This window comes from Pseudoalteromonas sp. S2755 (genome assembly GCF_005886535.1).
Classification (GTDB): domain Bacteria; phylum Pseudomonadota; class Gammaproteobacteria; order Enterobacterales; family Alteromonadaceae; genus Pseudoalteromonas.
In genome coordinates this window covers 1-57,671 of record NZ_PNDS01000034.1, presented here as the reverse complement: position 1 = coordinate 57,671, position 57,671 = coordinate 1, and the positions used below count along the sequence as shown (strand labels likewise).

56 protein-coding genes and 1 tRNA gene (1 of these 57 running past the window's edge) are annotated in these 57,671 nt (G+C 43.2%); 8 read left to right on the top strand and 49 right to left on the bottom strand.

All coding sequences use genetic code 11. The features are described from left to right. The 20 genes from CWC03_RS07035 to CWC03_RS06940 all read right to left on the bottom strand — a co-directional run. Positions 1-77, bottom strand: partial view of a hypothetical protein gene (locus CWC03_RS07035; protein ID WP_138581156.1) — the 5' portion only. 220 nt of this gene lie to the left of the window's left edge; the window shows 77 of its 297 coding nt (coding positions 1-77); the start codon lies at positions 75-77; its stop codon lies off the left edge, out of view. Beyond that, a complete protein-coding gene (fliS, locus tag CWC03_RS07030) occupies positions 67-495 on the bottom strand; it encodes a flagellar export chaperone FliS (RefSeq protein WP_010369245.1) in 429 nt (142 codons plus the stop codon). The genes CWC03_RS07035 and fliS overlap by 11 nt, the downstream gene beginning before the upstream one ends. A gap of 17 nt (positions 496-512) precedes the next feature. Continuing rightward, a complete protein-coding gene (fliD, locus tag CWC03_RS07025) occupies positions 513-1,922 on the bottom strand; it encodes a flagellar filament capping protein FliD (RefSeq protein ID WP_017218081.1) in 1,410 nt (469 codons plus the stop codon). Positions 1,923-1,940: 18 nt separating this feature from the next. Next, positions 1,941-2,351, bottom strand: a complete 411-nt coding sequence (locus CWC03_RS07020) for a flagellar protein FlaG (protein ID WP_010369249.1) — start codon at positions 2,349-2,351, stop codon at positions 1,941-1,943. An 82-nt stretch (positions 2,352-2,433) separates the two neighbouring features. Then, positions 2,434-3,396, bottom strand: coding sequence for a flagellin N-terminal helical domain-containing protein (locus CWC03_RS07015; protein ID WP_010369251.1), 963 nt, complete (start codon positions 3,394-3,396; stop codon positions 2,434-2,436). A 162-nt stretch (positions 3,397-3,558) separates the two neighbouring features. Beyond that, on the bottom strand, positions 3,559-4,524 hold the full coding sequence (locus tag CWC03_RS07010; RefSeq protein ID WP_010369253.1) for a flagellin N-terminal helical domain-containing protein: 966 nt from the start codon (positions 4,522-4,524) through the stop codon (positions 3,559-3,561). A gap of 504 nt (positions 4,525-5,028) precedes the next feature. Next, positions 5,029-5,991, bottom strand: coding sequence for a flagellin N-terminal helical domain-containing protein (locus CWC03_RS07005; RefSeq protein ID WP_138581155.1), 963 nt, complete (start codon positions 5,989-5,991; stop codon positions 5,029-5,031). Between the two features lie 317 nt (positions 5,992-6,308). Further along, positions 6,309-7,544: a flagellar hook-associated protein FlgL gene (gene flgL, locus CWC03_RS07000; protein ID WP_138581154.1), complete on the bottom strand. Its 1,236-nt coding sequence runs from the start codon at positions 7,542-7,544 to the stop codon at positions 6,309-6,311. Positions 7,545-7,546: 2 nt separating this feature from the next. Then, positions 7,547-9,559 (bottom strand): flagellar hook-associated protein FlgK, encoded by a 2,013-nt coding sequence (gene flgK / locus CWC03_RS06995; RefSeq protein ID WP_138581153.1) that lies wholly within the window; start codon positions 9,557-9,559, stop codon positions 7,547-7,549. A gap of 1 nt (position 9,560) precedes the next feature. Next, a complete protein-coding gene (gene flgJ, locus CWC03_RS06990) occupies positions 9,561-10,535 on the bottom strand; it encodes a flagellar assembly peptidoglycan hydrolase FlgJ (RefSeq protein WP_138581152.1) in 975 nt (324 codons plus the stop codon). A gap of 108 nt (positions 10,536-10,643) precedes the next feature. Further along, positions 10,644-11,744: a flagellar basal body P-ring protein FlgI gene (locus CWC03_RS06985; protein WP_010606307.1), complete on the bottom strand. Its 1,101-nt coding sequence runs from the start codon at positions 11,742-11,744 to the stop codon at positions 10,644-10,646. Positions 11,745-11,763: 19 nt separating this feature from the next. Next, on the bottom strand, positions 11,764-12,447 hold the full coding sequence (gene flgH, locus CWC03_RS06980; protein WP_010606306.1) for a flagellar basal body L-ring protein FlgH: 684 nt from the start codon (positions 12,445-12,447) through the stop codon (positions 11,764-11,766). 16 nt (positions 12,448-12,463) lie between these two features. Continuing rightward, entirely contained in the window at positions 12,464-13,252 is a 789-nt protein-coding gene (gene flgG / locus CWC03_RS06975) for a flagellar basal-body rod protein FlgG (protein WP_010606305.1), read from the bottom strand. 16 nt (positions 13,253-13,268) lie between these two features. Beyond that, positions 13,269-14,033, bottom strand: a complete 765-nt coding sequence (locus tag CWC03_RS06970; protein ID WP_138581151.1) for a flagellar basal body rod protein FlgF — start codon at positions 14,031-14,033, stop codon at positions 13,269-13,271. Between the two features lie 123 nt (positions 14,034-14,156). Beyond that, positions 14,157-15,557, bottom strand: coding sequence for a flagellar hook protein FlgE (gene flgE / locus CWC03_RS06965; RefSeq protein WP_138581150.1), 1,401 nt, complete (start codon positions 15,555-15,557; stop codon positions 14,157-14,159). 41 nt (positions 15,558-15,598) lie between these two features. Beyond that, on the bottom strand, positions 15,599-16,282 hold the full coding sequence (locus tag CWC03_RS06960; protein WP_010606303.1) for a flagellar hook assembly protein FlgD: 684 nt from the start codon (positions 16,280-16,282) through the stop codon (positions 15,599-15,601). Between the two features lie 17 nt (positions 16,283-16,299). Beyond that, a complete protein-coding gene (gene flgC, locus CWC03_RS06955) occupies positions 16,300-16,731 on the bottom strand; it encodes a flagellar basal body rod protein FlgC (protein WP_138581149.1) in 432 nt (143 codons plus the stop codon). A gap of 2 nt (positions 16,732-16,733) precedes the next feature. Then, entirely contained in the window at positions 16,734-17,144 is a 411-nt protein-coding gene (gene flgB / locus CWC03_RS06950; protein ID WP_010369289.1) for a flagellar basal body rod protein FlgB, read from the bottom strand. A 280-nt stretch (positions 17,145-17,424) separates the two neighbouring features. Beyond that, entirely contained in the window at positions 17,425-18,258 is an 834-nt protein-coding gene (locus CWC03_RS06945; protein WP_010369291.1) for a CheR family methyltransferase, read from the bottom strand. 15 nt (positions 18,259-18,273) lie between these two features. Then, on the bottom strand, positions 18,274-19,206 hold the full coding sequence (locus tag CWC03_RS06940; RefSeq protein ID WP_010606301.1) for a chemotaxis protein CheV: 933 nt from the start codon (positions 19,204-19,206) through the stop codon (positions 18,274-18,276). 140 nt (positions 19,207-19,346) lie between these two features. Here CWC03_RS06940 and flgA point away from each other — a divergent pair, with 140 nt between their 5' ends. From flgA to flgN, 3 genes are all read left to right on the top strand, one after another. Further along, positions 19,347-20,054: a flagellar basal body P-ring formation chaperone FlgA gene (flgA, locus tag CWC03_RS06935; protein WP_138581148.1), complete on the top strand. Its 708-nt coding sequence runs from the start codon at positions 19,347-19,349 to the stop codon at positions 20,052-20,054. A 72-nt stretch (positions 20,055-20,126) separates the two neighbouring features. After that, on the top strand, positions 20,127-20,450 hold the full coding sequence (gene flgM / locus CWC03_RS06930) for a flagellar biosynthesis anti-sigma factor FlgM (RefSeq protein WP_138581147.1): 324 nt from the start codon (positions 20,127-20,129) through the stop codon (positions 20,448-20,450). Then, complete coding sequence (gene flgN / locus CWC03_RS06925) at positions 20,443-20,871, top strand: flagellar protein FlgN (RefSeq protein WP_138581146.1); 429 nt, start codon at positions 20,443-20,445, stop codon at positions 20,869-20,871. The genes flgM and flgN overlap by 8 nt, the downstream gene beginning before the upstream one ends. A 74-nt stretch (positions 20,872-20,945) precedes the next feature. On the opposite strand, the gene CWC03_RS06920 is transcribed toward flgN, so the two are convergent. Continuing rightward, entirely contained in the window at positions 20,946-21,422 is a 477-nt protein-coding gene (locus CWC03_RS06920) for an LPP20 family lipoprotein (RefSeq protein WP_039492591.1), read from the bottom strand. 204 nt (positions 21,423-21,626) lie between these two features. Between CWC03_RS06920 and CWC03_RS06915 the strand changes: the two genes are divergently transcribed. Then, complete coding sequence (locus CWC03_RS06915) at positions 21,627-22,823, top strand: flagellar assembly protein T N-terminal domain-containing protein (protein ID WP_138581145.1); 1,197 nt, start codon at positions 21,627-21,629, stop codon at positions 22,821-22,823. 108 nt (positions 22,824-22,931) lie between these two features. Here CWC03_RS06915 and CWC03_RS06910 read toward each other — a convergent pair. The 16 genes from CWC03_RS06910 to rppH all read right to left on the bottom strand — a co-directional run bounded on the left by CWC03_RS06910 (position 22,932) and on the right by rppH (position 37,943). After that, positions 22,932-23,006: transfer RNA gene (locus CWC03_RS06910), tRNA-Arg, on the bottom strand. A 328-nt stretch (positions 23,007-23,334) separates the two neighbouring features. Then, a complete protein-coding gene (locus CWC03_RS06905; RefSeq protein ID WP_249313964.1) occupies positions 23,335-23,976 on the bottom strand; it encodes a FlgO family outer membrane protein in 642 nt (213 codons plus the stop codon). A 10-nt stretch (positions 23,977-23,986) separates the two neighbouring features. Beyond that, the gene (locus CWC03_RS06900) at positions 23,987-24,640 is read right to left on the bottom strand and encodes a FlgO family outer membrane protein (RefSeq protein ID WP_138581144.1); all 654 of its coding nucleotides are present in this window, start codon (positions 24,638-24,640) and stop codon (positions 23,987-23,989) included. 14 nt (positions 24,641-24,654) lie between these two features. Beyond that, the gene (locus CWC03_RS06895) at positions 24,655-25,236 is read right to left on the bottom strand and encodes a FlgO family outer membrane protein (protein WP_138581143.1); all 582 of its coding nucleotides are present in this window, start codon (positions 25,234-25,236) and stop codon (positions 24,655-24,657) included. 54 nt (positions 25,237-25,290) lie between these two features. Next, positions 25,291-25,896, bottom strand: coding sequence for an SPOR domain-containing protein (locus CWC03_RS06890; protein WP_138581142.1), 606 nt, complete (start codon positions 25,894-25,896; stop codon positions 25,291-25,293). Further along, the gene (locus CWC03_RS06885; protein ID WP_249313963.1) at positions 25,883-28,825 is read right to left on the bottom strand and encodes a hypothetical protein; all 2,943 of its coding nucleotides are present in this window, start codon (positions 28,823-28,825) and stop codon (positions 25,883-25,885) included. Before CWC03_RS06885 ends, CWC03_RS06890 begins: the two co-directional genes overlap by 14 nt. An 18-nt stretch (positions 28,826-28,843) precedes the next feature. Next, positions 28,844-29,626, bottom strand: a complete 783-nt coding sequence (locus CWC03_RS06880; protein WP_171040218.1) for a fimbrial biogenesis chaperone — start codon at positions 29,624-29,626, stop codon at positions 28,844-28,846. A gap of 318 nt (positions 29,627-29,944) precedes the next feature. Beyond that, the gene (locus CWC03_RS06870; protein WP_138581141.1) at positions 29,945-30,391 is read right to left on the bottom strand and encodes a DUF4402 domain-containing protein; all 447 of its coding nucleotides are present in this window, start codon (positions 30,389-30,391) and stop codon (positions 29,945-29,947) included. Between the two features lie 15 nt (positions 30,392-30,406). Next, a complete protein-coding gene (locus CWC03_RS06865) occupies positions 30,407-30,988 on the bottom strand; it encodes a DUF4402 domain-containing protein (RefSeq protein ID WP_010369323.1) in 582 nt (193 codons plus the stop codon). A 97-nt stretch (positions 30,989-31,085) separates the two neighbouring features. Further along, positions 31,086-31,595: a hypothetical protein gene (locus CWC03_RS06860; protein WP_138581140.1), complete on the bottom strand. Its 510-nt coding sequence runs from the start codon at positions 31,593-31,595 to the stop codon at positions 31,086-31,088. A gap of 101 nt (positions 31,596-31,696) precedes the next feature. Continuing rightward, a complete protein-coding gene (gene galU, locus CWC03_RS06855; protein ID WP_138581139.1) occupies positions 31,697-32,581 on the bottom strand; it encodes a UTP--glucose-1-phosphate uridylyltransferase GalU in 885 nt (294 codons plus the stop codon). 8 nt (positions 32,582-32,589) lie between these two features. Beyond that, the gene (locus CWC03_RS06850; RefSeq protein WP_138581138.1) at positions 32,590-33,423 is read right to left on the bottom strand and encodes a thymidylate synthase; all 834 of its coding nucleotides are present in this window, start codon (positions 33,421-33,423) and stop codon (positions 32,590-32,592) included. Positions 33,424-33,435: 12 nt separating this feature from the next. Then, positions 33,436-34,248, bottom strand: a complete 813-nt coding sequence (gene lgt / locus CWC03_RS06845) for a prolipoprotein diacylglyceryl transferase (RefSeq protein ID WP_099030219.1) — start codon at positions 34,246-34,248, stop codon at positions 33,436-33,438. A 9-nt stretch (positions 34,249-34,257) separates the two neighbouring features. Beyond that, positions 34,258-35,067: a sulfite exporter TauE/SafE family protein gene (locus CWC03_RS06840; protein WP_138581137.1), complete on the bottom strand. Its 810-nt coding sequence runs from the start codon at positions 35,065-35,067 to the stop codon at positions 34,258-34,260. Positions 35,068-35,114: 47 nt separating this feature from the next. Continuing rightward, positions 35,115-37,403 carry a phosphoenolpyruvate--protein phosphotransferase gene (ptsP, locus tag CWC03_RS06835; protein WP_138581136.1) on the bottom strand — a complete coding sequence of 763 codons (2,289 nt, stop codon included), beginning with the start codon at positions 37,401-37,403 and terminating at the stop codon, positions 35,115-35,117. A 15-nt stretch (positions 37,404-37,418) separates the two neighbouring features. After that, positions 37,419-37,943: an RNA pyrophosphohydrolase gene (gene rppH / locus CWC03_RS06830; protein WP_010369331.1), complete on the bottom strand. Its 525-nt coding sequence runs from the start codon at positions 37,941-37,943 to the stop codon at positions 37,419-37,421. 439 nt (positions 37,944-38,382) lie between these two features. Between rppH and mutH the strand changes: the two genes are divergently transcribed. Both mutH and CWC03_RS06820 read left to right on the top strand, forming a co-directional pair. Beyond that, the gene (gene mutH, locus CWC03_RS06825; RefSeq protein ID WP_138581134.1) at positions 38,383-39,057 is read left to right on the top strand and encodes a DNA mismatch repair endonuclease MutH; all 675 of its coding nucleotides are present in this window, start codon (positions 38,383-38,385) and stop codon (positions 39,055-39,057) included. A gap of 100 nt (positions 39,058-39,157) precedes the next feature. Next, positions 39,158-39,349, top strand: a complete 192-nt coding sequence (locus CWC03_RS06820; RefSeq protein WP_138581133.1) for a hypothetical protein — start codon at positions 39,158-39,160, stop codon at positions 39,347-39,349. A 57-nt stretch (positions 39,350-39,406) separates the two neighbouring features. Here CWC03_RS06820 and eno read toward each other — a convergent pair whose 3' ends face one another. The 5 genes from eno to rlmD form a co-directional block, all read right to left on the bottom strand. Continuing rightward, entirely contained in the window at positions 39,407-40,699 is a 1,293-nt protein-coding gene (gene eno, locus CWC03_RS06815) for a phosphopyruvate hydratase (RefSeq protein ID WP_010369337.1), read from the bottom strand. A 242-nt stretch (positions 40,700-40,941) separates the two neighbouring features. Continuing rightward, positions 40,942-42,576: a CTP synthase gene (gene pyrG / locus CWC03_RS06805; protein ID WP_010369341.1), complete on the bottom strand. Its 1,635-nt coding sequence runs from the start codon at positions 42,574-42,576 to the stop codon at positions 40,942-40,944. A 163-nt stretch (positions 42,577-42,739) separates the two neighbouring features. Next, positions 42,740-43,558, bottom strand: a complete 819-nt coding sequence (gene mazG / locus CWC03_RS06800; protein WP_138581130.1) for a nucleoside triphosphate pyrophosphohydrolase — start codon at positions 43,556-43,558, stop codon at positions 42,740-42,742. Further along, positions 43,542-45,695: a GTP diphosphokinase gene (gene relA / locus CWC03_RS06795; RefSeq protein ID WP_138581129.1), complete on the bottom strand. Its 2,154-nt coding sequence runs from the start codon at positions 45,693-45,695 to the stop codon at positions 43,542-43,544. The genes mazG and relA overlap by 17 nt, the downstream gene beginning before the upstream one ends. Positions 45,696-45,786: 91 nt before the next feature. After that, positions 45,787-47,106: a 23S rRNA (uracil(1939)-C(5))-methyltransferase RlmD gene (gene rlmD / locus CWC03_RS06790; RefSeq protein ID WP_138581128.1), complete on the bottom strand. Its 1,320-nt coding sequence runs from the start codon at positions 47,104-47,106 to the stop codon at positions 45,787-45,789. Between the two features lie 78 nt (positions 47,107-47,184). Here rlmD and barA point away from each other — a divergent pair, with 78 nt between their 5' ends. Continuing rightward, positions 47,185-49,950 carry a two-component sensor histidine kinase BarA gene (gene barA / locus CWC03_RS06785; protein WP_138581126.1) on the top strand — a complete coding sequence of 922 codons (2,766 nt, stop codon included), beginning with the start codon at positions 47,185-47,187 and terminating at the stop codon, positions 49,948-49,950. A gap of 204 nt (positions 49,951-50,154) precedes the next feature. Beyond that, positions 50,155-50,940 (top strand): MipA/OmpV family protein, encoded by a 786-nt coding sequence (locus tag CWC03_RS06780; RefSeq protein ID WP_138581125.1) that lies wholly within the window; start codon positions 50,155-50,157, stop codon positions 50,938-50,940. Positions 50,941-51,026: 86 nt separating this feature from the next. Here CWC03_RS06780 and purF read toward each other — a convergent pair whose 3' ends face one another. The 7 genes from purF to CWC03_RS06745 all read right to left on the bottom strand — a co-directional run. After that, entirely contained in the window at positions 51,027-52,559 is a 1,533-nt protein-coding gene (gene purF, locus CWC03_RS06775) for an amidophosphoribosyltransferase (RefSeq protein ID WP_128727935.1), read from the bottom strand. Between the two features lie 18 nt (positions 52,560-52,577). After that, a complete protein-coding gene (locus tag CWC03_RS06770; protein WP_010369359.1) occupies positions 52,578-53,072 on the bottom strand; it encodes a CvpA family protein in 495 nt (164 codons plus the stop codon). A 61-nt stretch (positions 53,073-53,133) separates the two neighbouring features. Beyond that, positions 53,134-53,760 (bottom strand): SPOR domain-containing protein, encoded by a 627-nt coding sequence (locus tag CWC03_RS06765; protein ID WP_138581124.1) that lies wholly within the window; start codon positions 53,758-53,760, stop codon positions 53,134-53,136. A 36-nt stretch (positions 53,761-53,796) separates the two neighbouring features. Beyond that, complete coding sequence (folC, locus tag CWC03_RS06760) at positions 53,797-55,053, bottom strand: bifunctional tetrahydrofolate synthase/dihydrofolate synthase (protein WP_138581123.1); 1,257 nt, start codon at positions 55,051-55,053, stop codon at positions 53,797-53,799. A 26-nt stretch (positions 55,054-55,079) separates the two neighbouring features. Next, positions 55,080-55,955, bottom strand: coding sequence for an acetyl-CoA carboxylase, carboxyltransferase subunit beta (gene accD, locus CWC03_RS06755; RefSeq protein ID WP_138581121.1), 876 nt, complete (start codon positions 55,953-55,955; stop codon positions 55,080-55,082). Positions 55,956-56,089: 134 nt separating this feature from the next. Next, positions 56,090-56,884: a tRNA pseudouridine(38-40) synthase TruA gene (gene truA / locus CWC03_RS06750; RefSeq protein ID WP_138581120.1), complete on the bottom strand. Its 795-nt coding sequence runs from the start codon at positions 56,882-56,884 to the stop codon at positions 56,090-56,092. Between the two features lie 142 nt (positions 56,885-57,026). Continuing rightward, a partial coding sequence (locus CWC03_RS06745) for a FimV/HubP family polar landmark protein (protein ID WP_283234887.1) occupies positions 57,027-57,671 on the bottom strand: 645 nt, incomplete at its 5' end.

The window sequence follows — 57,671 nt, the reverse complement described above, 5'->3', positions numbered from 1 at the left end:
TCTTTCAGCTCACCTGCCTGACAAGCAGCATCCAGCTTATTAAGGGTTGCTTCTATGTGAGCTAACTCAGCCGACATTAGCATCCGCGCCGTTAGCATCCAGTGTCTGCTTACGTACATCAATTGGAATCGCATCCCAAGCAGACTTGATTTCCTTCAGCAAATTCGATACCTCATCAACTATAGCGGGGTCATTTTGCATGCTAGCATCTAACAACCTGTCCAACATGTATGAATAAAGGGCATACAGATTCTCTGTTACCTCGCCACCAACTTCAAAGTCTAAGCTTCCACGAAGTGCTTCAATGATAGCTGAAGCCTTAGAAATATGTTCTGCTTTGGCTTCGAGGTGACGCTTTTCAATAGATACCTTTGCAAGTACCATTTTTTCAACGGCACCAGCCATCAACATTTGGATTATTTCATAGCGATCTGCACCTGCAACTCTCGTTTTCAATGCTTCTCTTTGGTAATTTTTGACTCGGGCGTTATACATATCACATGCCTCTTAGTTTACTTAGATTTAGTGAAGCCAGGTAAATTTGCTAATTGAGCACCTAAATAGGACTGTGTTTGTTGCATTTGAGCAATCAACACGTCTAGACCAGCATATTTTTGACGTAACCCCTCTTCCATCGATTTCATTCGATATTCATGATTCAGGACATCATCTTCTAAATCATCTAACTGGCTATTTAAGCTTGTCTCACGTTGCTTCAATATGCCTTTAGAATCGACGTAATTACCTAGCAACTCTTCAAGTTGTTTAGCTACACCGTTATCACCTGCAAAAGCCTTGCCAATATCATCGTAGTTATCGTCCATAGCTTCATTAAGACTTCTTACCAGTGAAGATTTTTCAAGATATCCATCTTTTTTAACGCCGAGGCCAATATCAAAAATGGAACCAAATGGGCCTGCGTCTGTAAGCTCTGAAGATAGAGTCGATATCATCTGGTCGCTCAATGTCCTCATTGAGGAGTCACCGTTTAACGGTCTACCAACTCGAGTGTGAAGGCCAATAGTGCCAATCAAGTTATTATAATTTGCAATAAACTCGTCAATCATTTTGCTAATAGATTCACGATCGTAATCAATATTTAATTTAGCTGTCGCATAACCATCAGTATCGTTACCTTCACTAACTTCAAGGGCTCTAATCGTCATGTCTTGCACCGCATCCTTGAATGTGTTGCTATCACTTGTCACTTCAAGGCCATCAACAGTAATAATTGCGTTTTGCGCAGCTTGAACTGTTGTCATTCCACCAGCACCACCACCAGATGCAGTTGTACTGATTGCATCAAGCTCTGCAGTATCCGAAGTTATCGTTAAGTCGTTATTGTCGCCGGTGACATTAGACGTAAGTACAAGCTTAGAACCAACATTACCCGTATTCACGATATTCGCGGTTACCCCGAAATTAGACTCAGAAGAGTTTATTGCGTCTCTGAGTTCAGCAAGTGTCATTCCCGCTGTCACATTTAAATCAAATGACTTATCTGGCCCAGCCCCGAACGAAAGTGTACCTCCAGATGCACTCACTACCGCATCAGTCGATGCAAATGCGTCGTCTGCCGAAATGATTCGGCTACCCTCTGCCAATTGTTTGACGGCAACTTTAAAGTTTCCTACGGATATGTCTGATGTTGGAGTAACGCTGATTATATCTCCGCCACTAGGTTGGGTAATGTTTGCTACTCGCTTACCAAAGTTGTCAGGATCTGCAAGCTTCGCCATCGTATCTTTAAGTTTAGAGATTGCTGACTTTAACTCACCAACCGCAGATAACTCCACTTTTAAAGAGTCTTCTTTTTTGGCAAACGCTTGTAACTTAGGAACATTTTCAGCATCAATTGTCGCTTTAATGATGCTTTCTAAGTCAAGCCCCGAGCCTATACCCGCAGATGTAATTAATGGCATACAACCTCCAACCCAATATTAAGCTGTTTTATCAAACAGCAATCCTCTACTTGACACCTTATCGGCAAACTCTTCAAGAGCTTTAGCCATTTCACGAAACTCCTCTGAAGGAATTTCCCGTATTACTTCATCATTGTTCGTATCGATCACCTTTACAACGGGAGGATCTCCACGTTCGTCAAACTCGAAAGACAAATTAGTTGCTGTAACAGGAATAAACTGATTTAGCTTTTCTAAGTTGCTTTTAATTTCTTCCAAAATGTCAGGCTTTACAGCACCTTGTTCCTCGCTTTGCTTCGTACTAGATTCTGTTTTGCTAGTAGACTCAACCGCACGAGTCGTCTCAGCAGAAGATGCCGTCCTAATTAATTCTTCTGGTTTTGTATGATTGACGAATCCATTTGGTGTAGACGCTTGAACTTCTTTCACAACACACCTCCAAACCTTTTACCGTAAAGTATACGCCAAGTTTGAGAATTATTCACAAACCTGACGCTACAATACTAATCAATTAACCTAGTAGCGATAAAGCTACTTGCGGTCTTTGATTTGCTTGGCTCAAGATAGAACTACTTGCTTGTTGCAAAATCTGCATCTTAGTCAAGTTTGCAGTCTCTTGTGCGAAGTCTGTATCTTGGATCCGAGAACGTGCAGCCGTTAAGTTTTCAGCAACATTCGATTGGTTACGAATAGTTGATTGGAATCGGTTTTGAACCGCACCTAACTCTGCGCGTTTCTTATCAACTACCGCAATCAAGTTATCCATACCAGCTAATACAGCCTGGGCATTCGCTTGCGAAGATACAGAAATACCAGCCGCCGTGAATACATTTGAGAAGACTTTCGCATCTGCTTCGGTACCAATCGTGGTACTAATTGTACCTGTAGTCGCACTGAGTGCCACACCAGTTACACCACTTGCGATGCCTGCGATACCAGACAGTGTGAAGCCGCCATCCGCTTGTAAATCGTTTGTAGTACCTGCCACGTTTTGCATACTAAAGCCGATAGTTTGAACTGCATCGGCACCAACTTGGAAGTTCGCATCATAACTGCCATCAAGCAAGTTTTGACCACCGAATGTCGTATCCGCAGCAACGCGGTTTACTTCTTCAGCTAATGAACGAATTTCCTCTTGTAGTGCGAGCCTATCTTCATCCGTATTCGAGCCGTTCGAAGCCTGCTGAGCAAGCGTTCTAATACGCTGGAACATCTGAGTGGTTTCATCCAGTGCACCTTCGGCTGTTTGCGCTAATGAAATACCGTCGTTGGCGTTTCTCATGCCCTGATTCAGACCATTGATCTGACCATTTAGACGGTTTGTGATTTGCATACCTGCAGCATCATCTTTTGCGCTGTTAATGCGCAAACCTGACGACAAGCGTTGAAAGGATGTATCTAACGCACCTGAGGATTTATTTAGTTGCCGCTGCGCGTTCAATGAACTCACATTGGTATTTACATATAAAGCCATAATAGCCTCCGCTTTATCAACATAACTCGCTGGAGCGGGATACCCCTACCCTGCTACCAACGATGAATAAGAGTCCTAAATTTATAGTTCTCTAATTCTGCTATCGGCTGCTAAAGCGAAAGCTTGAGCTTTATTTGTAATTTTTTTATTTTTTATTCATTTCTAACCCTGAAGTAGGCTCAGTGCCGCTTGTGGACGCTGATTTGCCTGACCGAGAATCGTCTGACTTGCTTGCTGTAATATCTGATTCTTCGTTAATTTGGCTGTTTCTAGTGCAAAGTCAGCATCTTTAATTCGCGATTTTGCTGCCGACAAGTTTTCAGAAATATTAGCTTGGTTCCGTATTGTTGACTGGAATCGGTTTTGTACAGCACCTAACTCTGCACGCTTCTTATCAACTACCGCAATGAGCGCATCCATACCTGCCATTACGGCTTGTGCATTGGCTTGTGAAGAAACCGAGATCCCTCCTGCCGTAAAAACATTTGAGAACACTTTGGCATCAGCCTCAGTACCAATGTTTGTACTAATCGTAGCTGTTGTTGCACTTAATGCAGCACCAGAAACACCACTCGCTACCCCTGCGATCCCTGAAAGAGTGAAGCCACCATTATCTGCCAAACTATTTGCTGTCGCACCTACATATTGCATGCTGAATCCAATAGTTTGAACCGCATCACCACCAACTTGGAAATTAGCAGCATAAGAACCGTCAAGTAAGTTCTGTCCACCAAAAGTAGTATCAGACGCTACCCTATTAACCTCAGAGGCTAGTTGTCTAATTTCTTCTTGAATGGCTAGGCGATCTTCATCAGTGTTAGAACCATTCGCTGCCTGTTGAGATAGGGTACGGATACGTTGGAACATAGAAGTGATTTCATCCATTGCCCCTTCAGCGGTCTGAGCCAATGAAATTCCGTCATTGGCGTTTCGGTTCCCTTGGGTTAAACCCAAAATTTGAGATTGTAATCGATCGGAGATTTGTAACCCGGCCGCATCGTCAGCAGCACTATTAATACGCATACCAGATGACAAACGCTTGAAAGATGTATCTAGCTCATTGCCCGAGTTAGTTAGCTGTCTCTGTGCATTAATAGCACTAACATTTGTATTTACATATAAAGCCATAATTCACTCTCTTTTTGTCAAATCAATATCTAATTGATAGATAGTTAAATGACAAAGCGGCACTTATGCATCGGGTATTCAACCAACTAAGGCAACCAATTGCCACTTTGACGCCAGAATTTACTGTAACTAGTAGCAAGCAAATAGCAGGCCAAAAATCCAAAGCTATGATTAAATAACATAGGGAATTTAAAAATAGGTATTAAGTACTTTGTTTATCGAGGAGCGACTAACTAGCATTTCGGCATCTAGCCGCGGCTTTTTTGATGGATGGAGAGGCTTCAGCTCAAAGTGTAAGGAAATAAAAAGAGGCCAGTTGGCCTCTTTAGATAAATTTGAGAGTGAGTGTCATTTTTCTAGCATAAAGTTGGCATACTTAATGCTTTGGTTAACGTGTTCATTGTTTTAATGAACGCTATTGGATTTAAGCACCTCCGCTTTATCATCCAATTCGGTGCCTAAGCAAATACCCCATTCGGCTTAGGCACCTTTACTTTCCAACTGTTATCCTAGAAGACTTAAAGCAGCCTGAGGACGTTGGTTAGCCTGACTTAGGATTGTTTGGCTAGCCTGTTGAAGGATCTGCATTTTGGTTAAGCTTGCAGTTTCCTGAGCAAAGTCAGTATCTTTGATACGTGATTTCGCAGCCGACAAGTTCTCAGAAATATTTGCTTGGTTACGAATTGTTGATTGGAATCGGTTTTGAACCGCACCTAACTCCGCACGTTTCTTATCAACTACCGCAATCAAGTTATCCATACCAGCGAGTACAGCCTGAGCATTCGCTTGCGAAGATACTGAAATACCGCCTGCTGTGAATACATTTGAGAATACTTTTGCATCAGCTTCAGTACCAATGTTTGTACTGATAGTTTCTGTTGTTGCACTTAGTGCTACACCTGTTACTCCACTTGCGATACCCGCGATACCAGACAGTGTAAAACCGCCGTTTGCCTGCATATCATTTGCTGTACCAGCAACATTTTGCATACTGAAACCGATAGTTTGGACCGCATCAGCACCTACCTGAAAGTTTGCTGAGTAACTACCATCGAGTAAGTTTTGACCACCAAAGGTCGTATCAGCAGCGACACGGTTAACCTCTGAAGACAGAGAACGGATCTCTTCTTGAATCGCAAGACGATCTTCATCAGTATTCGAACCATTTGCTGCTTGTTGAGCTAGAGTACGAATACGCTGAAACATTGACGTTACTTCGTCCATCGCACCTTCAGCAGTTTGAGCTAAAGAGATGCCGTCGTTCGCGTTACGGTTACCTTGGTTTAGACCATTGATTTGTGAACTCAAACGGTCAGAAATCTGTAGGCCTGCAGCATCATCAGCAGCGCTGTTGATACGAAAACCTGATGATAGACGTTTGAATGATGTATCTAGTGCGTTACCAGATTGCATTAATTGTCTTTGTGCGTTCAATGAACTTACGTTAGTATTTACATAAAGTGCCATGATGGTTCTCCCACTTTAAATCGAGTCTTTCACTCTCAAACTTAGATTCTTTTCCAACCTTTGAATGTTTTTCACTCTCCGGCTTGGTTAATTAAGTTATCGGTCGGCAAAAAATTTCCTTTAGTATTTTTTTAAAAAAAAAATTATCATCATGATTTCTATATGCTTTTATTATTGATCAAACAAATATGGCAAAGTTTTGACGCACCTAGGTTACGATCAGAGAATTGAATGAAAATCTACTACTATTCAGTTTGTTACGAGGAAGATTTGAGTTTAAAGCAGTGTGAGAGTAAACGGCCCGTAAAGGCCGCCTTTTAACGAATATAGTCTAATAGAGAAAGATTAGTTAGGCGGCCAAATGTTGCCTGAGAGGCCTGCAGCGCAGTTTCATGCTTGGTGAGCTCTGAAATCGCTGAATAAAAATCGACCTCTATTAAAGCCGCTTTATTCGCTTTGTTATCAACGTCCAAGTCTGAATTTGCATCAGATACAAGCTTTGCAGCATTTAACCTGCCGCCGAGTCCTGCTTGCCCTTGTGATATCTTGATTTTGGCATTGTCTAGTCCAGAGATCCCATCTGCAAGTACCTGTTTGTAATCATCACCCGTAATACTAGTGTCTCTCAATGACGTAATCATAGATTCTAACGTATTTAGAATATTTTCTTTCTGAGGCTTTTCTAAATCAAAGCTGATTTGACCGGAACCAGTACCTTCATATTTAAATTCCATACCTGCTACTTTGACCGAATTACCTTCAAAGCTACCGGTTGAAATAACCGTACCTCCCTGCTCAAGCTGGTAAGTATTTGGCGTACCCGCTGTCACGACTAAGTCAAAGGTGTTTGCACCTGCAGGCGCACTAGGATCAGCGTTGTAATTTGCCTTATGAAACTTATCAAAAACCCCTTGTTCGTCCACATAGACGGAGGCCGATGTAATACCACCAGAAACCACACCTGTGTTTGAAGTAATATTCAGTCGCTTCTCTGCACTTTCGAACACATCAAAACCGTTATCACTGGAACGTATTTCGACGCCCTCAGAAACTTTTATTTTGTGTTGTCCTTGGTCACCGTTATATACGTACTTTCCAGTGGCAGAATCAAAGCTGTAGGTTTGCGTATTATCTTGGTAGCCGGAAAATATAAACTTACCATCTTCACTTTTTGAGTTCATTAAATCCAAAATAGTATCTTGGATGGACTCTAACTCATCAGCGATTGCTTGGCGGTCAACATCGGATAGCCCACCATTACCTGCCTGTATAGACTTCGCGTAAGCACTATCGATAGCCGTTTTAATATTTTCTAGTACTGACTCTTGAGTATCTAATCTCGAAGACAACATAGTCAGGTTCTTAGTAAACTGGTCGTTTGCTTGGATACGGTCGTCAAAAAGCATGGCTCTAGCAGTCGCTGAAGCATCATCAGAAGCACTCAGTACCCGCTTTTGCGTGTTCAGCTGCTGTGTTGCTTTATTCACGTCCTGCTGATTACGCAAAATAGAATTAAGATTAGAATTAAAAATTTGATTTTGAGATAAACGCATAATTACCTCGCTGCACTTAATAAGGTATCGAACACGGTTCTTGCTGCTGAAATGACTTGCGCAGAAGCAGAGTAAGATTGCTGAAAACGTAACAAGTTGGCCGCTTCTTCATCTAGGTTCACGCCCGAAAGAGACTCAAACCAAGCACTTGACTGATTGGCCAGCGCTTCGAATGCCGCGCTATTAGTTTTCGCTTGATTGGTAATAACCCCTACACCAGTGACAATATCAGCGTACGCTTCATTAAAGGTTTTATGGCTCTCAGTACTACCTGTAGACTCTAGATTTTGTCTAACTAAATCCGACGATTTCAGACCATCAAGCGCCGCACCATTACGGTTGTCATCAAAGCCACCGGTGTTAAAACTAATCTCGAAACTGTCACCGGTGTTCGGTGTACCCTCAATATCGAAAGTGAAGCCAAGATTATTAAAAGGTGCTGGCGCTGCTCCCACTGTAGACAGTATATCTTTGCCATTCGCAGGAGCCGTAAAGGTATGCGTTGTACCTGAATTACTGGTTAACGTATATTCGTTAGCATTGGCTGTTTTAGTCAAAGTATAGGGACCATCATTCAAGGTTGGCGGCGTTCCAGCTGTAAAAGCACTGGTCGCTGGGTCAGTATCAGTAACAACCCCAGCTGAGATGGTTGCCGTACCATTATTGTCTGCTGATTTTTCAGTACGAATTGGTGACGCTAATGCAAGTGCTTCTGGTCGTTGAGTTGCAAGCTCCAATCCGGTTGCGGCCTGTTGATTTAATTTCACAAGAAATCTATCACCTGTTGCACCACTACCAGTTACGTTCATTTGTAAGCCAAAATAATCGCCCGTTCCCGTGATGACTCCACCTGCGATATTACCAGTCGTCGGCGTACCGATAGGATTGCCTTTGGCATCTACAGCTGTTATTTCAACGGTTGTTGCACTGGTATAAGTAACTTGAAAATCGGTAGCTGGCAACTCATTGCCGCGCCCAGGCTCAAGTGTTGCCGTAAGCGCTGCGGTGCCTGTATTCTCGCTGTAAGCAAAGCCGCCCACGGTAGGGATCTTAAATAAGTCTCCCCCTATATTGCCATCTAAGTCCATTCCCAATCTATTTTGCTGATTAAAAGCATCTGCCAATGCGAGGCCAATTTGACCTAGTTGGTTCTGTGCTGGGATCAACACTTCATCTCTAAATGCCAGTAACCCGCCGATTTTACCTTTCAAACTGCCGCTATCTAACTCGAGTTGCACAACATTTTTATCTTTAATGTCTAGAATTAGCTCTTTATGGTTGGGATCTGGGTTGCCTTTCATCGCAAATAAATTAAAAGCACCACCTTGCATCACAAGCGCGTCTCCAGTGCCTAAAAATACGAGCTTTTCGCCATTTTCACCGTCGAGTGTTTCTATATCTACGAGTTCAGCAAGCTCTTTAATTGCTTGATCTCGCTCATTTAGCACGCTGTGATCGACATTATTTAGATTAAGTGCAGATTTACTCGCTACTTGCTTATTTAATTCACTTATTTTTTGAACGAGGTTATTAGCTTCTTCCGAGAAAATATCCAATTGCTCATTCACAATACTGTTTTGATCAACAACAATACCTGACAATCTATCCATTTGATCGACTAGACCTTGAGCGCCCGTCATAAATAAAGAGCGGTTAGTTGTCGACGAAGGTAAGTTAATCGCGCTTTGTAAATTATTAAACATCGAGTTGATGCTCTTACTCAGACTGTTTGAGTCTTGAGCAAATAGCGTATCAACGCGGCTTGCTTCAGTGACAAACTGTTCATAGTAAGACTGATTAGAAATATCACGATTTAATTGCTGCTGCGCGAATTGGTTGAGTAAACGCACGGTTTCACCACGGCCAACCATGCCACCTATCATAGTTCCGTGCTCAGTCCGTTCACGGATATACCCTTTGGTATTTAGGTTAGCAATGTTTTTACTGGTGGTTTGTAATAACTCGGAGTTAGCCCTAACCCCTGCAGCACCAATATTTAATAGATCAAATGACATCTCATCTGACTCCCTTTGTTAGCGCACCGGATAAGAAATCGGATACATCAATACGCTTTAAAACTGACTTAATTTTGTTGGCATAATTCGGATCGGTCGCATAGCCTGCATTTTGAAGCTCACTTAAATAAGCATGACTATCACCAGCCTTATTTAAGGCTTGCTCGTATCTCGGATTACCTTTTAGAAAACTGACATAATCATCAAAGCTTTGTTCTAGCGACTTGTAAGCACGGAAATCAGCTTGCTTTTGCACCGGAACCCCTTGCTCAAATTCAAGTGTCGATTTTCTGGCGCTTTCACCACTCCAGCGGCTATCCGCTTTGATATTGAATAGGTTAAAACTGCTACTACCATCTTTTTTGCTGATGATGTGTTTACCCCAACCGGTTTCCAGTGCAGCTTGTGCAACCATTACCGCAGGGTTCAAGCCAAGCTTTTTCGCAGCACTTTGAGCGTATTCCCATATTCTGTCGACGAATTCCTCAGGAGAACTAAAACCTGTTTGTTCATCGCTTGAGGTATCCGCCTTTACTTTGACAGCATGCGGTTCGGGTTTATTCACACTCTCACTCGCTGTCACCTGTTTTTTAAAGGAAATATCGCCGTCAGCTCTCATTACTGAGGCAGGCTTATACTTTTCAGAATTTGGAGACAACTGCTGCACAATCAGATCTGCAAGTCCTAAGCTGCCCTGCTCAGATAAGTGCATCGAAAGTTGCTGATCATGCATTTCTTCAAAAAATTTGACACCACTAGAGTTAAATGGACTGTCTTTATCCTCTAACGCCTCATTCGCTTTACGCATACTTTGTAACAACATTTGCGTAAAGATAGACTCAAACTGTTGTGCCGCCTTCTTCAATGCCTGATCTGAGGCACCTTGATCGCCAGCACCTTTCAGCGCCTCTTTACGGATCGAATCAAGGTTTCCTAGGTCAAAAAAGCTTTGATTTTTCAATTGGTCGGTGTTCATACACTCAGCACTGTTTGACGTTAATAACTATACAAATAGAAATGCAAAATCCGAGCCAAAAAAAAGCCCCACAACTGTGGGGCTAACTAGTTGATTAATAATGGAACATCAAATGACGACTAATTGACCATTTATCGCGCCTGCTTCTTTTAGCGCTTCAAGGATCGCCATTAAATCGCCAGGTGCTGCGCCAACCTGGTTAATTGCCCTAACCAAGTCATCAAGGCTCACGCCTGGGTCAAACACAAACGCTCGAGAGTCATCCTGGTTTACATCAATAATGCTTTGCTGCGTCACTGTTGTTTCGCCATTCGCCAGTGCATTAGGTTGTGACACATTTTGCTGCTCAGCTATTGTTACGGTAAGGCCACCGTGAGTAATTGCCGCAGGCTGTAACTTGACATTTTTGCCGATAACGATAGTGCCAGTGCGCGAGTTAACGATGATCTTCGCGGCGGTATCCGCTGGTTTGAATTCAAGGTTCTCTAGCGTAGACAAGTAAGCAACGCGCTGAGACGGATCTCTTGGTGCAATTACTCGAACTGAAGCTGCATCCATAGGTTTAGCACTGTTTGGTCCAACAAGACCATTGATAGTGTCGGCCAAGCGTTTTGCGGTCGTAAAATCAGGTCTATTCAAGTTAAAGGTGATGTAATCACCCTGAGTAAACGGACTTGGTACCGCTCGCTCCACTGTCGCGCCATTTGCCACGCGGCCTACAGTCGGGGTGTTGATCACAACTCGACTCCCATCAGCACCATCGGCGCCCAAACCACCAACAATCAAACTACCTTGCGCGATTGCATATACATTACCATCAACCCCTTTAAGAAAGGTCTGAAGTAACGTGCCGCCTCGTAAGCTACCAGCACTACCAATAGATGACACAGTAACGTCAATAGTTTGGCCGGGTTTAACAAAAGGTGGCAAGTCAGCGTGAACTGCAACAGCCGCGACATTTTTAATTTTTGGCTTTAAGCTTGCGGGCATCGTGATCCCAAAGCTATTCAACATCGCTTTAAAGCTTTGCTCGGTAAATCTGGTTTGCTCACCGGTACCAGGCAAGCCTACAACTAGGCCGTAGCCAACCAGTTGGTTTGAACGAACACCTTCAACCATACTGACGTCTTTAACTCGCTCAGCAGAAGCCAAAGAAGAAAAACCAACCAACGTAATGGCCGCACCGATAAGCAAAATATTCTTAAGCATATTGTTCATTTTCAGCACCTTAAAACGGCATCAGCGCGCTCATAAAGAAACTCGTTAACCAACCTGCACTTTGTACTTCTTGTTGATCGCCTTTACCCGAATATTGAATTCTGGCATTTGCCACTCGATTGGACTCAACCGTGTTATCTGCCGTTACATCCTGAGGCCTTACTAACCCTTCTAAGCGAATAAATTCCTCGCCGGTGTTAAGGGTTAACCACTTCTCGCCGCGGATCACTAAATTACCGTTAGGCAATACTCGGGTGACATTAACTGAAATATTACCAAATAAGCTGTTGGACTGATTAGACTTCGAGTCACCAGAAAAAGAAGAGCTAGATTTAGCACCAAACTGAATTGCTTCTTTTCCGATATTAATGGCGTTGCCACCTAGACCAATCACAGGATCTAGGCTCGAATCACTGGATTTATCCAGCTCAGAATTTGCAGCTTTGGTTGCCTGAGTCGTTTCTCTGAGTACGATGGTGATAATATCACCGACTCTCAACGCTTTTTTATCCGCATAAAGATCATTGGAAAACTGCGTATTAAACAATGACCCTGTTGCTACCATTTGGGCTTGATTATCCTCGGGATAGATAGGTGCATAATACGGATCGTCACGCACCACATTTTTATTTTGTGTTGTACTACATCCAGATAATGCAGCGACCGTTACGATGGCTAAATATAATGCACGCATAATACCCCCTACCCAATTACAGCTGTTGATTAATGTAGCTCAGCATCTGATCTACCGTTGAAATCACTTTTGAGTTCATTTCATAAACGCGTTGTGTTTCGATTAGATTTACAAGTTCTTCGGTCACGTTAACGTTTGACGTTTCAAGTGCGCCTTGCACAATCTTACCTAAACCTTCAACGCTTGGGTTACCTTGCACAGGTGCTCCACTTACCGCCGTTTCTGTGTACAAGTTCTGCCCAATCGGTTCAAGACCTGATGGATTAATAAAGTCACTGATCGTCAACTGTCCGATAACAACGTTTTCAGCTTGTCCTGCAACGCGCACCGATACTTCACCATCTTGAGAAATAGTAATTGACTGTGCATCGTCGGGTACGTTCATCTCAGGTAACACTGGAAAACCCGCACCTGAGGTAACAATTCGACCTTCTTCATCCGTCGTGAACTGACCGTTTCTTGAATACGCGGTTGTACCATCTGGCATCTGAATCTCAAAAAAGCCCGGACCTTGGATCATCCAATCCAAAGAGTTTTCGGTACTTAACATATTGCCTTGAGAAAAGTTCTTTTGGTTAGCAACCACTTTGGCACCTGCACCAAGCATTAAGCCCGATGGTAGTTCTGTATCTTGAGAGCTGCGGCCACCTGGCTGATTGATGTTTTGATACAGTAAGTCTTCGAATATCGCGCGACTCTTTTTGTAGCCGACGGTACTGGCGTTTGCCAAGTTGTTCGAAATAACTGAAATATCAGTTTGCTGAGCATCTAAGCCTGTTTTACTTATCCACAATGCCGGATTCATAATCTCTACCTCACTCTTAAACTATGCGTAGGAGCGAAGTGTGTCGCTCATCTATTTCTTCAGCTGTTTTCATCAGCTTAATTTGCATTTCAAATTGTCTTTGATGGTTGATCATATCCACCATCTCATGAACGGGGTTGACGTTGGACATCTCTAAGAAGCCACTCATCACTTTTGCAGTCGGAGATATTTCGCAAAAGCCACAGATCCCGTCTTCTAACTTATCTTCTCTTGGTCTATACAGGCCGTCATTGCCTTTCTGTAGTTTACTATTATCTGCTTCAATAATTTTCAGCCTATCAACCACTTCAAGAAAGTTGGCAGGGGCGCCCTGTGGACGCACTTGAATAGAGCCATCGTCACTAAACACCACTTTATCAACGGGGATAGGCAAGACAATAGGTCCACCTTCGCCAATAAGTTGACGCCCATGAGCTGTGACTAACGCACCGTCATTACGAATGTTAAGCGTGCCGACTTTGGTGTAAGCTTCTTCACCCGACGCATCAACGACGCTGATCCACGACTTATCATCTACTGCAATATCAAGCTCACGGCCAGTTTCAACGATTGCACCACCGGTCATATTCGTACCAGGACGTTCTTGCATAGCAAAAACCCGAGAGGGTAATCCTTCTCCGAATGCCTGCATTGAACGCGCTTGAGCAAAATCTGCTTTGAAGCCAGTCGTGTTGGCATTAGCAAGGTTATTCGCTTTGAGTGCCACACCGCGTAAGCTCTGCTTAGCGCCTGACATTGCGATATACACCATTTTATCCATGACGATGACCTATAAAATTCAAACTTAATCTAGTTAATGCAAACACAGTGCCAAAGTGATGAGATGTTTTTGACGGGCATAAAAAAGGCTGCCTTTGTAGCAGCCTTTGGAGGGCATAATATATTATCGGATCTGTAATATATTTTGTTGTAATGTTGAGTTAACCTCAAGCGCTCGAGAGTTCGCTTGGAAATTACGTTGAGCACTGATAAGGTCAACTAACTCGTTTGTGAGGTTGACATTCGATTGCTCTAACGCAGATGAACTAATACCACCAAGCGTACCTGTGTTTGGCTCACCTGCAAGTGGCTCACCAGAAGATAGGCTCTTCTTCCACTCAGTATTACCAATCGCCTGAAGGCCTTGAGAATTCGGGAAGCGTACGAGCGCGACTTGCCCTAGGAAAGTCGAGTCGCCGTTAGTATATGAAGCCACAACTTTACCATCAGTACCAATATCAATACCAGCTAGTCGACCTACGGTTGCACCGTCTTGTTCCAGCGCTTTCACTTCAAATCGACCTGATGAATATTGTGTCGGTAACTTCTGAGCCGTGTTTGCTTCATCACGCCAGTTAACAACAATATCATTCGGGAAGGTTGCGCCGTTTTCTAACAAGTTTGACATACCAATAGTTGGATCGACCGCATCTTGAGGACCTGCAAGGCTAAGCGGGTTAAACGTTGTACCCGTATTGTTACTAAATGTCAGTGGTGAAGCTGATGGATCATCCGCTGTTTGTGAAGGAATACCACTTGCGTCAAAACGAAATACGCTTACTGGAGTGTATGGCACAGGTGGCGTAGCGGTTGGGTCAATTTGCTGCGCATTGTGGTTAAATGGCTTATCGTCCATTGTTGCATAAGTTGACCATTGGTTATCCGCTGTTTTTCTAAAGAACAGTTGTAACGTGTGCGACTCACCCAACGAGTCATATACCGTAATTGCCGTTCTTGAGTTATACGATGCACTTTGCGTAGGATCGAACGCAATCGTAGGAGGCTGCGCCGTTGCATCTAGATTAAATGAAGTATAGATTTGCGACGTTGCTCGAGGTGAACCAGATGCATCTGGAATTTGAATTGGCGATGTTGTGCTCAAACTCAAAGACGTTGTATCACCGGTTGATGGATCAACAGGGAAGCCTTGCAAGTAGTCACCTTTTGCATTCACGATAAAGTTGTCTTTATTTAATTTAAATGCACCAGCTCGAGAATACGTAAAATCCTGTGATTGCAGAGAGTTTGACATGGCAAAATAGCCTTCACCCTCAATCGCCAAGTCTAGCGAGTTTTGCGTAAACTTTAGTGACCCTTGGTGGAACTGCTGTGCAACCATGGTAGTTTGTACACCATCACCATTTTTCGTTTTGCCTGAGCTAAAAACCGAAGACGCGTAAACGTCAGCAAATTCTGCGCGAGACTCTTTAAAACCGGTCGTGTTTACGTTAGCAATGTTGTTTGCTGTTACGTCCAAGTCTTTTTGCGCGGCGGCAATACCTGTCAGTGCTATATTGAAACTCATACTCTCACCTCTAAGTTCTTAAGGTTAATTCTTTAAAACTACTATGCTATTTCAGCAATATCAGTTAAGCGCACCGCGCCTTCTTTAGTATTAATGACGATGCCGTTAGCACCATTAACATTAACACTGTCAATATTTCTAAATGTGGCTGACGGTAAAGTTTGATATTCACCTTCAATCATACCTTCCGCTTTTATGGTATATTCACCAGGGGGCATCATCTCGCCATCTTTATTCTTACCATCCCACTCAAAACGCACAGCGCCTACACTTTGCTCACCAAACTCAAGCGTCTTAACAATCGCTCCAGATTCATCATAGATACCGACTGATAGATTCTGAACTGGCTCTTGTACAATCACAGAACCTTTTGTAAGTGCATCGTCACCATGTTCTAACGTCGTTGATTCGAGTAATGCTTTTTTACCAATCAGCGTTGATGCTTGAAGTGCCGAGTTAGAAGTCATCGATGCAGCTAACGAGTCAAAGTTCTCATTTAACTTTGAGATCCCCTCGGCCATGGTAAAACTTGTCATCTGCGCGATCATTTGATCGTTGTCCGCAGGCTTACTTGGATCTTGGAAAGAGAGCTGTTGAGTAAGCAGCGAGAAGAAATCTTCTTGCGATAGCTCATCTCTGGGCTTTTTCTCCTCGGCCTGTTTTTGCCTATCCCAGTAGAGTGAATCTACACCCGTTGAAGAGGTGGCATTTACATTATTACTCATCAGCTGTTACTCCCAATTTAGCGCTGGCCTAGTTGCAATGTTTTACTAAGCATTTGCTTTGCAGCATCTGCAACTTGAACATTGGTTTGGTAAGAGCGAGAAGCAGAAATCATGTTTGCCATCTCCTCTACCACATTCACATTCGGTTTATAAATGTAGCCATTTGCGTCTGCACTTGGGTGGTTCGGGTTGTATTCAACTTGAAGCGGCTTGTCGCTCTCAACCACACCTAAGACTTTTACTCCAACTGAAGATCCCGCAACATTGTTCTGGGAAGCTGCAGCTTTGGAAAGTTCAGCGGCAAATACAGGGTGTCTAGCGCGATAAACATCATCTTGACTAGAACTCACTGAGTTTGCGTTTGAGATATTACTTGCGGTGGTATTTAGTCGCACGTTCTGTGCACTCATTCCTGAACCCGCAATATCGAAAACGTTATATAAACTCATAATTATGCCCCTTGCCCGCCGAGTGCCTTCTTAAGACCACTGAACTTACCACCAAGAAATTGCAAACTGGCTTGGTACTCTAATGCATTCTGTACATACAAATTTCGTTCCACTTGTATATCAACCGAGTTACCATCACCTGTATCTGCTTGATTTGGCGAACGATATAGTTCAGACGAGTTACTCATTTTGGTACCACCACTAAGGTGTTTTGCATCTGTTCTAACCATATCGTTGCCGCTTCTTTGCATTGTTTTTGCCGCTTTTAAGGCACTGGCAAAATCAATATCTTTAGCTTTGTATCCTGGAGTGTCTGCGTTTGCGATATTGCTTGCTAGAATTTCAGCGCGCTGTGAGCGCAGCAGCATCGTATGCTGATGTATACCCAACGCTTTATCGAAACTAATTGCCATTATCTGACTCCAAAAAATTGACTCAAGTATGATAAAGCAATCTTTAGGCCAGTTTTGAAATTCAATTTATTCATTAAATTTCAATGTGTTAAATTATATTTTTGGAATAATTAAACTTGAGCCAGTATTGAGGAGTGAAATAAATAAGAGGAAGCGTCTGAAGAGTCAGCGGTTGAACTTAGAAAATCCAAGGTTGACGAAAGTAGTCATTGGAACTGCGACTGCGTACAAATATTCAATACCTAACTATAGCGAACGTCCCTGCCGCTATATGTAAGTATTAAGTCTTTTTCTGATAGATAATCCCAGGATTACAACGGATCATATTAAAGTCGTCACTTAAACCCGCCATCGATTCTGACGCACCTAAAAACAAATAACCATTAGGATTTAACGACTGAGCAAATTGCGAAATGATTTTGGCTTTCACTTCAGGTGAAAAGTAGATCAGGACGTTACGACAGAAAATAACATCAAATTTACCCATCAATGCATAAGAATCTAGCAGGTTTAAATGTCTAAAGCTGACCATTTTACGGATCGGTTCAACGACCTTAGCCATTCCATTGCCACTATCCATAAAGAACTTCTTTCTACGCTCAGGCGACAATCCTCGCGCCAACGCTAGCGCGTCATATTCCGCATTCTTACACATATCCAGCATAGTGTTAGAAATGTCGGTACCGACGATCTGCACACCCATTTTCAGCGCACCAGGGCTTTTACTCACATACTCACTCGCAGACATCGCGATTGAATATGGCTCTTGTCCTGATGAACTTGCCGCCGACCAAATCTTAACTGGACGTCTCAAGTCTTTAAACTCTGGTAAGATTTTCGATTTAATTAGCTCAAACGGATAAGTATCCCTAAACCAAAGTGTTTCATTCGTTGTCATCGCGTCCACCACAGCGGCACGTAATTGCCGCTCATGGGGACTGAGTGTTTTAGCTACTAAGGACGAAAGTGTTTCCACACCAAAGCGAGCCATCAGAGGAGCTAGTCGACTTTTGACCAAGTACAATTTATTGTCACCCAGCACAATACCGCACTGTTGCTCCAAAAAGGTTCTAAATTGGTCGTACTCTTTTTGCTCTAAATGCTTATTTTCCAAGTGCTACCACCAGCTTTAATCACAATGAACCCATTTTTTAACCGCTGAAGCTAATTCATCTGGGTTAAACTTAGCAATAAAATCATCAGCGCCAACTTTCTCAATCATAGCCTGATTAAATACACCACTCAGTGAAGTATGGAGTATCACATGCAATGGCGCTAATTTTGGATCAGCTTTTATTTCAGCCGTTAACGTATAACCATCCATTTCTGGCATTTCAACATCAGAAATCAACAGTCCTACTCGCTCAGTGACATTATTTTGACAGTCCATTTCGGCTATTTCACGAAGCCTGATAAGTGCTTCTTTACCATTCTTCGCAAGTTCAGTCTGAACACCTAATGGCTCCAATGCACGCTTGACCTGATTACGAGCAACCGCGGAGTCATCAGCGATAAAGACAATACGTTCGCCTAAATCTTTTTGCATTTCACCATCAGAGACAATGTCAGCACTGACCTCAGTGTTGATCGGACAAATTTCATTGAGGATCTTTTCTACATCTAATATCTCAACTAGCTCGTTTTCAATCTCAGTGACCGCTGTCAAATAGGAATAACGGCCCGCCCCAGATGGTGGCGGCATTATTTTTTCCCAGTTCATATTCACAATACGTTCCACTGCACTGACTAAAAAACCTTGAACTGAACGGTTGTATTCTGCAATCACAATAAAACAGTTACGAATATCTTGAATAGGAGGTCCACCTACCGCAAGTGACATATCAATTACGGATATAGTTTGGCCTCGAATATGAGCAACCCCTCGGATAAGCGGGTTTGACTTGGGCATGCTTGTCAATGCTGGACATTGAAGCACTTCTCGGACTTTGAAAACATTAATGCCGAAGCGCTGTCGACCTTGAAGTCGAAAAAGTAATAGCTCGAGACGGTTTTGTCCAACCAGCTGTGTACGTTGGTTAACCGAGTCTAAAATACCTGCCATTTCAATCTCCTACTGTATAAACCGCTAATCGGAACGATCTTTGCTTCGACTCTGATATGGTTTACCACCCTTGATTAGGTGCAGTTATTAAAGCAGAATCTTTATACCTTGTTTCACCCCATAAGCATAGTCGAAACATCATGAGTTTGTTAAAAAAAACCCATTACATTCAGTTTTTTTGTTTGTTCGCTTATTTTATAGGCGTTGACTATGGTTATTGTCAGCAATATGACAACAAAACTTTAGAACAAAACGCAATAGAATTTGTTGAACCGAATGTAGAGCAAGATCCCGACAGTCAGTTGTCACTGACTGCTATACCACTTGATTCAAGAATTCCAGCAAGGGACTGTCAATCACCACTGCAATATAGTACAGCGATGACGCCGCCTTTTGATACTCAGGTGACAGTACAAATTAGATGCAACGACACCCTCAGCTGGACTCAATACGTCCACGTGCGTATTGATCACCTATTCCCCATATTAGTTAGCGCAACCATGCTGGAAAAAGGCCGTGTTATTCAGGATGAAGATGTAAAAATAGAGTATCAGCCAAAACGTTTTCGCAGAGTTTCCTATATAGAAGATAAGTCGATACTAATAGGCAGTCGCAGCAAACGTAATATCAGAGAAGGTCAAGCCTTTACTCAGGCTCATATTTGCATGGTCTGCAAAGGCGATACTGTGACGATTATAGCTAAATCAGGCGGACTCGTGATCAAAACTCAAGGAGAAGCGCAGCAAGATGGCAACCGTGGTGAACTTATTAACGTTAAAAACGCTCGCTCTGGCAAAACCTTACGTGCTAGAGTAATAGAAGTGGAAACAGTAGAGGTGAATTTATAAAAAATTTGCTAAAGTAATACTACTAAACGCCGATAACAAGGCTGAGAGTATAATTTTATTGGGTCTACAATTATGGTTAATCAAGTTAACGGTCAGAATCAGTCTACATCCGTTGCTAATAATGTTAAGCAACAGAAAGCTGAATTGCAAAGAAATGATGCCAACAGCGCATCAGTTAAATCATCAGCTACACCGAAAGCAGCTGCGGATTCAGTCAGTCTGACTCCACAAGCACAGCAGCTGAAAACAGTCAACGAAAAAGCGCAGCAATCATCAGGCTTTGATGACAAAAAAGTCGAAGAATTGAAAAAAGCAATTGCGGAAGGCAAGTATCAAGTTGACGCGGAAAAGCTAGCCAAAAATATAGCTGCATTTGAGTTCGAAATATATGGATGATTTGGTTCGGCTTTGCCACCACAAACTTTCAGAACAAATCTCGACGCTAGAAGCGATGACCCAGCTTCTGGCGCGTGAGCTTGACGAGCTCGCGTCTCGGCGCGGCGACAATTTAAAAGAAATCGCTCGTGAAAAGCTAACTCTCATTTCAAAATTGCAAAAACTCGACAATGAATTGTCAAAAACTGAGTCTCACGTTTTTGAACACAGCGAAGTAGCCCCGCTTGTTACTAAAGTGCGAGCACTACTCAGTGAGTGCCAAACCAAAAATGAAATCAATGCTAAAACGGCTCATCAGGCCAATGTAAGCACACGAGAATTAAAAGGGATCTTAATTGGCGCACCTACTTCTGTTACATATGGTCAAGATGGTAGCGTGAAAAGTAGCGACAGTGAGTTAGTACGTAACCTAAAGGCGTAACCACACCAGTCATATTTAAGTATTGAAAAACAGCCGAAGCAGAGCCTATCAAATCAGCAGCATACGATGAGTGCTTACTTGAAGCTATAAGATATCTTCTTAATTTTCTGCGGCTTAACTTGAGTAATATATAAATCATAAACGCGCTTCATATCAAGCTCTAATTCCGTTGCGTAGGTATCACCAACCGCGTAACTTTTCAGCACCTTAGCACCACGAACGAGTCCATTTACTTGGCTCTTAAGGCCGTCGTTTTGGGCAATAGCACCTTTTACCGTAATAGTGGATGTCAAATTCTGGCCATACAATTGCTCAGCCAATTCACGATAGGCTTCTAATTTTGAGACTTTAATAGCCATCAGCTGCTTCTCACCCGCAGTTTTACCGGGCTGAGCACTCAAAGGCGCGTACCCCACAGCTCGTAAAACAGGAAACGTTTCCGGTTGCACCGTTTCATATTCAATGTGCTTGTCAACGAGGCTTGAACAGCCACTGAGTCCCGCTAGCGAGCAAACCATAACAACTGCACTGATAGAATTAGTGATACGCATTTCACCACACTCCGCTACAATAACTACCAATCAAAATTTAACACTTCCCCAGCATCTTAGTCTCGCAAGGGCTGTTGTAGTTTCATCGTGTATTGGCAATAAATAAAATTAACTTTCATAAAATATGATTATGCACGAACCTTGCCAAAATTTGGCACAGGTATTGCTGAGTTAAAGGGTAGTTTTTGATCTGGGCATTTAAACATGAAAAAGCAATTCGCGACCAGTCTATCATTGTTGTGTATCACCTTAACTAGTCCTGCTTATGCTGAATGGTTTGAAGTTACTGGCATGGCTGACGTTAAAAATGGTGACCATCAAAAAGCAAAAAGAAAGGCCGTAAACGACGCCATTACACAAGCATTGCTGTTTTCTGGCGCTTCGGTAAGTAGTGTACAAACCGTCACAGATGGTGTGCTCACCCAAGATCAACTTAAGATCCGCTCAAATGCCGAGATCCAGAGCGCCAACGTGATTGCTGAAGCAAAAGTAGGGGACTCATGGCAAGTAACATTGCATATCGATATTACCCCACAGAGTGCTCAGTGCCCAACCAGTGCTTACAATAAACAGGTTGCGGTCACACAAAGCCAGTTAAAAAATAAACATCACGCGACTTTAGGTCAAATTTTTGACATAAATAAAGCCGTGAGCGAGCGCCTATATCAAACAATGACTGAACAAAAGTCGAGCTTAGAACCCGTTCCCTACTTTGCACAGACCATAGATGTTAGCCGCTTTTTCAGTCAGCGTTTTGATTATAATGAACAGTTGATCGAGACCATTACAGCAAATACCAACAGCCAATTTGTACTACTGAGTCAAATTACTGATGTTGCTAGTGTCGATAAACTGAATAGTGACCTCGCATTTTGGCAAAGCGATAAATACTTAAGAAGCTTCAAGGTAGACTTTGCGCTGTTTGATGCACTCTCTCATGAAAGGGTGTGGCAAAAGCAATATGCCACTCAAGGCGTGTGGCCGTTTAAGAAAACCAAACTAATTGATGTGTACAGTGAGCACTTTTGGCAGACAGATTATGCTGATGAGATCCAGACCACGCTGACACAAATCACAACTGATTTAAACGCAGCGGTCGCTTGCTTACCAACCAATGGCAAGATCCTACATATCGATGATGAACAAGTCGTTATTAATTTGGGCCGCATGCATGGCTTAGAGAATGGCCAGATCCTTAACGTAGCACATAGTAATCCGCTGACTAATGTCGATGGTAAAATATTTATGCATCAAATAAAAACCATCAATAAGCTACAAGTGATCCAGGTGAATGCGCAAAACGCCATCGCGGTAAATATCAGCAATCGCCCACTTCACAATGTGCAAATTAATGATTTGGTTGAAATTCAAATAGAAAATGAGAATGAATTTGCACTATAAGTGCAGAGCTTTCCCGTGGTAGAAAGCAAGGTTTTCGACAACTTTACACACTCAACACCATGCTTTCGCCGCCCTCTTACTTTGGTAATTCCACGTAGAAGCGACCAATGGCGTCCCCAGTAGGAATCGAACCTACATCTAAGCCTTAGGAGGGCCTTGTTTTATCCATTAAACTATGGGGACAATCTCTAAAGACAGATAACAATCGCCTTTTTTGAGCTTCACTAGCGGGATTTGCGGAACTTAATACCCATGAAAGTCAGGAGTTGTCGATTCTCTGTTGTACTGCATCTCAGTGACTTCGCTTTAGTATACTGATCTTAATGAACTTTTAAAGATTTATAGTCAATTTATTCGCGCTAATAAATGAGGTGGTTCAGTAGGTGAATACGCAGCAGTTAAGACCCACTACTGCGCTATCAGTTACTTCGCTTGAGGTGTGGATAAAAAGTAGGATAGTTCTTCGTTTAAAACCTAAACGGTATGTCTTTAAAAAACGCTATTTTAAGTACTACCTTGACGCGGTTGCCTGATCATCAAGGATAAAATACGGGATGGTCACCACCGTGCTTGCGATCACTAGGTTGGTGTTAAACTCTAACAACCTTGCATTTACCTCCACGCCTCGTGGGCGGTAAACCATAGTGCCTGTGAGCAAATGACTGGGCGATTGCGTGTTTCTCAAGCGGCTTGCGTTACGCGAAAAAGTCAAATCACCACTGGGTGTCACTTCTATTTTTCCAAGCGCTTTAAAGTCTAACGCTTGATAACCCAGCTTTTGCATTTGATGCATTAAAGACTCAGCCAATTGGTTTCCTAGCTGGTTTGTATCCCTTAATGATTCATTAAAGTTGACAAAACTGGCTACCGCTATCGACTCAGGCTTTTGCCCTAACACAGTATCTGACAGTTGCAACGCAATTTGATTGGCGTAGTTAGCAATTTCTTTGCGATGACGGTAGCTAATGAAGCCAATATCTTGCGATATCGCCGCTTGTGAATTTTCATTACGCTCCTGCTCTTCCATCATGGCATATAATATTTCCATATCGGATTGCTGCGTTTCTGTAGATTCAGGCGCAGTCTGTTTTGTCATTTCACAGCCACCGACTAATGCAAGTGTCGTCGCGAATAGCACTACATTTTTCATCATCGCCTCCGAATTAGTTCGCACGCTCTATACGAATGCCATCGTATGCCGCACCATCTTGTAGGGCGTTAACGACGTTTTGCGGTAAAAAGCCTTGAGCAGAACCCACGACACTTTTACTTCTAAGCCCAACCACTCTGGCATTAACCATAACTCCACCCTGATGATTCACCAAGGTACCACCTAGCACATACAAAAAAGGATGGTCGTCAGATAGCTCTAAAAAATCACGGCTAAAAATAAAATCGCCTTCAGGTGTGACTCGGATATAGTCTGTTGTTTTAAAGTCCACAACAGGGATCCCAAATGCATGAAGCTCATGGATAAAGCTTTCAGCCAACTGATTACCCAGCAAAGAGCCTTTATCAAATGCTTTATCTAAAAATACAAAGCTTGTCACTGCTACCGGGGTTTTCTCATTCACGTGTTTCAAGTTTGCAACCATGTCTTGCATAATAGACTGGACATAGTGAGTGACATTTTTACCGGCCATTTGCTGAGAAACAGAAAATTGTTTCATACCGTTTGGGTTACTTTGGTACATCGAAGATTTTTCAAAGCCATTACGCACGGGCTCAGCCTGAGCATTATCCACCGCAAAAAAGTTACTCTGTGCACAGCCAACCATCAATGAAAGCGGCAAAACCAAACTTAATACTTTTTTCATTACTTTCATCTCCACTAATATTGGCTTCGTATAATCTGACCGTCACGATTTGTGACACGCTCCGTACCCCACATCACAGCTTTAGGAATGCTGATTGATGCGGCTGAAACGGCTCGATTATGTAACGTATCAACCAGCCGCGCATTGACCAAATAGGTATCTCGACTTTCTACGATTGTCCCAACCACCACAAGGTCAATTTTCTGGCGCTGATTTAGCACATTCAATTCTCGACTTAACATACTATCGGCAGAACTTTGTAAAGATAAAGCGTTTCTGAGTCGATATTCCACGACATCTGCCCCCATTTGACTTAAATGGGTCATGAGGGACTCTTGCAAGGCCACACTCAAGCCTGAACCTTGCCCAGCAACGGTATCATCCAGCTGATTAGCCTTAAAAAAACTCGTTACAGCAAGCGTTGAATTCGGCTTGAACGGCCGTACATACTGTCCGAGCTCCGCGGCTAACTGAGCGCCAAACCTATCTAAGTCAGGTAAGATTTCTTCTTGCTGGGTCGCTTCTCTTTTGCCAACCTGTTGGCTGTTTGTACACCCCGCCAACAACATAATCACTATGAGTGCTAGATATTTCATTTCACCAAGCCCACGATAAACTTATTGGATAAAATGCAAAATACGCACCAAGTTTTAAAGTCGATGACTGGTGTAATGGCTAACCAAACAGCTTAAACCTGCACGCTTAAGTTGCTGGCAACCTTTGTATGCAGAGGCCTTATCTGCAAATGCACCTAATTTGAGCCGATAATATTTCGTATTTTGGATATCTATTTGCTCGATATTCACTTCGCTTGTTGCAAAGTCTTGCGGTAACTTATCCTTGAGTTGCTCGTAGGTTTGCCTAAGCTTGGTATATTCCGTTGTAGAGGCCAATTGAATTGCAAATTCAGCTATCTCTACAGACTGTTTTTGTTTCTCGGTGAGCTTTGTTTTTTGCTCTATCACTTGCTCGGGTTGCTCTGCTAAAAGCTCAGCATCCTTTTGCTTTGCAAGCGAATTTGATAGCTGCATCGCAATAACATCTAAATCTTCCTGCACTTCTTCAAACCTAGCAATCTGCTGTTTTAGCGCTCTGAGCTGCTCTACTTCTTGTCGTAAGGTGCTTACCTGCTGTTCCAATAAAGATATCTGCTTCTTCATTTGTAATGAGTCAAGTTGACTCTTGCTCGCAGTTGCTTGGCAACCACTTAACGCAACGAAACTGAGCATAATGAGGTGCCACTTAATTGATTGCATTGTTTTCTCTTTCATAAATAGTTAAGACTTCCACTGTGCAAGAAACTTTGAAGGGAAGTAGATTTTGGCAAATATTTGCCGCTTTTTGTATGGCGTCATCTTTTAATATAAGTAAATAAGTGGCGTCGCCTTCTTTTTGCGCATACCCAAAACCACCGCTTAATAACGCGGGATAACGCTTAGCCAAAATCGCCGCATACACTTTTAATATCGTTAATGTCTTGAAGCGTCCAACTACAGCAAACTCTTGCGTGGTTGCGCGCTGTCGTTGTAATTCGTGATTTACATCAAGCAGCAAGTCTCCCTCTGCACTTAACTCCACTTCTATCTGTTGAGTACTGGCTACCGCGAGCCTTTTCGCATCACTTATCGCTGTACGGTAAGTCCCAGGCTTCAAACTAGTAAATACATAGTAGCCGTCATATGCTGTCTGAGTGCGCGCGACTTCGTTACCCATTTCATCAAGTAAACTCACGGTGGTGAACCCTGCAGGTCGGCGCTCTGTCCCCTCGTTGATTTCAACAATACCTTCAACTTCCGACGAGTTTACAAATGGTATTTCAACATATTCAATATGACCGGGTCTTGGAGTGAATGAAAAGCCATCGTTAGCGGGAATTAAAAAGGGTTCGGGGATCGTTTCTTTGTCAACAATAATATCTGTTCGTTTGTAATTAACCATTGCGGGTAATAGAGCGACACCGTCGTCGTCAGTTTTACCTTGTGCAAAGTTTTGTAACGCTTTTATAGTTACCCCCTTCAGCGGTAACTCCCCGTCGTCAAGATAGCCGTTATTATTTTGGTCGACAAAAGCACGAACCATCAAAGAGCCAAACTGCGACAAGCGTTTGCCAGTTAAAAAAACCTGATCTACGGTTTCGCCTGCTCCAATACTTACTTGTCCAGAAAGGCCTAGTTGCCAGTTATCATCGTTATCGTATTGCAAGTCTGTTAACAACCGAAATTTATCATGGTTCCAGCTCAATCCAAGTTCGGTTTTATAGTATTCCGCAGCAAAGTCTTTGTATAAGGTAATGCCAAGATCAAGCTCAGGACTTAGCTCTTGGCTCAACTCTAGCTCTGCGGCTGTAACTTCATTAGAAGGTTTTATGTCATACCAAGTAGTAAAACGACTATATATCCCAAAAATCCTTCGCTGCCAGCGCAAGTAGCTGCTCACATTACTAGCTTGATTTGTCTGCTCTTGCCACACAAATTGGTTACTGAAAGTGCCCCAATAATTACCCGTACTAAACAGTAGCGACGCTTGCTCGGTGGTATCTATATTATCTCTATTAAGCTGAAAGTATTCAGCACGATAGTAAATCTTAGCGGCATCAAAAAGAGACCAATCTCCCGCCGCCGTTAATTTTATCTCGGTCGCATTTTCATCCCGTTCTAAATCTTCCTTTAGCTCAACTTTAGCGCCTACCTGCTGGCCAAATAGACGGGTTCGAGTATTTGCAGAGAGATGTTGGTTCGTTTCGCTCTTACTATAGTCAACATCCAGTAATAGTCGTTTATTAATATTGGTGTTAAACCCTGTAGAAAAGTACTGTTCTGAGGCGCTATTTTTCACACCTTGACGATGCTGCAAACCTGCATACACCGCAAAATTTTTAGTAAGACCGTAGTCAAATCGACCATTTACTTGCCAGCTTGACTTCCCTGATGCTGCAGTCTTGTCGCCCAGTATACTTTTGCCCGTCTCAGTAATTGATACGGCAAAAAAGCCTTCGCCTTCGTTTGTGGTGCTCTGTTCAACATAATAGGTCTGCACTTCTTTTGATACTTGACCTTGCCCTCCATACATCACCAGTTCAAAGGTATTTTCACCAAATAGTAAATCAATATTTTCAAACTCATAGCGCCCAGATTGAACATTATTTTCTTGCCCTATTAGCAATCCATTTCGATAAAGCTCTACGTCCCACCCTACCTGAACTGGACCTGAGATGACAATACGCTGACGGTTCGTACGCCTATCTAACGGCGCGTTACTGAAGTTCACTCCTCGCCCTTCTTCATTTAGCGCATCAACTCCAACTTGAACATTCTGGACATCACCGAGCGATACCTTGGTAAAATTCCCAAACGGTAAAACATCGGCCTTTTTAGAAGCACGGTTGAGGGATAATCGTGAGCGATTAATCACATCACCCTCTCTACCAGCAATAAAATACTGAGCTTGCCAATAGGCGATGTCTTGCGAACCAATAAGGGAATAAGACATCTGACTAATGTCTTCAGTCAGCTGCGTATTTATCTGAGCATCCAGCACTGGTTTACCGATGCTTTGATAAGGACTTGGTCGCCACGGTAATGTTGCGCTGGCATTGCGGTCAAAACTGACAACCTCTCTTCCTAATCGCTGTTGCTGTGCTTCTATTGGCAGAATTTGCCTACTTTTAACCGTAAGAGATAAATCCTGTATATCTGTAAACAGGCTCACATCGAATAAGGTCGCAACGATATAATCGGCGATAAATACCTCACCATTGATAACCTGAACTTCCTTATTGCTCAATTGCGTTCGCTGCCCTTTGCTCTCAACTAAATGCGCTTTGGCATTAAGACTAAAGGTGTTTTCAGGAGTGAAGAACCAGCCATCAAAAGTTCCTGATACATCTTCTGATACCACAAACCCCAAAGCCGAAAACAAGCTCAAGAGTTCCACATTGACGCCTTGTTCCGACGCCACCGCGATCACTTCACCTAAATATAAATTTCCTTTATAGGCGGATAAAAACAGTTCCGTACCAACATCAACCCGAGAGATCACCCGCTCACTTTGCTGTATCGCAAGTTTTGCTTTCACTCGTTCAACCCGTTCTAATAGCTGTTGCAAAGTATCAACCTGCGATGCCATAGCAGGTTGATAGCATAGTATGCCTATTAGTAACGTGCGCCAAATAGCGGGGGCTCTCATTACGTTCGCTTACCTAAACTACAAAGATACCGAATCATCTACAAAGGTGCGGTCAGTGTACTCATCATCACCCACATACTTGATTAAGACCGTGCCTGATGGCCCGAGTTTGATTGCAGGGTCTATCGAGAATTCTACACTTCTTTGATTAAGCTCTGGATATACGGCAAACTTATTTAATACTCCGATCCGCACTGGTTTAACGTCATTTTCCCCCCGCCAATAAGCGGATAATTCGCCAAAGCTACTATATTTCCCAGTTCGATTAAGTAGTACCGTAATTGCCTGACGACCATTTTTTGCGTTGCTTACAATGACATCATCAAGCTGTATTTGCGGGTTCGCATCGCCAACCCGCAGCATCACCGGAATGCTATAGCTCATCAGCACGTCAATATTGATACCTTCTTGCAGCTTGCCTTTATTATTCGGCAGCTCCCTAAAGAGCAAATGTGAGCGATACTCTCCTTGTTCCATATTCGCCTTTCTGCGCACAGCCAGCTTTATTACCTGACGCTCACCTGGCCCCAGTGTTACTTGCCTAGGTGAAATACGGATGAAATGGCTTGCAGCCATAGGGTTCATTTTTTGCTCGGCAAAGTTGGCATAACCACCTTCTTTAAGTGCTAGCTTCTCTTGAAATTCAAGTCGATAAGATTTGGTCACATCACCATTATTAATGATTGTAACCCTCTCAATTCTCTGACGCTCTTCGAAAGCAACTCGTGTTGGGGTGATCATCAGATTGGCGCTTACTTTACAGCAACAAAACAAAAGCAGCGTTAATATTAATTTATTCATAATGTTGGGCCTGTTTATCTTTCAAGTTTGTTTTTGCAGCAGTTTAATTGCCATTTATGCAAGGCAGAGCCTGCGGAGCATAGTTATTCTATGTGAGTCAGGTGATAAAGACTTTGTGCTCCTGCAAAGTCACCTTACCCCACATTCCTTGTGGGGCAACGCAGAAGAAATACCAATCAAGCACTGCCCTTTGGGTTCCCTGAGTGCACTTTGTTCATTGTTGCTCAACTTTTGCTTAGATTACTAGGCGGCAAGTCGAGCGCCGCGACCAAAACCCACTCAGGGCAACAAAAATCAAACAGCAAAGGTCAACAGACCCTAGTAAGACAGAATTATTTCAACGTTCAAGGTTTGCACCCCATCCGATAGCGATTTACCGTTGCCAGCAAAGCGCAATTGACCACCGACCTTAAACTGACCAGACCCGACACTATCGGTGTAAATAGCCTTCTCGTGATACAGCTCAGTCAATTGGAAGGTATCGGATGCACCAAGATTCCAATAGCCAAACCAGTCATTGTAAACGGTAGATTGGACGCTAATTTGGCGATTACGAGGAAAATCGGTCAAGAGGATTTCTGCCGCATGACCAAACTCTACGAATAGAATATTGCTTGAGGTTTGTGGCCTAACATTAGGTTCTATCGTCACTGTGCCTACGCTATTTTGATCAATAATCGCAATAGTGCCAAAGCTCAATTTCCTAACGACCGATATATCTTGAGCTTTGGCCAAGTGACTGGCAAAAAGCAATGCCAGTACCATGTAACGCCACATGTTTTAGTAAGCGATTTCGATATCAACTTTACTGGTGTATACACCACCGCCATACGTATCTGTTCCAGAAAGAGCTTTAGTACTTAATGTCGCACCAACTGAAAGCGTTGCGGCACCATTTGCATCGACCCTGAACTTGTTGTTTGTCACTTCACTGTTAGGCTGAGCACCGCTCACCACATAAAACTCAAAATCCTTTAAATCAAAAGAGGCATTACCTACGCTATCAACCGTAGTTGCGGCCGGAACCGTAATCGTTAACTCAGTATTTGGCGCGGCATCGGTGATATTGATAGAGCCAGCTCCACCGGTACTAATAAGGTTTATTATTGCATCACCAGTATTCTTGATTTCAGGATCGGTCAATGTTGGATCCGCCTCAATCTTTATAGTAGCGACATCCGCTGCATCGCCCTGCACTCGAATGATACCGAAATCAAGCGGATCACCGGCTTCAGCTGAAAATAAGTTTTTAACTTCTACTTTAACTTCAAGACGAGCAGTATCCTTAGCAATTGCTGAAGAAGTAAGTAAAGCAGCGGAAATAGAGCTTGCAATAAGCGCAGATTTAATCAGTGTTTTCATCTTTAAATTCCTTTAGAGGTCATTTTTATCATCACCGCAATACCGTTTTTTGGTGACTTACTGTTTATCGTTCCCAAATGGGAAAACTTTAGTGAAATTAAAACATTAATCTCCTACAATCAATGCTTTGGATAGAAAACAGTCTACAGTAGACTTTTGCTTCTTGAGTTGATCTTAATCCTGAAACTGTTGCCCAATCTCGCATTTCAAACGCTTGAATTTGCAATTCTGCCTCAGAAAATATACTAGGAAACTTTCGCTTTACTGCCGCTAATAGCGCTTGATGCTGCTCAACTTGAGGCATGGAATTGATAGATAGGGGAAATAACTTGAGTTGAATTCCAGTCGTTTGCTTCGCCTTTTGTTTACTCGCTGAATAACGCTTAACCTCTACGTCAGTATTCGATGTTGCTCGGATATTATCGACGCTTGCTTGAGACTCTAACAAAGTCAGCAAGTTTGTGAGATCCTGCTCTAACGAGCTCAATCGCTCAATACTTTTGAGCTGCTGCTCACTTAACGGCGAAGGCTCTTTAGATGAAAGACTACAGCCACCTAAGGCGATTAAAGAGCCGAAGAGTAAAAATTTAAAAAACCGAATATCCACAATAAGTTATAACAAAAATCCATTTTCTGATATGGTACATAAATCGCGGTAAATAACCAAATGCTTTTACCGCAAATATCGGTACATTTAACTTTATGTAATTACCTTTTAGCAATCGAACCAATAAGAGAAGCAAGCTCAGTTGAATACTCCTCTCTTCGCATCGCATGCTCAACTATGGCTTTTAAATAGCCGATTTTGCTTCCGCAGTCATGACTTTTTCCACATAAAGCGTACGCCTGTACCTCTTCTGACTCCATCATCATTGCGATAGCGTCTGTTAATTGGATCTCACCACCTGCTCCCTCTGGCGTTTTTGCCAGCATCGGCCATATTGACTTACTTAACACATAGCGTCCCACAATAGCCAGATTAGAGGGAGCTGCGCCCTCAGGAGGCTTTTCAACCATGCTATACATTGACTTGGATGCGCCAGGGGGAAGTGTTTCACCATGTAGATCAACTACTCCAAATTGAGAGGTCAAGTGTTCTGGTACGGGCTCTACCATAACTTGACTAAAGCCATCCTGTTCGAAGCGCTCTATCATCTGAGCTAAGTTTTCTGTTCGTAGGTCACTGGCAGCGGCATCAATCAACACATCAGGTAGCATCACAACAAACGGCTCATCTCCGATCACTGGAGCGGCACAATTGATTGCATGTCCAAGTCCCCTAGCCTCCCCTTGGCGAACTTGAATAATAGTCGTATTTTTGGGGCAAATAGATTGTACTTCTCCTAGTAACTGTCGTTTGACCCTCTGCTCAAGGGTTGCCTCTAACTCAAAGCTCTTATCGAAGTGATTTTCAATCGAATTTTTACTTGAATGTGTAACTAAAACTATTTCTCTAATTCCAGCCGCAGCAGCCTCATCGACTACATATTGAATAAGCGGTTTATCGACAATCGGTAGCATTTCTTTTGGTATAGCTTTAGTGGCGGGTAACATTCTCGTACCCAACCCTGCAACTGGAATAACAGCTTTCATGTTAACTCCTAAATAGCGACTGGTGCTTTGATATGAGGGTGACATTGATAGTCTACCAACTCAAAATCCTCAAACTTAAAGTCGAATATATCCTTTACTTCAGGGTTAATTCGCATTGTTGGTTTTGCATACGGTTCACGGCTTAATTGTTCTTCTACCTGATCCATATGATTTAAATATAGATGAGCATCACCGAAAGTGTGAACAAAATCACCAACTTCTAAGTCGCAAACTTGTGCAATCATCATTGTTAACAGTGCATAGCTTGCGATGTTAAAGGGCACACCTAAGAAAATATCTGCACTGCGTTGATAAAGCTGGCAAGAAAGCTTGCCATCTAGTACATAAAATTGGAATAACGTGTGGCAAGGTGGTAACGCTTGTTTGCCCATCGCTGCGTTTTCTTTTGGTGAATAGCTAGTATCAGGCAGAAGCGCAGGGTTCCATGCACTCACAATCAAACGGCGAGAGTCTGGATTGGTTTTGATTTGCTCTACAACATCTTTGATTTGGTCAACCACTTCACCATTTGGCCCTGTCCAAGAGCGCCACTGGCTACCATAAACTGGCCCTAAGTCCCCTTCATCCGTTGCCCAGCCATCCCAAATGCTAACGCCATTTTCCTTTAGGTATTTGATGTTCGTATCGCCTTGCAAGAACCAAAGTAGCTCGTGAATAATCGAGCGTAGATGACACTTTTTCGTCGTTACAAGTGGGAATCCTTCTTGCAAGTTGAAACGCATCTGGTATCCAAAAACACTCACTGTACCTGTGCCCGTGCGATCTTCTTTTTTTGTGCCATTATCACGCACATGGCGCATTAGTTCTAAATATTGCTTCATTGTTCGCTACTCTTAACTTTTAACTTGCCCGGTAGATGGGTTGCTACCTTCTCGCTTATATGCCCACACCATAAGGATAGCGCCTGCGATCACCATAGGGAGAGATAAGATCTGACCTTGAGAAATAAGGCCACCATATAAGCCAATATGTGCATCTGGTTCACGGAAATACTCGATTGAGAAGCGGAAGACACCGTAACCGGCTAAAAATAGACCTGCTACACTGCCCGCTGGGCGCGGTTTTTTCCTAAACCATACCAGCATCACAAACAATACCAACCCTTCAAAAAACGCTTCATAAAGTTGTGATGGATGGCGCGGCTGTGGTCCACCCGTTGGAAAAATAAATGCCCAAGGAACATCTGTTACACGACCCCATAACTCACCATTAATGAAGTTACCGATACGACCGGCAAACAGCCCAACAGGCACCATAGGAACGACAAAGTCGCCTACCGATAAAATCGAACGTTTGTTTTTAAGCGCATACACGATAATCGCCGTGATAACACCTAACGCACCACCATGGAAAGACATACCGCCTTGGTCTACCCTAAACAAATAAAGCGGGTTCTCAATAAAGTGAGAGAATTGATAAAACAGCACATAGCCAATTCGCCCGCCCAAGATCACACCGAGCATACAGTAAAAAACTAGGTCGCCAACTTGGTCTTTATTCCAACCAGAGTTTGGTTTTTTTGCTTCTTTCCCTGCCCACCACATGGCGAACATAAAACCGATTAAATACATTAATCCATACCAACGAACACTTAACGGTCCGATGGAAAAAATCACAGGGTCTATCTGTGGAAACTGCAAAGCCATAGCCTTTCCTTAATTCATTAACATATTGCCAGCGATAACAATGAGTAACGCCGCAAACACTTTCTTAATCGTTGTGACTGGTAAGTGGTGCGTAGCTTTAGCGCCAATAGGCGCCATAAACCATGAAGTTGCTACTATACCAAACAAAGCCGGTAAATAGACAAAGCCTAAAAAGCCATGCTCAATATCTACATGTTGGCTACCAGAGGCGATATAGCCAAAAGAGCCAAAAATAGCGATAACGATACCACTGGCAGATGCACATCCTATCGCTTTTTTCATATCAATAGAGAAAAATGTCAATAGTGGGACGATTAATGCTCCCCCCCCAATACCAATCATTGCAGACAGTGCTCCCGTTACCGAGGTTAGCATTGCAAGTATCGGTCCTTGCGGTATAACTCTGGTTGATTGTGGCGGTCTTCTGGTGCTCCACGCCATTTTCAATGCAATACCGACAACACTAACCACAAAAATAATTCTGACCAGTTTTTCAGGCAACATCACTGCGGCAAAACCACTGCCCAACGCGCCGACTGCCACACCTAACATCACCCATGGAGCAATGTGCCATGGAACATTGTCATTTTTATGATGCGCTTTGGCTGAAGATGTCGAAGTGAAGATAATGGAGGCAAGCGACGTCGCAATTGCAACCAACACCACTTGATCTGTGGGTATAACATTAAATTCGGTTAAGATGACAGATAAAATAGGGACTATCAGCAGCCCGCCGCCAATACCAAGCAGACCTGCCAAAAAGCCAACTGCACAGCCGAGCAAAGCGCAAAGTACAACGATGAGTATAATAGTTTCCATCAACAAGCTCTTATTCTTATAGCGCCGTAATGGTAGCGTAAATAACCTTAAGAAGCACCCTTTGCTTGGTGGCTGGTATAGAGTAATTCTGCAAAATGATGCTCAATCATAAATTCTTTAATAATTCGGCGCACTTGCTTAGATGAAGGTTGTGCTAAACAGCTTTCAAGTAGAGCTTCCATATCCGTTACTCTCAGTCTACGTAGCACCCATTTCACTTTGTTCAGTGATGAAATATTCATACTCAAACGGCGATACCCCATTGCAATAAGCAAGATTGCTCCCTCAGGCTCACCGCCTAACTCTCCACACAAGCTAAAAGGCAGTTCGTGTAATTCACACTGCTGTGCAATCTGGTTTAACACTCGTAATACACTAGGGTGATAAGGGTCAAAAAGATCCGCCACTTGTGCGTTGGTTCTATCAACTGCTAATAAATACTGTGTTAAATCGTTACTGCCCACAGAGCAAAAATCGATTTTTTTCGACCACTCAGGCAACAAGTATACGCTAGACGGCACTTCAAGCATTACGCCGATTTCTGGCCGGTCGATAGTATAAAAAGGATCAGCCCATTCGTCTTGGAGCTCAAAACAAGCCTGCTCAATGAGTGCCATCGCTTCATCTATTTCCTCACTATGGCCCACCATAGGCAACATGATCTGTAAGTTACCAAGACCCGCGTTTGCTTTGATCATGGCTTTGATTTGATCCAAGAAAAGCTCGGGGTGATCCAGCGATACACGAATGCCCCGCCATCCCAAAAATGGGTTTTCTTCTTTGATATCAAAGTAATCTAGAATTTTGTCGCCACCGATATCTAAAGTCCGCATCACTACGGGCTCAGGGTGATAACGTGATAGCACCTCGCGATACCAGGTTTCTTGCTCCGATTGTGTTGGGAATTGGCCTTTTTGCATAAACCAAGACTCAGTACGATAAAGACCAACGCCATCGCAATAACTGGCGCTTAATGTTTCAGTCGATAGATCAAGCCCAGCATTTAAGAGTAAATTTATACGCTCGCCATCGAGTGTAATAGGAGGCAAATCATGTTCCGCTTCAAACTTATCATGCAGAATGTTGTCTTTACGTTTGATTTCAACGTACTCATTGACCAACATTTGCGAAGGCGAAATATAAAGCCGCCCAGAATATGCATCCATGATCATAGACTTACCATCAAACTGTAACAATGGAATGTCTTCTATCCCCCAAATAGCAGGGACGCCCATCGCGCGAGTGAGAATAGAAGCATGAGAGTTGGCCGAGCCATGCACGCTGACTACCCCTTTGAGCTTCTCTTTTGGTACTTGCGCTAGCATAGTTGGAGTCAAAGTATGGGCGATTAGAATCGTATTATCTGGATAGTGTTTAACCGCTTGTTCAGTCGAGACTAAATGCTGGAGCACGCGCAGGCCAATATCATTAACATCAATCGCGCGCTCTTTGATATAAGGGTCACTCATCATATCAAACTGAGCCACAAGCTTTTCAATAACAAGCTTTAGCGCTGTTTTTGCGTTCCAGCCTTGCCGTATTTCAGACTCCACTTGTTTACCTAAACTCTTGGCATCCAAAAGTTGTTGGTAAACCTCAAACACAGCTACCGCTTCTTTTGGAATATCATCACTCAGGGTTTTGGCTAAAATATGGAATTCTTGCCGAGTAGCAGATACTGCTTGATGAAACAGCTGAGTTTGCTGCTGAATATTGTCACTATACTGCGGTTCAATACTCGCAAAATCAATATGGGGTAACACCACATAACCATCACCTAAGGCAATACCAGGTGCACTCGATACCCCTTTTAACACCGAGGTTCTGTGACTGCTTGCATCTTGTTGAAGTAAAGTTTGAATTTCGGTGTTGGCAAGCTGTGAAGCCAATTGCGCTGAAAGCGTAATAAGAAAGGACTCTTCATCATGGCTAAATACACGAGCAATCTTTTGCTGCACCACAATAACCCCAAGCACTTTACGCTGGTGTACAACGGGTACTGATAAGAAGGCATTGTAGCCTTCTTCATTGACCTCGGGTGACAGTTTGAATCTTGGGTGGGATTGGGCGTGGGCAACGTTAATTGGCTCTTCCCGTTGAGCAACAAGACCGACTAGGCCTTCCGTAAATCCCATTCGGAATTTCCCGATTGCTTCAGGGTTTAAGCCATCCGTTGCCATCAGAATAAAATTATCTTGACTGTAATCGGCAAAATAAACTGAGCAGCATTCAGTGTGCATGGCATCTTTGACCATAGTAACAAAGCAATTTAACGCACTTTGTAGGTCACTTTGCTGTGCCACTGACTCAGCAATCGATCTTAACGTTGCTAACACCTGCTGCTCCTATTTTTATCGTTTTGTGCGCCAGAAATCCTTTTGCCCTTGCTGTTCACGTTTACCAAATGGCATCGCAAACGGAGCGAATTCCTTCATTACTCGACGATAGACATCACGCTTAAACGATACAACTTGACGTACTGGATACCAATAGCTGACCCAGCGCCAATCATCGAACTCAGGGTGATGCGTACGTAATAGGTCTACGTCTTCATCTTTACACCTAAGTTTCAATAAAAACCATTTCTGCTTTTGCCCGATACAAACTGGGCTTGAATCTCGTCTAATTAACCTTTTTGGTAGTTTGTAACGTAACCAATGTTTAGAACTTGCTACTATTTCAACATCTTCTGGCCTAAGTCCAACTTCTTCATGAAGTTCACGATACATCGTTTGCTCAGGTGTTTCCCCTTGGTCTATTCCGCCTTGAGGAAATTGCCAAGAGTGTTGTCCGTAACGACGGGCCCAAAAAACCTGCCCCTGATTATTACAAATCACTATTCCGACATTGGCACGAAACCCTTCGGCATCAATCACCTTAGTGCCTCATTTATAAGTCGATTTTTAATGATTGTTCCACAACTCCCGCGTCACGGCAAATTTAATTCCATTCTATACCTAAATTATCTCAGCATACTCTCAAGTTACCCACAACTTGTGCATAACTAAGTATTTTTCAGTTCAAATTACGAACAAATCCACAATTACACACTTCAAACCTCAGGTTTTCCACATATTCTGTGGATAATTATGTTTATAGTCTTGTATTTATCCAAAGCCATAATATTTTCAAGCCGCTCCGACTGTCGCAAAATAAAAATAACTTCATATTTATCATATAGATAATAAAGTTGTTACTTTTGCCATATGTTGAAATAACAAGCCACACTTAAGTTGAGTGCAAAATAACCAACTTACTTCACCACATGATTTCTTTTATAATCGTATTTTTAAGGGATAAACTCAGGAGTATTGCTTGCTATCAGTTACACCACCACGCTCAGTAGGCGAACTTATGCAGCGTGTTGAAAATATAGCTGGTTTAACATTGGGTGAACTCGCTCAGCAGCTTTCGTTTAAAACACCCCAAGACTTGCTCAGAGAGAAAGGCTGGGTAGGACAACTCATAGAAGCAGCATTAGGTGCCACAGCGGGATCAAAGCCTGTGCCTGATTTTGAGCATATTGGCGTTGAACTTAAGACTTTGCCAATAAGCTATCAAGGCAAACCACTAGAGACCACCTATGTTTCTGTTGTGCCGCTGACTCAGTTAACCGGATTAACGTGGGAAGCGTCGAGTGTTAAAAAGAAATTAGCTCACGTTCTTTGGCTACCTATATTAGCCGAACGAGAAATTCCTTTAATAGATAGGGTGATTGGACACGGCTTCTTATGGCGGCCAGACGCACATCAAGAAAAGTTGTTACGAAGAGACTGGGAAGAGCAAATCGAGTTAATCGCTACGGGTCACGTAGAGCAAATCTCAGGGCATCTTGGAGAAGTTATGCAGATAAGGCCAAAGGCGGCAAACGCCAAAGCGCTCACCGACGCCATAGGGCCAAACGGTAAAATAGTGCAAACTTTGCCAAGAGGTTTTTATTTGAAAATCAATTTTACTCAATCGATATTGGCGCAAGAGTTTGGTGCTTAAAAACACCTGTTGACTTTTTGTACAAAAAGTACAAATGTAAAACAACCAACATCTTGTATAGATTTGGTTAACATTTATATTTTTATAGAAGGAAACGACAATGAAATTAAAGTTCAACAAAAAATCGGTTAAAGAACTTAGCGTGAACAAAACACTCGCTATTAAGGTGACGCCGGCTGTTGCTGGAGGTAATGGTCCTGCAACCATGGATGATGCTTGTAATTCACTTCAAGTCTGTTGGACATTTAGAAATGGTCAAGCAAATTGTGAAATTTGGGGTGACGACCGCTAGCAATAAAAAACGCCAGTAGCTAAACTGGCGTTTTTACAATACATCAAATAATGCTAATTACTGACCTTTGATTTCGCTACGGCCTTTATATACCGCTTTTTCACCTAGCGCTTCCTCAATACGTAGTAACTGGTTGTACTTAGCTACACGATCTGAGCGACAAAGTGAACCTGTCTTAATTTGACCAGCCGCTGTCGCCACTGCTAAATCAGCAATCGTTGCGTCTTCAGTCTCACCAGAGCGGTGTGAAATAACGGCAGTAAAGCCTGCATCTTGCGCCATTTTGATAGCATCAAGCGTTTCAGACAGTGAACCAATCTGATTGAATTTAATCAAGATTGAGTTACCAATGCTTTCTTCAATACCACGCTTTAAGATCTTAGTGTTAGTAACAAAAAGATCATCACCCACTAGCTGAACTTTATCACCAATTTTATCTGTTAGGATTTTCCAGCCAGCCCAGTCGCTTTCGTCTAGGCCATCTTCGATTGATACAATTGGGTAACGTGCGGCAAGATCGGCCAAGAAGCCTGCAAAACCTTCTGAGTCGAATGTTTTACCTTCGCCCTTTAGGTCATATTTGCCATCGACGTAAAACTCAGACGCTGCACAATCAAGTGCTAACGTTACGTCTTTGTTCATTTCGTAGCCAGCTGCTGCAACTGCTTCAACAATTACTTCTAGCGCTTCTTCATTTGATTTAAGGTCTGGAGCAAAACCCCCTTCATCACCGACAGCAGTGTTCAGGCCACGTGACTTCAGTACGTTTTTCAAGCTGTGGAAGATTTCAGCACCCATACGTAGTGCTTCACGGAAGCTTTTTGCACCAACAGGCTGAACCATAAACTCTTGAATATCAACGTTGTTATCCGCGTGCTCACCACCATTGATAATGTTCATCATCGGAACTGGCATTGAGTACTGGCCTGCTGTACCGTTGATGTCTGCAATATGCTCGTATAGCGCCACGCCTTTGTCTTGTGCAGCTGCTTTTGCTGTTGCAAGAGACACCGCAAGGATAGCGTTCGCACCTAGTTTTTCTTTGTTTTCAGTGCCGTCTAAGTCCAACATGATTTGGTCGATTGCACGTTGCTCTAGCGCGTTTTGACCTTCAAGTGCTGCCGCGATTTCGTTATTTACGTAGTTTACCGCAGTCAATACACCTTTTCCTAAGTAACGAGACTTATCACCGTCACGTAGCTCTAGTGCTTCACGGGTACCCGTAGATGCACCTGATGGCGCACATGCACGGCCCCATGCACCTGACTCTAGGTGTACGTCCGCTTCTACTGTTGGGTTACCGCGTGAGTCCATAACTTCACGGCCAATCACTCTAACGATTTTTGACATCTTGATTCCTCTTATTCCCAAAGTGGTGTGTGTTGCACTGCTTCTGTCGCAGGCGAATTCAGGGTCAATAAACCCGCTTTAAAGTTTGCCTTATCTCTGTTGCTTCGCAAAGTGAAGAATTTACACGTATCACATTGACGCACCGGCAGATAAGAAAAAGTTTGGCGATAAACACTACACTTAGCGCCTATTGCAAAACCTTCTGCAACAAAAAAGCCGTGCAAGAGCACGGCTTTTTCTTATTACGAAGATGCTTTTTGGTGGCTGTATGCCGCCGCAACAAAGCCTTCAAATAATGGGTGACCATCACGAGGCGTTGACGTGAACTCAGGGTGGAACTGAGCCGCGATAAACCAAGGGTGATCTTTATTCTCGATAATCTCAACTAGTTTCTTGTCTTCTGACAGACCAGTAAATTGCAGACCCGCTTTTTCAAGCTCAGCAACATAGTTGTTGTTTACTTCGTAGCGGTGACGGTGACGCTCAACGATTTCGGCATTACCGTATACTTCACGCACCTTAGAGCCCTCTTTTAAGTGGCAAAGCTGCGCACCAAGGCGCATAGTGCCACCCAGATCAGAATCGTGGTCACGTACTTCAATCTTACCGTCCGCATCTAACCACTCAGTGATCAGACCAACCACTGGGTGTGGGCTTTCAAGATCAAATTCAGTTGAGTTAGCACCAGTAAGACCTGCAACGTTACGCGCATACTCGATTAGCGCAACTTGCATCCCTAAACAAATACCTAGGTATGGTACTTTGTTTTCACGTGCATACTTTGCAGCTAAAATCTTACCTTCAACGCCACGGTTACCAAAGCCACCTGGTACTAAGATAGCATCAAGGTGCTCAAGTAACTCAGTGCCTTTGCTCTCGATATCTTGAGAGTCAACATATTCAATATTCACCGTTAAACGGTTTTTCAAACCAGCATGCTTCAATGCTTCGTTAACTGATTTATATGCGTCCGGTAATTCAATGTATTTACCAACCATACCAATTGTCACTTCACCAGTAGGATTTGACTCTTGATAAAGTACTTGTTCCCACTCAGATAAATCCGCTTCTGGACGTTCAAGGTAGAAACGACGACAAATGATGTTATCAAGCTCTTGCGACTTCAATAGCGCAGGGATCTTATAAATACTATCTACGTCTTGTAGTGAGATAACTGCTTTTTCTTCCACGTTAGTGAATAGGGCAATCTTCGCGCGCTCGTTCGCTGGCAGTTTACGGTCCGAACGACAGATCAGAATATCAGGTTGAATACCGATTGAACGAAGCTCTTTCACAGAGTGCTGAGTTGGCTTAGTTTTCACTTCACCCGCAGGGCCTAAGAAAGGTACTAGTGTCAAGTGCATAAACAGAGCACTTTCGCGACCAAGCTCTGTGCCTAGTTGGCGAATTGCTTCTAGGAAAGGTTGTGACTCGATATCACCAACCGTGCCACCGATCTCTACGATAGCAACATCATGGCCTTCCGCGCCTTCAAGCACGCGACGCTTGATGTCATTTGTGATGTGAGGAATAACCTGAATAGTGGCACCTAAGTACTCACCTCTGCGCTCTTTGCGCAACACGTCTTCAAATACACGGCCTTGTGTAAAGTTATTACGCTTGGTCATTTTAGTGCGAATAAAACGCTCGTAGTGACCAAGATCAAGGTCGGTTTCCGCGCCGTCTTCGGTTACGAATACTTCACCGTGTTGGATAGGGCTCATGGTCCCAGGGTCAACATTGATGTAAGGATCCAGCTTTAGAATCGTTACTTTCAAGCCACGTGCTTCTAAAATAGCGGCTAAAGAAGCAGCTGCAATACCTTTACCCAAGGAGGATACTACTCCGCCCGTTACGAAGATAAATTTTGTACTCATGCGAACCCTAGAAATTTCAGGAAAATTGGAATTTAAATAAGAATCAAGACGGGGCGATAGTATAGCAAAAGCACCCAAGCCATTCCAGCTAAAAATGACTTAGAGCGGTAATATATTTTATCACGAGGTCATTTTCGTTAACGACCCAAAAGTAAAATCGGTCTCAGTTTTTACTACGTTGACGACGTTTTACAGTCTCCCAAGCAGCATCCATTTCCTCTAGGTTCGCATCTTTAAGTGACAGTGAAGATTCATTCAGAACGGCTTCGACTTGCACAAAGCGATTTTTAAATTTGTCATTGGCTTGTCGTAGCAGCTGCTCCGGATCTCGTTTTATATGTCGGCTCACATTCACAGTCGCAAACAACAAGTCGCCCACCTCTTCCGCAGTATGTTCAGAGAGTGGATCGACTTGCAGTGCCTCGCTCACCTCTGCAACTTCCTCTTGTACTTTATCCCACGCGCCGTGGTAACTTGGCCAGTCAAATCCGAGTTTGGCTGCTTGCTTTTGAATTTTGTAGGCTTTTGATAATGCAGGCAAGCTGCTCGGAATATCCGCCGCGAACGTTTCCTTTTTTTGCCCCTGTTTTTCTTGCTGTTTAATGGCGTGCCATTGCTGCTCAAGCTCGGCTTTGCTTAAGTTTTCCTGTTTTTCAAATACGTGAGGGTGACGTCTCACTAATTTGTCATTGAGGGTTTGCACTATGTCTGCAAAGTCAAACAATCCCTGCTCTTTTCCAAGCTGAGCATAAAACACCACTTGGAACAGCAAGTCCCCCAACTCTTCTTTTAAGTGAACAAAATCGCTTTGCTCGATAGCATCGGCAACTTCGTGCGCTTCTTCTAACGTATGAGGAACGATGGTTTTAAAGGTTTGCTTCTTATCCCAGTCGCATCCAGTGCTTGGGTCACGCAACTGCGACATAATCTCTAGCAGCTGCTCTATCCCCGTTGTTGTAGAAGGATTACAGTCGTTTTGCATCAAAAACACCTTCGATTTGCATCAATTTAGTCAGCAAGCGATGCATAGCAGAAAGGTCATCCACCTCTACTTTCATCATAAATATTGCTACGTTTTTATCGTCTTGTGTTTGTACATTCATATTGAGCACGTTGACTTTTTCATTGGCAAGCACCGAGCTAATGTCTCGGATCAGCCCTTGGCGGTCGTGCGCTTCAATTTTTAATGTAATGGCGTATGATGCTTTTACATCCTCAGACCAACTGACCGCAATCTCCCGCTCCGGATGTATATCCGTAATGTGAGCAAATGACTCACAATCAGAGCGATGCACTGCAATACCTCGCCCTTGCGTGATATAACCCACAATTTCATCGCCTGGTACCGGCTCACAGCATTTCGCCATATGGCTCATCAAGCTGCCAACCCCATCAACAACCACTGCGTTTTTGTCGCCTTTAGTGTGTTTTGGTGAGGAAATTTTTAACTTAGGAGTATCCTCAGGTTTATCCTGTACATAGTTCAGGAATTGATTGATACGAATATCACCAGCACCAATCGCCACCATTAAATCGTCGAGTTCTTTAAAGTTAAAGCGGTCAATCGCGGGTTCTAAATCTTTATAGGTAATATCTAGTTTTTGCAGATGGCTATCTAAAATTTCCTTACCCGCTTGAAGATTTTTGTCTCTATCTTGCTGCTTAAACCAGTGATGGATCTTACTGCGCGCTCTTGAAGAATGAATATATCCCAGCGAAGGGTTTAACCAATCTCGACTTGGTGAAGCATTTTTCTGGGTAAGAATCTCTACCTGATCGCCAGTGCGCAGCGTATAAGTGAAAGGCACTATTTTACCAAACACTTTTGCACCAATGCAGCGATGCCCGACGTTGGAATGAATGTAGTAAGCAAAGTCGAGTGGCGTCGAGCCTAACGGCAAATCAAAGATATCGCCCCTGGGCGTGAATACATAAACACGGTCCTCGACAACCTGATTCTTCAGCTCATCTGCTATTTCACTGCCATCTACCACTTCTTCTTGCCACTGCAACAGTTTGCGTAGCCAGCTAATTTTTTGCTCGTATCCTGAGTTTCGGCCCGGCAATGCACCTTCTTTGTACATCCAATGTGCCGCTACCCCAAGCTCTGCATCTCGATGCATAGCCTCAGTACGAATTTGGATTTCTACCGTTTTGCCCTCAGGACCAAATACCACGGTGTGGATAGACTGATAGCCGTTTTGCTTAGGCGTAGCAATATAGTCGTCAAACTCTTTGTTTAAATGCCGCCAACTGGTGTGCACAATACCCAAAGCAGCGTAGCAATCTTGAATTTCATCTACCACCACACGCATCGCGCGAATGTCGAACAACTGTTCGAATTCATAGCTTTTCTGCGCCATTTTTTTATAAATGCTGTAAATATGCTTAGGGCGACCATAGACCTGCGCTTTAATACCTGCATCCGCAAGTTTTTGTGCCACCGAGTTAACCATATTTTCCATATAAGCTTCGCGGTCTAAGCGCTTATCAGAAAGCTTCTTGGCAATAGACTTGTACGTATCAGGATGCAAATAACGGAACGAGAGATCTTCAAGTTCCCACTTTAATTGGCCAATCCCCAACCGGTTCGCAAGTGGTGCAAATATATTGGCAGCCGCTTTTGCAGCAACGACTCTTTCTTCTTCAGATGCTTTCTTAACCGCACGTAAATGGCAGATTTGCTCAGCAAGCTTAATCACTACAGCACGCACATCTTCTACCATGGCGAGTAGCATACGGCGGATATTATCGACTTGTACCTTACCCGAACTTTGGTGTGCCAACGTACTAATAGTGTCCATATTCTCCACCCCTTTTAAAAGCAGAGAGATGTTTTTGCCAAGCGCTTCTTCCACTTGCTCGAGGGACAACTTTCCAGCAACAAAATAAGGAGTTAAAAACGCAGTTGCTAAGGATTCGCTATCAAAATTTAAATCTGCAAGGATCTCTACCATTTCGATGGCATTATTGAGATGTTCCGTTGACTCATCCGCGGGACAAAGTTCATAGGCCTTTTGCAGCCAGTCTCTTTGAGACTCAGACAAGTTTAAGATAGTGAGTCGCGCATCAAACTCTAGTGGCAAAGTGGTTTGATGCGACTGCCGTGTAGCAACCATGTTTTGATACCTCCTTAAAATTACTTACCCACCTCATTTTCGGGTAAATTATCTAGCTAATGCTCGAGCAATAACGGCCTCAAAACTCAGGCTATTTACACTGTTTTTTAAACAGCGCCATGGTTTCGATATGTCCCGTGTGGACAAACATATTCATTAAGCCAAGCTTTTCTAATTCAAAGCCTGCCTGTGCTATCACCAAAGAATCACGCGCCAGCGTCACAGGGTCGCATGACACGTATAAAATACGGGTAAACTCCGTTAAAGGTAATTGCTGTAGTACCTCAAGTGCGCCTGGCCTTGATGGATCCAGTACCAACACATCCAGATTTGCATCGAACCAAGCAGCCTCTGTAATCGACTGGGTTAGATCAAAACAGTGAAACTGAACATTACTGATTTGATTAGTTTGCGCATTTTGCTGAGCCATTGCAACCGATTGCGCTTCACCTTCTACACCAATTACATTTTTTGCTTGTTTTGCGAGCACCAAAGAGAAATTTCCCACCCCGCAGAAAAGGTCGAGGACACTTTCATCGTTACTCAGCTGTAGCCATTCTGTCGCTTGGCGCAGCATTGCTTCATTTACTGATTGATTCACTTGAATAAAGTTGTTCAATTTAAACTCAAGTGTTAAGCCAAATTCATCAAGGTGATAGTACGGCAAGGGGGAGTACACAACCGGCCTCTCGCCATCGTCAAACAGAACCTGACAATTTTCCAGCGCGTTTTGTAATGTTTCGCGAGTCGAAGCGGACAGTGGCTTTGTATGACGACACAACACATAGTTATGGTTGTCGGCCTGACAAAGCTGAATATGACTGATCAGCCTAAACTCACTTAGCGACTGTGCAAGCCTACCTAGCGTGTTAAAAATACTATCAAAGGGCGACACCAATACGTCACACTGTGCTATTTCGACAATCTGCTTCGACTGACTTGCTCTAAAGCCCAACTTCACGCTTTTGCTTTGTTTATCATAAATACATGCCAAACGAGCTGCACGACGATAATGAAGCGGCGTAGAGGTAATAGGCGCTTGCCAAGGCAACTGCTCAATGTTAGCAAAACGCGCAAAAAGTTTTTCAACTGCATATTGCTTTTCATTGAGCTGACCATCAACACTCTGATGCTGCAGGCTACAACCACCACACTGCTGGTAATGCGGACAAAACGGCTTAACACGCTCTTTGGAGGTATTAAGTACTTTAGTCACCTTTGCTTCTAACAGTTTAGACTTTGCCTGTACAACCTGCGCTCTCACTCGCTCGCCAGTTAAGCCACCAGTCACAAAACAGACCTTACCTTCATGGCGAGCAACACCTCTCCCCTGATGGTCCATTGATTCTATGTCTAATTCTATTTGCTTTGGCGGCTTAGCAGCTTTCTTAGCACGAAAAATCTGTGCCATTGGGTTCCTCATTTGTTTGCTTATCACGTCGGTAAAAGATAATCTTAGTTACAGATTTCTCTGCACTTTTTTGACCCTATGACAAAATTAAACCTGCGTGACAGTATTTTACTACTCACTCTTTTGCCAACCCTTTTGGTTGGCTTGCTACTTGGTGGTTATTTTACTATAAATCGCTACGTAGAGCTTGAGGAAATTCTGATAAGTCAGGGAAATCGCATCGCAGATTCACTGGCCATGTCAGTAGAATACCCAATAGAAAAACAAGATAAAGCGCATTTGCATCGCATTTTAAGCCAAGCACACAATAAACACGCACCACTAGTAAAAAGCATCGCGCTGTTTGATAAGCAAAATCAGCTTATTCTTACTAGTAACTATCATAGTGAGTTCGACAAATTACATTATTTTGGTGAAGTGCAGAAGCTACAAACCACCGAAGTCACTACACTAAAAAATACCTTTGTGTTTTATTCACCAGTTAAAAACCATTTAGCCAAAAAAACCGATTGGCACAGTGCAGAACCAGCAACGCTCGCGGTTTTAGTTGTAGAGATCAGTAAAGACCAAGCGTTAATATCGCAGCAGCGCGCACTGATCTTGAGTGCTATTGTTATTATTTTCTCCTTTTTACTTAGTGTTATGTTGGCCATGCGATTATCACGTATGCTGACCAAGCCGATTGCCAGTTTGATTTTGGCCACAGACAAACTCAACGAAGGTAAACAAGACATCGCTATCAATGAGCCGATGCGGGGTGAATTTGAGCTGTTGCGCCAAGGCTTGATTGTTATTGGCAGAAAGATGGCCAATCAAAAAGACGAAATGCAAAAGCACATTGATCAGGCAACTAGTGATTATCGCGAAACCCTAGAGCAGTATGAAACGCAGAATATTCAGCTCAATATTGCCAAAAAAGAAGCACAAGACGCTAACCGCGTAAAATCGGATTTCTTGGCTAAGATGAGTCACGAACTCAGAACGCCGCTCAACGGGGTCATTGGCTTTACTCGTCAACTTTATAAAACACCATTAAATAAACACCAAAAAGATTATTTAGATACCATAGAGCTATCCGCAAATAGCCTGCTTACCATCATCAGTGACATCTTAGATTTCTCAAAACTAGAGGCTGGTGCCATGGAACTGGAGAACATCCAGTTTGAATTGCGCGACGCCGTCAATGAGGTCATGACCTTATTAGCGCCAAGTGCCCACGACAAACAGCTAGAATTTTCCATTTCTGTTAATCGCCAAGTGCCCGATAACTTAATTGGCGACCCAACGCGATTTAAACAGGTATTGACCAATCTAATTAGTAATGCCATCAAGTTCACGGAGAAAGGCTCAGTCAAAGTGGATATTAATCATCGCTTGATGGATGAGTCTCAGTCTTCGTTGTTAGTGTCTGTCAGCGATACAGGGGTTGGTATTGCACAAGATAAACAGGACGCGCTATTTACGCCATTTGCTCAAGCTGACACCAGTATCACCCGTAAATTTGGCGGCACAGGTCTTGGTCTTATCATCACTAAGCATATTGTGGAGGCGATGAGTGGTCGTATTACTCTTAACTCGGCGCCAGGAAGTGGTACCTGTTTTTCATTTAATGCGGTCTTTGCTCTGCCAAACCGCCTCTACAACGACGATTTACCAAGCAAGCCGCTGGAAAATAAGCGCGTACTTTACTTTGAACCGCAAGAGCATACTCATTTCGCTGTAATGGCACAGCTACAAGCATGGGATATGCAAGTGACTCGTTGCCTCACCGAAGAGGAATTTGATACAGCCTTGGCGCAGGATTTTAATTACGATATTTGTTTAATCGGCTCTATGGCAAGCGTCGACCAAATGCAAACGGTTAAGAGTTACATCAAGCAAGCTCGCGGATCCGCAGACTACTTATACTTAATGGTTAATACCGTGTCTCATAACATGCGTGAGGCGCTTATTGGCAGTGGTGCTGACGCTTGTTTAAGCAAACCGCTTAATCATAGAAAACTATGCGAAATGCTTGCAGCACCCTATCGTTTAGACCACCCAGACATGAGTGCTAACGAAATTGAAGCCGCAAGTTTACCACTTAAAGTACTCGTTGCGGATGATAACGATGCTAACTTGAAGTTGATCTGTACTTTGTTAAATGAACAGGTAGAGGCAATAGATACCGCACATAACGGTGCTCAAGCAGTTAGTTTATGTAAATCAAGGAAATACGATCTTATATTTATGGATATTCAAATGCCCATAATGGATGGTATAAGCGCCTGTAGAAGCATAAGAGATTCGTCCTTAAATGAGGATACCCCTATTATCGCCGTCACCGCACATGCGCTTGCTGGTGAAAAAGAGCAATTGCTTAAAGATGGCTTTAGTAATTATATGACTAAACCCATAGATGAAGATATGCTCAAGCAAATTATTTGCGACCATAGCGTATCTTCACCAGTCGCGAGACAAAAAAATATCGAGAGTCATCAGCACAGTGTGCCGCCATTTATTAGCCAAATGTTAGATTGGGGATTAGCATTACAGCGAGCGGGCAATAAACCTGATTTAGCATTGGAAATGCTTAACATGCTACTTTCTAGCGTGCCCGAAACGTTGCAACAGTTGGAGTCTGCACAAGACGCAGAGGATCTCCCAACGCTGCTAAAAGTAGTGCATAAGTTTCACGGGGCCTGTTGTTACACTGGCGTACCAACTCTAAAGAAATTGGCTGAAACTATTGAGACGGGATTAAAGCAAGAAAAACCACTCAGTGATATCGAGCCTGAGCTATTTGAACTGGTTGATGGACTCACTTTATTGCTTTCTGATTCCGAGCCCGCACAATCCAACTGACCTTTATTCACACTCATCTATTCGCTACTTTTATGCAAACAACCATAGAAACAGCGAATAGAAAGTGTGCCACATAGCTCCTAACACACCAGACAACGCTTCCCGACAATTTATTACACTTTCTAACAGCACTTTCCCAAGCCTTGTAACAAACTTCTTACATTCTAATTTCTCGCAACCTTTAACTTACGAAAGGAATTCTGTATGTATCTCATCAAGTCAGCACTTACGTCTACTGCCATCTTCACTCTCGCTTTTGCTTCTTGTAGCCACGCCATTGAAACGTCATCTGACGAATGGCAAGTTCGTCTAGGAGGAGGAGCAGCCGCTGCAGATTTGCCGTGGAAAGGCATTGACAGTGAGCTGATCTCAATTCCCATTATCGATATCCAAAAAGGAAACTGGTTTATCAACAAAGACAGCTTAATTGGCTATCGCTTTCCTATTACCGAAGATTTATCTGTCTACTCCGGATTGGGCTATCGTCAAGACGGCTATGACGGTGTGTTCCGAGATGCGAAATCCGAGGACGAGGTTTTTGAAGGATATGACGCACCGAATGGCGATGTTACCGTTAACTACGGTGTCACCTATCTATGGTTTACACTCGCTGGTCACAGTGATATTTCCGATAATTCAGATTCAACCACGGCTACTTTTTCGGTATCAATCCCACTGTACAACGATGGTCGAGGATTTAAAATCTCGGCAGTAGGTAACGTTGAATGGCAGCAATCTGATTACGTCAATTATATTTATGGGGTGAGCGGAAAAAACATCGATATAAGTCGTGGTCGAGTAGGCTATTTAACTGCTGATGACGCTGTGAACTATTCTGCAGGGTTTACCGCACATTATCAGTTAAAAGCACAACTCAGTTTGGTTGGTGGGATAACACGGACTAAGCTCGATGATGTTATTGCCACTAGTCCTTTGCTAGACAGAGACACCAGTGACCTCGCTTATGTTGGCCTAGTCTATCAATTTTAGGTCATTGTCTGAGTTAAAATTAAATAAAAAACCCAAGTCAAACTTGGGTTTCTTTAGCATAATACTTACTCACATCACCAGCTAGTTTAATCGCTTTCAGCGCTTTCTGTTTCTTGGTTATGTAGTTCAAGGCTAGCAGACATCGCGGCTTCACGATTAGACTTTGCAGAATCGTTGCGCAACTCATCAATGTGATTGAGGTAATTTTGGTCAACATCACCTGTGATGTATTGACCATCAAATACAGAGGTTTCAAAACGAGAGATCTCTGGATTTTCTTGACCAACAGCTGCAATCAAATCGCTTAGGGATTGGTAGATCAACCCATCCGAGCCAATACTTGCGTTGATATCTTCCACTTCACGGCCATGTGCGATCAGCTCTGATGCAGAAGGCATATCAATGCCATATACGTTCGGGAATCTTACCTCTGGTGCTGCTGAAGCAAAGTATACGTTCTTCGCACCCGCTTCACGCGCCATTTCAACGATTTGCGCTGATGTTGTGCCTCGCACAATGGAGTCGTCGACAAGTAGCACGTTCTTACCAGCAAACTCTCTGTCAATTGCGTTAAGTTTACGACGTACAGACTTTTTACGCAGCTCTTGGCCAGGCATAATGAAAGTACGGCCAATGTAGCGGTTCTTAACAAACCCTTGGCGATAAGGTAGCCCTAGCACGGAAGCAATTTCAAGTGCGATATCACATGATGTTTCAGGGATTGGGATAACCACGTCGATATCTTTATCGCCCCACTCCGTTGCGATCTTCTCACCGAGCTTGGTACCCATATTGACACGAGTCGCATAAACAGACATCTTATCAATGTTTGAATCTGGGCGAGCAAAATATACGAACTCGAAGATACAAGGTGCAAGCGTCGTTTTAGCAGCACAAATCTGAGAGAAAAACTCACCATTTTCGGTTACGTAAATAGCTTCACCAGGTGCAACGTCTCGCACAAACTCAAAGCCATCCGTTGCCAATGCAACGCTCTCGGAAGCGAACATATATTCCATGCCACGCTCTGTTTCTTTCTTACCGAAAACAAGCGGACGAATACCGTGAGGGTCTCTAAATGCCAAAATACCATGGCCGATGATCATCGCGATACTCGCGTAACCACCAGAAACAATAGACACAACCTCAGTTACTGCCGTAAACATGTCTTCCGCGTCTAATTTCATCTTGTCTGTTTTGCCAAGCTCGTGAGCTAAGATGTTCAGCAGGATCTCTGAATCAGACGTAGTATTAACGTGGCGACGCGCTTGAGTAAACAAACGCTCCTTTAATTTTTCTGCATTGGTTAAGTTGCCGTTGTGCGCAAGGGCAATACCAAATGGAGAGTTTACGTAAAAAGGTTGAGCTTCTGCTGAGCTTGAAGAACCAGCAGTAGGATAACGTACATGACCAAGACCAATGTTGCCCTGTAGGCGTTTCATGTGTCTTGTATGAAATACGTCTTTCACTAGACCGTTTGCTTTTCGTAAGCTAAACGTATTGTTGTCAATGGTAATAATGCCAGCCGCATCTTGGCCGCGGTGTTGCAAAACAGTTAAGCCGTCATAAATCGCCTGATTAACAGGAGATGTTCCGACTATCCCAACGATACCACACATTAAAAATTTCCTCGCCGATTAACGGTTTACTGAATCTAAAAAGCTCGAGTTATGTTCAAGATAGGAGAAAAACCACTCTATCACAAAGCCAAATTCAGGAATTAAGTTTGATGTTTTCCACCACTGCGTGTCTGGTGCACTGGTAAACGCATCAAGGAAAAAGAGTAAGGCGCTAACGACCAACACACCTCGGAGTCCACCGAATACAATCCCAAAGATCCTATCGGTGCCTGAGAGCCCAGTTCTTTGAACCAGTTCACTCAAGACATAGTTAACAAGCCCACCTAACATCAAGGTCGCAAAAAAGAGTATGGCAATTGCGGCTGCATTTCTTAAAAGGGGTTCTGAAATGAATGTTAGGAAGGTTGCGAGATATTGATAAAATATACTAGAGATGAAAAAAGCGCCGATCCATACGACAAGTGACATCGCTTCTTTGACAAAGCCTCGAAGCAAGCCAAAGATAGTCGATAAACCAACAATACCAAGAATGGCGTAATCAACCCAGATCATAGTAACCAATAAGTCGTTAATGTGGGGCGCATTCTAAAAGGTTTGGCATCTAAATGCCAGATCATTTTGTCACTTCAAATTGAGTCAAACGACCATTTAACTTAGTTAATTTCTTTAATTCTGGTAACTTAGCTTCAAGTTCAGCTTTATTTAAATCTGGTCCGACAAACACTTTTGTCAGTGTACCGTTGGGCGTTTTAACGGGTTTTGTAAAGGTTTTAAAGCCATTGTCAGCAAGCTTCTTCGTCAGTGCATCGACGTTCGACTTATGTGAAAAGCTACCCAGCTGAATAACATAGGCCATTTTTGAAAAGTTAGCAGTCTCAGGACGCGTTAATTTCGCCACCTCAACTTTGTCAGTCTTTGCGACGGGTTTTGCCTCAACTTGTGTAGATGACATATCTGATTGCTGCGTATTGGCTAGCGTCGTCTCCTCTGTGCCCTCTAGCTTAGCATCATCGGCGTCAATATCTTCCACTGACTCAGAGGGTAACTCAGGCGCAAGCTTGGCTTGCGCATCCACTTTTTCTTGTAGATCAATGGTTTTGAACTCAGGTCTTTCAGGGATCGCTTGAAATCCTTCCTTGTAATGGACCTTTTCACCATCAAGGATATTTGGAATAAAGATCACCGCAGCAACTACGACGATACTCGTTCCGACAAGGCGATTTATAAATACTGAGTTCACAACTTTACTCTCTACTAAACATTAAATCTTTTTTGGTTATTTTCGCCAGTATTCCATTGCCTCGGCAACAGTAAAGAACGAGCCAAATACCACCAATGCCTGCTCGCTCGTAAACGTATCAAGCTGAGTATCAAGTGCTGCTGTAACACTATCGAATAAGGTAACATTGCAACTTGAGTCAAGCAGTGGTCTAAGGTTCTCTGCACGCTCTCCACGAGGCCCTGAAAGTGAAGCTAGACTCCAGCTATCTATATATTGGGTAACTTCTTTCAGCACACTGGCTTTGTCTTTATCCGCAAGCATAGCGACTAAGGCATGAATTTTAAACCCTTTTTGCTTGAGTTCTTGTAACTTAGTTGCCAAATACCTTGCCGATTCTGGATTATGAGCAACATCTGTATAGACTAATGGATTTGTATTGAGTTGTTGAAAGCGACCTTCTACTTGCAAGTTGGCCAGACAAACCTTCACTTCATCATAGCTAGGTAGTAACTCAAGTTTAGCTAGTACTGTTAACGCTGTTGCAGCGTTTTGTGCTGGAATAGCGGGTTTGTCAAAGTGCCAATCAAAATCAAGATATTGCCATCTAAACTGAGAATCTAGCGGGGTAAAATAAAAATCGCGCTTCGATAACACCATATCTGCCGCAATTTCGTTGCCATAATCTGTAACCGTGTGTGGAATATTTAAATCGCCAACGATTGCAGGCTTACCACTGCGGAAAATGCCAGCTTTGTCATAACCTACCAGCTCTCGGGTATCACCGAGATACTCTTTATGATCTAAGTCGACAGTCGTGATAACAGAGGCAAATGGCGAGACTATATTCGTCGCATCAAACCGCCCACCTAAACCAACTTCAAGCAAAATATAATCAACCTTACAGCGCTTGAAAATACTGAGCGCACCAAGCGTACCAAACTCGAAATAAGTCAGTTGAGTGTTTTTACGGGTGTCGTCGAGGAATTTAAATGCATCGATGTGATACTGATCTTCAAGCTCCGCCCCATTCACTCGGACACGCTCGTTGTAGCGTACTAAGTGTGGTGAAGCGTAGGTACCAACCGAAAACCCTTGTGCGAGCAACAACGATTCCAAGCATCTCGCCGTTGTACCTTTTCCATTGGTACCACCAATTAGAATAATTTTACTGAAAGGCTCAAGTAATCCGGCTTGCTCGGCAACTTGCGCTACACGCTCAAGTCCCATTTCAATGGTGGCTGGATGAATTGCTTCTAAATAACAAAGCCAATCATCAAGGCTTGATGATTGGCTAGGCTGTTTAACCGTCATAAGTTGAGTAGCTCAATTTGAAAAATTTACGCTACTCTATGCTCTTGTTCAGTGGAAGGCAAGTCCATAAACTTCGCTAAAATGCGCGCTAACGTATCACGCATTTCACGACGGTCGACAATCATGTCAATCGCACCATGCTCTAATAAGAATTCACTGCGCTGGAAACCCTCAGGTAGAGTTTCACGTACTGTTTGTTCGATAACACGTGGACCCGCAAAACCGATAAGTGCTTTTGGCTCCGCCACATTGATATCACCAAGCATCGCCAGTGATGCAGAAACACCACCCATAGTTGGATCGGTCAATACTGAGATAAATGGCAAGCCTTTGTCACTCATCTTGGCCAATGCAGCACTTGTTTTCGCCATTTGCATCAATGACATAAGTGCTTCTTGCATACGTGCACCACCAGATGCAGAAAAACAAATTAATGGCATGTTATGTTCTAAGCAAACGTTAACTGCATCTACAAATCTCGCACCAACAACCGACGCCATTGAACCACCCATAAAGGAAAATTCAAAAGCAACAGCAGCAACAGGAATACCCTTTACGCGACCTTTCATTGCAACTAAAGCGTCTTTTTCACCGCTCGCCTTTTGTGCTTGAATGATACGGTCCGAATATTTTTTAGAGTCTTTAAACTTTAATACGTCTTGTGGCTCATGCTCTGTTCCAAGCTCTTGACGATCCGCATCATCTAAGAAACTTTCAAGGCGCTTACGTGCCGTTATGCGCATATGATGATCACACTTCGGACATACGTTTAACGACTTTTCTAACTCCGCTTTGTATAGGATTGAATCACAATCTGTACACTTTGCCCAAACCCCTTCTGGGATCTCTTTTTTACCAGAAGATTTTGTGGTTTTAGGTAAGATCTTTTCTAACCAACTCATTTGCAACTCTCTATCGTGCTTTATTCTGTTCCGTCAGTAAAGACAGACATCTTTTCCCAATTAAATCATGATTTAGCTATAGGTGATATAAAAAACTGGTCTTAAGAGTACAAGGTACTACATAAATATGACCGTTACGCTAATTCCTCAGGCAAAAATAAAGGCCCTAGCGGCATCTTTTCTATTTGCCATTGTTCAGGGTAGTCCACATCAACTAAATACAATCCGTTAGGTTTTGCCGTGGCACTTGCTAACGTGCGATCTTTGGCAACAAGCAGCTCCGCCATCCACTCTGGCTCTTGCTTGCCAACACCAATATCAAGTAAACAACCCGTAATATTGCGCACCATATGATGTAAAAACGCGTTCGCTTTAATATCAATAACAATATATTTGCCAATGCGTTTCACCTCTAAGTGATGGATATTCCGAAACGGCGTATTAGACTGACAATGTACCGCCCTGAAAGACGTGAAATCTTGCTCCCCTATCATCACAGGGCATGCTGCTTTCATTCTTTCAACATCAAGCTCGTGGTGAAAATGCGTTACGCCACTGCGTAAAATGCCCGGTCTGTAGGTATGATTATAAATAACGTAGCGGTATCGGCGAGCTGTCGCAGAAAAACGAGCATGGAACTCAGGGTCGACTTCTTTAGCAAATCGTACCGCAATGTCATCGGGAAGCTGAGAGTTCATTCCTAATGTAAAGGCGCTCATATCGCGAGCAGAATCCGTGTCAAAATGCACGAGTTGACCCGTTGCATGAACCCCCGCATCAGTGCGCCCCGCGCAAGTTATCTCAACGGGATGATTACAGATATTCGATAGCGCTTTTTCTATTTCTTCTTGGACACTGCTGACATGATTTTGCCTCTGCCAACCACTATAATTTGCACCATTATATTCAATGCCTAACGCTACTCGCATACTTTTTCTATCGCAACCCATAACAAAAACGACATTTTATGCGATTGGCGATGTGAATTAAAGCGCTTAAGCTAAGAAGTAGATGATGATACCGGCCAAACAAGGCAACTACTTTGTTTGCTCGGTATCATAGATGTGAGTATTAAGACTCTGTAAGACCGGATTTAAGCAGCTCCGCCTCAGCTTGCACCGAATCTGGGCCATTCTCAATAACATCGTTGAGCGTTGATATAGCCGAATCATAATCTTGAATTTCGATGTAAGCTTTTGCTAGATCTAATTTAGCGGCAAATCCTTCGTCCTCTAAATCAACATCCGTGGTATTTTCACCCGCTAAAAGCTCTTCAAAATCGCCAAGCCCAACGTCCATATTTGCGCCAACGTAAGGTTCAACATCGCCATCAAGGTCGTCGCTTTGTTCAAGTAAGTCTTCAATTTCTAAGTAGTCTTCTGTACCTTCAGCGTCCGTTGGTAACGCTTGGGCTTCCCCTGCGACCAATTCGTCTTGTAACAAGCTATCGAAATCTACTTCAAAATTTTCCGCATTTTCGGCTTCAAAGTCACTAGGGCCATCCAGTTCGCTGAGTAGAGCATCAAAGTCTGCTTGGGTAAAGTCAGCCATAAATTCTTTTTCAATTTCGGCTTCATTGACTTCTGGTAATTCAGATTCTGTTTGTGGCTCAGAAAGTAGAGTTTCCAAGTCATCTTCATCGTTGAATTCAGACAGAGTCTCTTCGTCAAAATCTGCATTTAACTCTGGTAGATCGTCTTCGATTTCAAGATCTGG

Excerpts from the sequence above, each read along its gene's own strand:
- flgG (WP_010606305.1), bottom strand. The coding sequence starts at position 13,252 with ATGAATCCGGCATTGTGGATAAGTAAAACAGGCTTAGATGCTCAGCAA.
- fliS (WP_010369245.1), bottom strand. The coding sequence starts at position 495 with ATGTATAACGCCCGAGTCAAAAATTACCAAAGAGAAGCATTGAAAACG.
- CWC03_RS06840 (WP_138581137.1), bottom strand. The coding sequence starts at position 35,067 with ATGGAAACTATTATACTCATCGTTGTACTTTGCGCTTTGCTCGGCTGT.
- CWC03_RS06905 (WP_249313964.1), bottom strand. The coding sequence starts at position 23,976 with ATGATGAAAAATGTAGTGCTATTCGCGACGACACTTGCATTAGTCGGT.
- flgK (WP_138581153.1), bottom strand. The coding sequence starts at position 9,559 with ATGTCATTTGATCTATTAAATATTGGTGCTGCAGGGGTTAGGGCTAAC.
- flgB (WP_010369289.1), bottom strand. The coding sequence starts at position 17,144 with ATGGCAATTAGTTTCGATAAAGCGTTGGGTATACATCAGCATACGATG.
- CWC03_RS06890 (WP_138581142.1), bottom strand. The coding sequence starts at position 25,896 with ATGCAATCAATTAAGTGGCACCTCATTATGCTCAGTTTCGTTGCGTTA.
- CWC03_RS06900 (WP_138581144.1), bottom strand. The coding sequence starts at position 24,640 with ATGAAAAAAGTATTAAGTTTGGTTTTGCCGCTTTCATTGATGGTTGGC.
- flgM (WP_138581147.1), top strand. The coding sequence starts at position 20,127 with ATGGTTAATCAAGTTAACGGTCAGAATCAGTCTACATCCGTTGCTAAT.
- flgH (WP_010606306.1), bottom strand. The coding sequence starts at position 12,447 with ATGCGTGCATTATATTTAGCCATCGTAACGGTCGCTGCATTATCTGGA.
- flgA (WP_138581148.1), top strand. The coding sequence starts at position 19,347 with ATGAGTTTGTTAAAAAAAACCCATTACATTCAGTTTTTTTGTTTGTTC.
- mazG (WP_138581130.1), bottom strand. The coding sequence starts at position 43,558 with ATGCAAAACGACTGTAATCCTTCTACAACAACGGGGATAGAGCAGCTG.
- lgt (WP_099030219.1), bottom strand. The coding sequence starts at position 34,248 with ATGGCTTTGCAGTTTCCACAGATAGACCCTGTGATTTTTTCCATCGGA.
- accD (WP_138581121.1), bottom strand. The coding sequence starts at position 55,955 with ATGAGTTGGTTAGAAAAGATCTTACCTAAAACCACAAAATCTTCTGGT.
- fliD (WP_017218081.1), bottom strand. The coding sequence starts at position 1,922 with ATGCCATTAATTACATCTGCGGGTATAGGCTCGGGGCTTGACTTAGAA.
- CWC03_RS06770 (WP_010369359.1), bottom strand. The coding sequence starts at position 53,072 with ATGATCTGGGTTGATTACGCCATTCTTGGTATTGTTGGTTTATCGACT.
- CWC03_RS06780 (WP_138581125.1), top strand. The coding sequence starts at position 50,155 with ATGTATCTCATCAAGTCAGCACTTACGTCTACTGCCATCTTCACTCTC.
- rlmD (WP_138581128.1), bottom strand. The coding sequence starts at position 47,106 with ATGGCACAGATTTTTCGTGCTAAGAAAGCTGCTAAGCCGCCAAAGCAA.
- CWC03_RS06865 (WP_010369323.1), bottom strand. The coding sequence starts at position 30,988 with ATGAAAACACTGATTAAATCTGCGCTTATTGCAAGCTCTATTTCCGCT.
- flgE (WP_138581150.1), bottom strand. The coding sequence starts at position 15,557 with ATGAGTTTCAATATAGCACTGACAGGTATTGCCGCCGCGCAAAAAGAC.
- flgL (WP_138581154.1), bottom strand. The coding sequence starts at position 7,544 with ATGCGTTTATCTCAAAATCAAATTTTTAATTCTAATCTTAATTCTATT.
- CWC03_RS07015 (WP_010369251.1), bottom strand. The coding sequence starts at position 3,396 with ATGGCTTTATATGTAAATACCAATGTGAGTTCATTGAACGCGCAGCGG.
- CWC03_RS06870 (WP_138581141.1), bottom strand. The coding sequence starts at position 30,391 with ATGGTACTGGCATTGCTTTTTGCCAGTCACTTGGCCAAAGCTCAAGAT.
- CWC03_RS06915 (WP_138581145.1), top strand. The coding sequence starts at position 21,627 with ATGAAAAAGCAATTCGCGACCAGTCTATCATTGTTGTGTATCACCTTA.
- flgN (WP_138581146.1), top strand. The coding sequence starts at position 20,443 with ATGGATGATTTGGTTCGGCTTTGCCACCACAAACTTTCAGAACAAATC.
- flgJ (WP_138581152.1), bottom strand. The coding sequence starts at position 10,535 with ATGAACACCGACCAATTGAAAAATCAAAGCTTTTTTGACCTAGGAAAC.
- purF (WP_128727935.1), bottom strand. The coding sequence starts at position 52,559 with ATGTGTGGTATCGTTGGGATAGTCGGAACATCTCCTGTTAATCAGGCG.
- CWC03_RS07005 (WP_138581155.1), bottom strand. The coding sequence starts at position 5,991 with ATGGCACTTTATGTAAATACTAACGTAAGTTCATTGAACGCACAAAGA.
- CWC03_RS06940 (WP_010606301.1), bottom strand. The coding sequence starts at position 19,206 with ATGGCAGGTATTTTAGACTCGGTTAACCAACGTACACAGCTGGTTGGA.
- galU (WP_138581139.1), bottom strand. The coding sequence starts at position 32,581 with ATGAAAGCTGTTATTCCAGTTGCAGGGTTGGGTACGAGAATGTTACCC.
- CWC03_RS06960 (WP_010606303.1), bottom strand. The coding sequence starts at position 16,282 with ATGAGTAATAATGTAAATGCCACCTCTTCAACGGGTGTAGATTCACTC.
- CWC03_RS06880 (WP_171040218.1), bottom strand. The coding sequence starts at position 29,626 with ATGAATAAATTAATATTAACGCTGCTTTTGTTTTGTTGCTGTAAAGTA.
- CWC03_RS06920 (WP_039492591.1), bottom strand. The coding sequence starts at position 21,422 with ATGCGTATCACTAATTCTATCAGTGCAGTTGTTATGGTTTGCTCGCTA.
- folC (WP_138581123.1), bottom strand. The coding sequence starts at position 55,053 with ATGACGGTTAAACAGCCTAGCCAATCATCAAGCCTTGATGATTGGCTT.
- relA (WP_138581129.1), bottom strand. The coding sequence starts at position 45,695 with ATGGTTGCTACACGGCAGTCGCATCAAACCACTTTGCCACTAGAGTTT.
- flgC (WP_138581149.1), bottom strand. The coding sequence starts at position 16,731 with ATGAGTTTATATAACGTTTTCGATATTGCGGGTTCAGGAATGAGTGCA.
- barA (WP_138581126.1), top strand. The coding sequence starts at position 47,185 with ATGACAAAATTAAACCTGCGTGACAGTATTTTACTACTCACTCTTTTG.
- pyrG (WP_010369341.1), bottom strand. The coding sequence starts at position 42,576 with ATGAGTACAAAATTTATCTTCGTAACGGGCGGAGTAGTATCCTCCTTG.
- truA (WP_138581120.1), bottom strand. The coding sequence starts at position 56,884 with ATGCGAGTAGCGTTAGGCATTGAATATAATGGTGCAAATTATAGTGGT.
- CWC03_RS06985 (WP_010606307.1), bottom strand. The coding sequence starts at position 11,744 with ATGCTTAAGAATATTTTGCTTATCGGTGCGGCCATTACGTTGGTTGGT.
- CWC03_RS06820 (WP_138581133.1), top strand. The coding sequence starts at position 39,158 with ATGAAATTAAAGTTCAACAAAAAATCGGTTAAAGAACTTAGCGTGAAC.
- CWC03_RS07010 (WP_010369253.1), bottom strand. The coding sequence starts at position 4,524 with ATGGCTTTATATGTAAATACAAATGTTAGTGCTATTAATGCACAGAGA.
- CWC03_RS06895 (WP_138581143.1), bottom strand. The coding sequence starts at position 25,236 with ATGAAATATCTAGCACTCATAGTGATTATGTTGTTGGCGGGGTGTACA.
- CWC03_RS06970 (WP_138581151.1), bottom strand. The coding sequence starts at position 14,033 with ATGGATAAAATGGTGTATATCGCAATGTCAGGCGCTAAGCAGAGCTTA.
- eno (WP_010369337.1), bottom strand. The coding sequence starts at position 40,699 with ATGTCAAAAATCGTTAGAGTGATTGGCCGTGAAGTTATGGACTCACGC.
- CWC03_RS06850 (WP_138581138.1), bottom strand. The coding sequence starts at position 33,423 with ATGAAGCAATATTTAGAACTAATGCGCCATGTGCGTGATAATGGCACA.
- CWC03_RS06885 (WP_249313963.1), bottom strand. The coding sequence starts at position 28,825 with ATGAGAGCCCCCGCTATTTGGCGCACGTTACTAATAGGCATACTATGC.